45 protein-coding genes and 1 pseudogene are annotated in these 52,071 nt (G+C 59.5%); 26 read left to right on the top strand and 20 right to left on the bottom strand.

Annotated elements, in window-relative coordinates:
• Nucleotides 1–101 precede the first annotated feature (101 nt).
• Genes trpA through HMPREF3148_RS02580 form a run of 6 tightly spaced genes read right to left on the bottom strand, consistent with a single transcriptional unit; the run spans nucleotide 102 to nucleotide 6,748 of the window.
• Nucleotides 102–926, bottom strand: coding sequence for a tryptophan synthase subunit alpha (gene trpA / locus HMPREF3148_RS02605; RefSeq protein WP_049152019.1), 825 nt, complete (start codon nucleotides 924–926; stop codon nucleotides 102–104).
• Nucleotides 926–2,140, bottom strand: coding sequence for a tryptophan synthase subunit beta (gene trpB / locus HMPREF3148_RS02600; protein ID WP_049063676.1), 1,215 nt, complete (start codon nucleotides 2,138–2,140; stop codon nucleotides 926–928). Before trpB ends, trpA begins: the two co-directional genes overlap by 1 nt.
• 30 nt (nucleotides 2,141–2,170) lie before the next feature.
• The gene (gene trpCF, locus HMPREF3148_RS02595) at nucleotides 2,171–3,550 is read right to left on the bottom strand and encodes a bifunctional indole-3-glycerol-phosphate synthase TrpC/phosphoribosylanthranilate isomerase TrpF (protein ID WP_049063674.1); all 1,380 of its coding nucleotides are present in this window, start codon (nucleotides 3,548–3,550) and stop codon (nucleotides 2,171–2,173) included.
• Complete coding sequence (trpD, locus tag HMPREF3148_RS02590) at nucleotides 3,543–4,565, bottom strand: anthranilate phosphoribosyltransferase (protein WP_049063672.1); 1,023 nt, start codon at nucleotides 4,563–4,565, stop codon at nucleotides 3,543–3,545. The genes trpCF and trpD overlap by 8 nt, the downstream gene beginning before the upstream one ends.
• Nucleotides 4,566–5,216: an anthranilate synthase component II gene (locus HMPREF3148_RS02585; protein ID WP_034657296.1), complete on the bottom strand. Its 651-nt coding sequence runs from the start codon at nucleotides 5,214–5,216 to the stop codon at nucleotides 4,566–4,568.
• Nucleotides 5,213–6,748, bottom strand: coding sequence for an anthranilate synthase component 1 (locus tag HMPREF3148_RS02580; protein ID WP_049152021.1), 1,536 nt, complete (start codon nucleotides 6,746–6,748; stop codon nucleotides 5,213–5,215). Before HMPREF3148_RS02580 ends, HMPREF3148_RS02585 begins: the two co-directional genes overlap by 4 nt.
• 295 nt (nucleotides 6,749–7,043) lie before the next feature.
• Between HMPREF3148_RS02580 and HMPREF3148_RS02575 the strand changes: the two genes are divergently transcribed.
• Nucleotides 7,044–7,700, top strand: coding sequence for a hypothetical protein (locus HMPREF3148_RS02575; RefSeq protein ID WP_129721125.1), 657 nt, complete (start codon nucleotides 7,044–7,046; stop codon nucleotides 7,698–7,700).
• A gap of 69 nt (nucleotides 7,701–7,769) precedes the next feature.
• Here the strand turns inward: HMPREF3148_RS02575 and HMPREF3148_RS02570 are convergent, their stop codons facing one another.
• Nucleotides 7,770–9,620, bottom strand: coding sequence for an FAD-dependent monooxygenase (locus HMPREF3148_RS02570; RefSeq protein ID WP_070508632.1), 1,851 nt, complete (start codon nucleotides 9,618–9,620; stop codon nucleotides 7,770–7,772).
• A gap of 296 nt (nucleotides 9,621–9,916) precedes the next feature.
• Nucleotides 9,917–11,278, bottom strand: a complete 1,362-nt coding sequence (locus HMPREF3148_RS02565; RefSeq protein ID WP_049152025.1) for an MFS transporter — start codon at nucleotides 11,276–11,278, stop codon at nucleotides 9,917–9,919.
• 123 nt (nucleotides 11,279–11,401) lie between these two features.
• On the opposite strand from HMPREF3148_RS02565, the gene HMPREF3148_RS02560 reads away from it, so the two are divergent.
• From HMPREF3148_RS02560 to HMPREF3148_RS02530, 7 genes are all read left to right on the top strand, one after another.
• A complete protein-coding gene (locus HMPREF3148_RS02560) occupies nucleotides 11,402–12,871 on the top strand; it encodes a fumarylacetoacetate hydrolase family protein (protein WP_049063666.1) in 1,470 nt (489 codons plus the stop codon).
• On the top strand, nucleotides 12,868–13,608 hold the full coding sequence (locus HMPREF3148_RS02555; RefSeq protein ID WP_070508631.1) for a GntR family transcriptional regulator: 741 nt from the start codon (nucleotides 12,868–12,870) through the stop codon (nucleotides 13,606–13,608). The genes HMPREF3148_RS02560 and HMPREF3148_RS02555 overlap by 4 nt, the downstream gene beginning before the upstream one ends.
• 13 nt (nucleotides 13,609–13,621) lie before the next feature.
• Nucleotides 13,622–15,136 (top strand): 5-carboxymethyl-2-hydroxymuconate semialdehyde dehydrogenase, encoded by a 1,515-nt coding sequence (gene hpaE, locus HMPREF3148_RS02550; RefSeq protein WP_034657298.1) that lies wholly within the window; start codon nucleotides 13,622–13,624, stop codon nucleotides 15,134–15,136.
• A gap of 33 nt (nucleotides 15,137–15,169) precedes the next feature.
• Nucleotides 15,170–16,246: a 3,4-dihydroxyphenylacetate 2,3-dioxygenase gene (gene hpaD / locus HMPREF3148_RS02545; protein WP_049152028.1), complete on the top strand. Its 1,077-nt coding sequence runs from the start codon at nucleotides 15,170–15,172 to the stop codon at nucleotides 16,244–16,246.
• Between the two features lie 107 nt (nucleotides 16,247–16,353).
• Nucleotides 16,354–17,139 (top strand): 2-oxo-hept-4-ene-1,7-dioate hydratase, encoded by a 786-nt coding sequence (gene hpaH / locus HMPREF3148_RS02540; protein WP_005530770.1) that lies wholly within the window; start codon nucleotides 16,354–16,356, stop codon nucleotides 17,137–17,139.
• Complete coding sequence (locus HMPREF3148_RS02535; protein ID WP_049152030.1) at nucleotides 17,124–17,903, top strand: HpcH/HpaI aldolase family protein; 780 nt, start codon at nucleotides 17,124–17,126, stop codon at nucleotides 17,901–17,903. The genes hpaH and HMPREF3148_RS02535 overlap by 16 nt, the downstream gene beginning before the upstream one ends.
• Before the next feature lie 8 nt (nucleotides 17,904–17,911).
• Complete coding sequence (locus HMPREF3148_RS02530) at nucleotides 17,912–19,387, top strand: NAD-dependent succinate-semialdehyde dehydrogenase (RefSeq protein WP_049146186.1); 1,476 nt, start codon at nucleotides 17,912–17,914, stop codon at nucleotides 19,385–19,387.
• Nucleotides 19,388–19,433: 46 nt separating this feature from the next.
• Here HMPREF3148_RS02530 and HMPREF3148_RS13470 read toward each other — a convergent pair whose 3' ends face one another.
• Both HMPREF3148_RS13470 and HMPREF3148_RS02525 read right to left on the bottom strand, forming a co-directional pair.
• Nucleotides 19,434–19,631: an excalibur calcium-binding domain-containing protein gene (locus HMPREF3148_RS13470; RefSeq protein ID WP_049152032.1), complete on the bottom strand. Its 198-nt coding sequence runs from the start codon at nucleotides 19,629–19,631 to the stop codon at nucleotides 19,434–19,436.
• Nucleotides 19,632–19,680: 49 nt separating this feature from the next.
• Nucleotides 19,681–20,625: an AraC-like ligand-binding domain-containing protein gene (locus tag HMPREF3148_RS02525; protein ID WP_049063658.1), complete on the bottom strand. Its 945-nt coding sequence runs from the start codon at nucleotides 20,623–20,625 to the stop codon at nucleotides 19,681–19,683.
• A 124-nt stretch (nucleotides 20,626–20,749) separates the two neighbouring features.
• Here HMPREF3148_RS02525 and HMPREF3148_RS02520 point away from each other — a divergent pair, with 124 nt between their 5' ends.
• The 7 genes from HMPREF3148_RS02520 (at nucleotide 20,750) to HMPREF3148_RS02490 (ending at nucleotide 28,399) form a co-directional block, all read left to right on the top strand.
• A complete protein-coding gene (locus HMPREF3148_RS02520; protein WP_070508630.1) occupies nucleotides 20,750–22,159 on the top strand; it encodes an aldehyde dehydrogenase family protein in 1,410 nt (469 codons plus the stop codon).
• A gap of 30 nt (nucleotides 22,160–22,189) precedes the next feature.
• Nucleotides 22,190–22,453: a hypothetical protein gene (locus tag HMPREF3148_RS02515; RefSeq protein ID WP_049063655.1), complete on the top strand. Its 264-nt coding sequence runs from the start codon at nucleotides 22,190–22,192 to the stop codon at nucleotides 22,451–22,453.
• A 3-nt stretch (nucleotides 22,454–22,456) separates the two neighbouring features.
• Entirely contained in the window at nucleotides 22,457–23,245 is a 789-nt protein-coding gene (locus tag HMPREF3148_RS02510; RefSeq protein ID WP_049063653.1) for a zeta toxin family protein, read from the top strand.
• Between the two features lie 155 nt (nucleotides 23,246–23,400).
• Complete coding sequence (locus HMPREF3148_RS02505; RefSeq protein ID WP_049152033.1) at nucleotides 23,401–24,876, top strand: recombinase family protein; 1,476 nt, start codon at nucleotides 23,401–23,403, stop codon at nucleotides 24,874–24,876.
• A 364-nt stretch (nucleotides 24,877–25,240) separates the two neighbouring features.
• Nucleotides 25,241–25,666 carry a lactococcin 972 family bacteriocin gene (locus HMPREF3148_RS02500; RefSeq protein WP_223197632.1) on the top strand — a complete coding sequence of 142 codons (426 nt, stop codon included), beginning with the start codon at nucleotides 25,241–25,243 and terminating at the stop codon, nucleotides 25,664–25,666.
• Nucleotides 25,667–25,671: 5 nt separating this feature from the next.
• Nucleotides 25,672–27,678, top strand: a complete 2,007-nt coding sequence (locus HMPREF3148_RS02495; protein ID WP_049152034.1) for a hypothetical protein — start codon at nucleotides 25,672–25,674, stop codon at nucleotides 27,676–27,678.
• Nucleotides 27,665–28,399: an ATP-binding cassette domain-containing protein gene (locus HMPREF3148_RS02490; protein WP_049063648.1), complete on the top strand. Its 735-nt coding sequence runs from the start codon at nucleotides 27,665–27,667 to the stop codon at nucleotides 28,397–28,399. Before HMPREF3148_RS02495 ends, HMPREF3148_RS02490 begins: the two co-directional genes overlap by 14 nt.
• A gap of 567 nt (nucleotides 28,400–28,966) precedes the next feature.
• Here the strand turns inward: HMPREF3148_RS02490 and HMPREF3148_RS02485 are convergent.
• Nucleotides 28,967–30,859 (bottom strand): heavy metal translocating P-type ATPase, encoded by a 1,893-nt coding sequence (locus HMPREF3148_RS02485; RefSeq protein ID WP_049152035.1) that lies wholly within the window; start codon nucleotides 30,857–30,859, stop codon nucleotides 28,967–28,969.
• Entirely contained in the window at nucleotides 30,856–31,215 is a 360-nt protein-coding gene (locus HMPREF3148_RS02480) for a Cd(II)/Pb(II)-sensing metalloregulatory transcriptional regulator CmtR (protein WP_005530797.1), read from the bottom strand. The genes HMPREF3148_RS02485 and HMPREF3148_RS02480 overlap by 4 nt, the downstream gene beginning before the upstream one ends.
• Nucleotides 31,216–31,584: 369 nt before the next feature.
• On the opposite strand from HMPREF3148_RS02480, the pseudogene HMPREF3148_RS02475 reads away from it, so the two are divergent.
• Nucleotides 31,585–31,811 (top strand): annotated as a pseudogene (locus tag HMPREF3148_RS02475) (type II toxin-antitoxin system RelE/ParE family toxin).
• Nucleotides 31,798–32,106: a HigA family addiction module antitoxin gene (locus tag HMPREF3148_RS02470; RefSeq protein ID WP_080970036.1), complete on the top strand. Its 309-nt coding sequence runs from the start codon at nucleotides 31,798–31,800 to the stop codon at nucleotides 32,104–32,106. The pseudogene HMPREF3148_RS02475 and the gene HMPREF3148_RS02470 overlap by 14 nt, the downstream one beginning before the upstream one ends.
• A 54-nt stretch (nucleotides 32,107–32,160) precedes the next feature.
• On the opposite strand, the gene arfB is transcribed toward HMPREF3148_RS02470, so the two are convergent.
• The 4 genes from arfB to HMPREF3148_RS13950 are packed head-to-tail and all read right to left on the bottom strand — an operon-like array spanning nucleotide 32,161 to nucleotide 33,941.
• Nucleotides 32,161–32,604, bottom strand: a complete 444-nt coding sequence (arfB, locus tag HMPREF3148_RS02465) for an alternative ribosome rescue aminoacyl-tRNA hydrolase ArfB (protein ID WP_046646455.1) — start codon at nucleotides 32,602–32,604, stop codon at nucleotides 32,161–32,163.
• Nucleotides 32,605–32,635: 31 nt separating this feature from the next.
• Nucleotides 32,636–33,226 (bottom strand): putative glycolipid-binding domain-containing protein, encoded by a 591-nt coding sequence (locus tag HMPREF3148_RS02460; protein WP_168712929.1) that lies wholly within the window; start codon nucleotides 33,224–33,226, stop codon nucleotides 32,636–32,638.
• Nucleotides 33,154–33,609 carry a Fic family protein gene (locus HMPREF3148_RS13955; RefSeq protein ID WP_034657303.1) on the bottom strand — a complete coding sequence of 152 codons (456 nt, stop codon included), beginning with the start codon at nucleotides 33,607–33,609 and terminating at the stop codon, nucleotides 33,154–33,156. Before HMPREF3148_RS13955 ends, HMPREF3148_RS02460 begins: the two co-directional genes overlap by 73 nt.
• On the bottom strand, nucleotides 33,609–33,941 hold the full coding sequence (locus HMPREF3148_RS13950) for a Fic/DOC family N-terminal domain-containing protein (protein WP_049152036.1): 333 nt from the start codon (nucleotides 33,939–33,941) through the stop codon (nucleotides 33,609–33,611). The genes HMPREF3148_RS13955 and HMPREF3148_RS13950 overlap by 1 nt, the downstream gene beginning before the upstream one ends.
• A gap of 354 nt (nucleotides 33,942–34,295) precedes the next feature.
• On the opposite strand from HMPREF3148_RS13950, the gene HMPREF3148_RS02450 reads away from it, so the two are divergent.
• Nucleotides 34,296–35,855 carry an ATP-binding protein gene (locus tag HMPREF3148_RS02450; RefSeq protein WP_049146172.1) on the top strand — a complete coding sequence of 520 codons (1,560 nt, stop codon included), beginning with the start codon at nucleotides 34,296–34,298 and terminating at the stop codon, nucleotides 35,853–35,855.
• On the opposite strand, the gene HMPREF3148_RS02445 is transcribed toward HMPREF3148_RS02450, so the two are convergent.
• Nucleotides 35,830–36,480, bottom strand: a complete 651-nt coding sequence (locus HMPREF3148_RS02445) for an MOSC domain-containing protein (protein ID WP_070508629.1) — start codon at nucleotides 36,478–36,480, stop codon at nucleotides 35,830–35,832. The two genes, HMPREF3148_RS02450 and HMPREF3148_RS02445, sit on opposite strands and share 26 nt — an antisense overlap.
• 29 nt (nucleotides 36,481–36,509) lie before the next feature.
• A complete protein-coding gene (locus HMPREF3148_RS02440) occupies nucleotides 36,510–39,038 on the bottom strand; it encodes a hypothetical protein (RefSeq protein WP_246818797.1) in 2,529 nt (842 codons plus the stop codon).
• Between the two features lie 115 nt (nucleotides 39,039–39,153).
• On the opposite strand from HMPREF3148_RS02440, the gene HMPREF3148_RS02435 reads away from it, so the two are divergent.
• Both HMPREF3148_RS02435 and HMPREF3148_RS02430 read left to right on the top strand, forming a co-directional pair.
• The gene (locus HMPREF3148_RS02435) at nucleotides 39,154–39,870 is read left to right on the top strand and encodes a helix-turn-helix domain-containing protein (RefSeq protein ID WP_157800441.1); all 717 of its coding nucleotides are present in this window, start codon (nucleotides 39,154–39,156) and stop codon (nucleotides 39,868–39,870) included.
• 24 nt (nucleotides 39,871–39,894) lie between these two features.
• Entirely contained in the window at nucleotides 39,895–40,608 is a 714-nt protein-coding gene (locus tag HMPREF3148_RS02430) for a Fic family protein (RefSeq protein WP_246818796.1), read from the top strand.
• Nucleotides 40,609–40,718: 110 nt separating this feature from the next.
• Here the strand turns inward: HMPREF3148_RS02430 and HMPREF3148_RS02425 are convergent, their stop codons facing one another.
• The gene (locus HMPREF3148_RS02425; protein WP_083287685.1) at nucleotides 40,719–42,266 is read right to left on the bottom strand and encodes an alkaline phosphatase; all 1,548 of its coding nucleotides are present in this window, start codon (nucleotides 42,264–42,266) and stop codon (nucleotides 40,719–40,721) included.
• A 258-nt stretch (nucleotides 42,267–42,524) separates the two neighbouring features.
• Nucleotides 42,525–43,133, bottom strand: a complete 609-nt coding sequence (locus HMPREF3148_RS02420; protein WP_070508626.1) for a CueP family metal-binding protein — start codon at nucleotides 43,131–43,133, stop codon at nucleotides 42,525–42,527.
• Nucleotides 43,134–43,260: 127 nt separating this feature from the next.
• Here HMPREF3148_RS02420 and HMPREF3148_RS02415 point away from each other — a divergent pair, with 127 nt between their 5' ends.
• The 6 genes from HMPREF3148_RS02415 (at nucleotide 43,261) to HMPREF3148_RS02390 (ending at nucleotide 51,959) form a co-directional block, all read left to right on the top strand.
• A complete protein-coding gene (locus tag HMPREF3148_RS02415) occupies nucleotides 43,261–44,859 on the top strand; it encodes a type I restriction-modification system subunit M (RefSeq protein ID WP_242619953.1) in 1,599 nt (532 codons plus the stop codon).
• Between the two features lies 1 nt (nucleotide 44,860).
• Nucleotides 44,861–46,003 (top strand): restriction endonuclease subunit S, encoded by a 1,143-nt coding sequence (locus HMPREF3148_RS02410; protein ID WP_070508625.1) that lies wholly within the window; start codon nucleotides 44,861–44,863, stop codon nucleotides 46,001–46,003.
• Nucleotides 46,004–46,039: 36 nt separating this feature from the next.
• On the top strand, nucleotides 46,040–46,945 hold the full coding sequence (locus HMPREF3148_RS02405; RefSeq protein ID WP_070508624.1) for a restriction endonuclease: 906 nt from the start codon (nucleotides 46,040–46,042) through the stop codon (nucleotides 46,943–46,945).
• Between the two features lie 53 nt (nucleotides 46,946–46,998).
• Complete coding sequence (locus HMPREF3148_RS02400) at nucleotides 46,999–47,526, top strand: excisionase family DNA-binding protein (RefSeq protein WP_046646503.1); 528 nt, start codon at nucleotides 46,999–47,001, stop codon at nucleotides 47,524–47,526.
• Nucleotides 47,519–48,091, top strand: coding sequence for a PIN domain-containing protein (locus HMPREF3148_RS02395; protein WP_049063680.1), 573 nt, complete (start codon nucleotides 47,519–47,521; stop codon nucleotides 48,089–48,091). The genes HMPREF3148_RS02400 and HMPREF3148_RS02395 overlap by 8 nt, the downstream gene beginning before the upstream one ends.
• 151 nt (nucleotides 48,092–48,242) lie before the next feature.
• Nucleotides 48,243–51,959 (top strand): type I restriction endonuclease subunit R, encoded by a 3,717-nt coding sequence (locus HMPREF3148_RS02390; RefSeq protein WP_246818794.1) that lies wholly within the window; start codon nucleotides 48,243–48,245, stop codon nucleotides 51,957–51,959.
• The last annotated feature ends 112 nt before the right edge of the window (nucleotides 51,960–52,071 follow it).

Below are 52,071 nucleotides of genomic sequence, written 5' to 3'. Positions count from 1 at the left end.
AACTAATCAATGCACCCTAAAACCGGAAGAGCCGAAAAAGTGGTCATGCCCCAAGCATGCCGCTGGGATATGACCACTTCTTCCTACCTGGGGAGGGTTTTCTACTTCTTGGTAGCCGCCTTCATTGATGCAACGAAGTCGGTGATTTCCTTCTTCAGCGCTTCGACATCGATGTCGGTGCCGGTTTCACGTGAAACATGCTTCTCGATGATCTTCGTAATTGCGGAGCCGGTGATGGCACCGGAAGCGCCAGCGGCGATTGCGTCAGCGACGTGCTGCGGCGTGGAGATGCCGAATCCCAGAAGGATTGGCGCGCCGCCGAAGCGCTTCACGTTAGCCACCGCCTCCTCTAGGCCGCGGGTTTCGGAGGCCTTTTCGGTACCGGTGACGCCGTCACGGGAGATGGCGTAAATGTAGCCCTTGGAATTCTTGGCAACGCCCGCGAGGGTCTTCTCGCTTGCCTGTGCCGGGGCGATGAAGATGGGCTCGATGTTGGCCTTGGCTGCAGCGGCGATGAATGGGGCGCCCTCACGCACGGGAACGTCGGGAAGCAGAATGCTGTCCGCGCCTGCATCGTGGAACTCCTGGTAGAAGTTCTCGATGTCGAGGGTGAAAGGAACGTTGCCGTAGATGAGCATGCCGATGGGCAGCTCAGGGAACTCGGCGCGGATCGTCTTGATCTGTTCAATCGCGGCGTCGACAGTAGCGTCGTTCTCCAGAGCGCGGATGTGGGAGGCCTGGATCGTGGGGCCGTCAGCTACCGGATCGGAGAAGGGAACGCCCAACTCGAGGGCGTCGGCGCCGCCGGCCACAGCCGCGCGGACGATCTCCAGGGCAACCTCCGGGGAGGGATCTCCGAGCATGATGAAGGGAACGAATGCGCCCTCGCCGGACAGGGCTTCAAAAAGGTTGTCGTAGCGGCTCATTAGTTCTCCTCCTGGAGGCGTAGTTCAGGGTGTTCTTCGAGAGTGTGGCGGACGTGGTCGATGTCCTTGTCACCGCGGCCGGAAAGGGAGACGAGGATGGTGATGTCCTCGTCCTTGCGCTTGAGCGCATAGGCCAGGGCGTGAGAAGACTCGAGGGCGGGGATGATTCCCTCTTTCTTGCTCAGCAGCTGGAAGGCCTCGAGAGCCTCGGCGTCGGTGATGCCGACGTACTTGGCACGGCCGGTCTTCGACAGGTGGGCGTGCTGCGGGCCGACGCCCGGGTAATCCAGGCCTGCGGAGATGGAGTAGGACTCCTCGATTTGGCCATCAGAATTGCGCATGAGGTAGGAACGCGCGCCGTGGAGAATGCCGACCGTGCCGTTGTTGATGGTGGCGCCATGCTTACCGGAATCGAGGCCTTCGCCACCGGGCTCCGCGCCGACAAGCTCGACTCCCTCGTCTTCAATGAAATCAGCGAACATGCCGATGGCGTTAGAGCCGCCGCCCACGCAGGCGACGACGAGGTCTGGCAGCTTGCCAGTCCGCTCGATCATCTGCGCCTTGGCCTCTTCGGAGATGACCTTGTGGAACTCGCGCACGATGGTCGGGAACGGGTGGGGGCCCGCTGCGGTACCGAGGAGGTAGTGAGACTCATGGAAGGTAGCGGTCCAGTCACGCAGTGCTTCGTTCACAGCGTCCTTGAGGGTGCCGGAGCCGGAGTCAACGGGTACAACCTTGGCGCCCATCAGCTCCATTCGATAGACATTGGGCTGCTGGCGCTCTACGTCCTTCGCGCCCATGTAAATGACACAATCAAGGTCAAGTAGCGCACACGCGAGGGCGGTGGCGGTGCCGTGCTGGCCCGCGCCGGTTTCCGCAATAATGCGGGTTTTGCCCATGCGCTTGGCCAGCAAAGCCTGACCGATAACTTGGTTGGTCTTGTGTGCGCCGCCGTGGACGAGGTCTTCGCGCTTGAGGAAGATGCGTGCCTTACCTCCCAGCTTGGTTGCCTCGGTCAGTGGGGTGGGACGTCCGAGGTAATCCTTCAGGTAGCCCGCGAGCTCCTTGCGGAATTCAGGATCGTTTTGCGCGTCCACGAATGCCTTTTCGAGCTGATCAAGCGCTGGAATTAGGGATTCCGGAACGAACTGTCCGCCGAATTCACCGAAGTAGGCCGGGAGCAGGGTTTCCCTGGTTTCTTGTGTATCAGTCATGGTGTTTCCTCTTAGGTTGGGAGGTGGATATTAGTACTGGTTGTGGTAGTTCCGGATGGTGCTGAACGCCCTGGCGATGAGGCCAGAATCCTTACCGCGTGGTGTCTCGAGACCAGAATTCAGATCTAATCCGATCGTACCTACGGCGAGGGCCTGCTCGAGGTTGGTGAGATTCAAACCTCCCGCCAACAGGGCGGGAATCCCAGCGGGGACTGTTGACCAGTCGAAGGTCTCCCCCGTACCGCCGGAACCGGTGTCGAGGACCAAGAGATCCGCGACGTCGGCAAGCGCTGCAACCAACTCTGGGGCGTGAGGTGCCGTCATATCGATGGCACGCCAGACGTGGTTGGAATGCTTGCTGGCCTCTTCGATGAGAGCACGCTCGGTCTCAACGCTCCCCTGGTATGGCGCGTGGAGCTGGATGGCGTGGATGCCGTCGAGAGCGAGTTCTTCAAAGTTGGAGGTGCGGCGGGAGACGGCAACGTAGAGCAGGTCCGGCTCATGGGCGATGATATTTTGCGCAGTTTCACGTGAAACATTACGCGGAGAGGCTTCCTCGAAAATGAGCCCGCCGTACACGGCGCCGGCGGCACGTGCTGCTTGAGCAGCGGTCCACGACGTTAGTCCGCAGACTTTATTGTCGCCGTAGACCAAGCGGCGGGCGGCGAGATCGATGTCGGGCTGACTTGTTAGTTGGGAGCCCACAAGGAAGGCGTTGGCGTGGCCGCCGATGCGACGCACCGTCTGGTTGTCGCGGATGCCAGATTCGGAGACCACGATCTTGCCCTCCGGAATGTACTCGGCGAGCTGCTCTGAGCGCGTCAGGTCGATGCTGAGATCGTGCAGATTGCGGTTGTTAATACCGATGATATCTACGCCAAAGGCAACCGCGCGGTCGACCTCTTCCTTGGTGATCGCCTCGGTGAGGACATCCAAGCCAAGCGAATCGGCCAGGGCCTTGAGTTCGGCGTAGGTCTCATCATCGACGATCGACATCATCAACAGGATGGCGTCGGCACCGTAGTAGCGCGCCGCATAGACCTGAATCGGATCGATGATGAAGTCCTTGCACAGAACCGGTAGGTGCGTCGACATTGCGACGGTCTGCAAGTGGTCATAGTCGCCGCCGAACCTGTCCGGCTCGCAGAGCACCGAGATGGCAGAGGCATAACGCGAATAGATGCGCGCAATGTTGCCCGGTTCGTAGTGCTCGCGGATAAGACCGAGCGAAGGCGAGGAGGACTTACACTCCATGATGAAGCGGTTGGTGCCCTTGAGAGCGTCGTAAAGCGAACGCTCCGATTTGGGCAGCGCCTGAAGGTCGACGTGTGCGATGCGCTCACGAATGTCAGGGATGTGCGTGCGGCGCTTGGCGACGATCCCTTCCAGCACCGTTGGCAGACTAGCCATAGTTGGCCTCCTCGTGGGTACGCAGCCATTGCGCCACCTGGCCGGAGTCGATGACTTCCTTGGCGTGCGCCACGCCTGCGGCGATGGACTCGGCCTTGCCGCAGAGGTAGAACATGGCGCCCGCGGTGGCCACGATGGCGTCGTAATGCGCAGGCTTGCCCTCCCCTGCGAAGACCTTGCGGATGAGCGCGGCGTTCTCGGCGCCATCGCCGCCCTCGAGCTCCGCGAGCTCGTGACGCGCGATACCGAGCTCCTCCGGGGTGATGTCATATTCCTTAATCTCGCCGTCGTTGAGTTCCCACACGTGAGTGGTTCCGTGGACAGCAATCTCGTCGGTGCCCGCGCCATGGACCACGAGCGCGCGGGTGCGGCCGAGCTCCTTGAATACCTCAGCGATGAGTTGGCCCTGCGTCGGATTCGCGATGCCCATGATCTGGAATTCCGGGCGGCCCGGAGAAAGCAGTGGGCCGAGGGTGTTAAAGATGGTGGGGATGCCTAGCGCCTTGCGCACTGGTTGCACGTGGGCCACCGCAGGGTTGTAGGCGGGTGCGAATAAGAAGGTGAAGTTCGAGGCCTCGAATTGCTTCACGGCGCGCTGTGGATTGAGGTCGAGCGGAATGTTCATGGCTTCGAGTACGTCCGCGGAACCCGATTTGGAGGAGACTGAACGGTTGCCGTGCTTGATCATCTTCACGCCGTCGGACGCAGCGACTAGCGACGCCGCCGTGGTGATGTTGATGGTATTCGCGCCGTCGCCGCCCGTTCCGGCGGTGTCCATGAGGCCCTCCCCCGTCACCGGGAAGGGGCGGCCAGCGGTGAGAAAGGCATGGGCTGCGCCGGCGACGTCGGCGAAGGTCTCGCCACGGGTGCGGATATGGGTGAGAAGCGCTGCGACGTGGATGTCGTCATATTCGCCGATGGTTAACGGGGTGAAGACCTCGATGGCCTGCTCCACCGTGGGTTCGGTGATATCCAGGTAACCCTGGAGGGCCTTGAGTGCATTCTTATTTTCCATTTACTTGGTCTCTCCTTTAATTGATTTCAGCGATAAATTCTCGATGCAACGTTCCAACATGATTGGACCCTTCGGGCTCAACACGGACTCCGGGTGGAACTGCACGCCGAATGCCATTCCATCGTTAGTCTCGGCCGCCATCACTACGTCACCGATCTGCGTCTCCGTGGTCGCCAAGGCCCGCATTCCGGCGGGAATCTGCGTGCAACCCAAGGAGTGGTAGCGGGCCACTGGAACCTGCGTGCCCACATAGTTCGGGTTGTCTGGCTCGGAGTCCACGGTAAGGCCGGTGAAGATCGGGTGCTGGGCGCCTTCTTCGGTTAGCGTCATCGCCACCGACTTGCCGTGTACCGGGCCGCAAGGCTCGACGGTTCCGCCGTGGTGATCCAGCAGCGCCTGAAAGCCGAGGCAGATGCCGAAAAGCGGGATCTCGCCGAGCGCGTAGTCGATGAGCTCCATCATGCAGCCGGCATCGCGCGGGTGGCCGGGGCCTGGAGACAGGCAGATGATGTCCGGCTGTGCGGCTAGAATCTCCTCGACGGAGACGGTGTTGCGGAAGATGGTGGTCTTGTAGCCAGCGAGTGCGTCCACGAGGTTGTAGACAAAGGAGTCGTGGTTATCAATGAGCACTACGTGCGGGGAATGGGTCATCGGACAACCTCCAATTGGGCGTTGTGCGCCAGAGCGATGGCGTGCAAGACTGCGTAGGCCTTGTGCAGGGTTTCATCTGCTTCAGCTTGGGGGACGGAATCACGGACTACGCCGGCCCCTGCCTGGACCACGGCTTGGCCGTTCTTCACGTAGGCGGAGCGGATGACGATGCAGTTATCCATAGAGCCGTCGCCCTTGAGGTAACCCACTGCCCCGCCGTAGGAGCCGCGCCGGGTTCCCTCGGTTACGCGTACGAGTTCCATCGCGCGAAGCTTCGGTGCGCCGGTGAGTGTTCCCATGTTCATGCAGGCGCGGTATGCGTCGAGGGCATCGTAATCTTCGTGAAGAGTGGCGGTTACACGTGAAACCAAGTGCATGACGCGCGAATAACGGTCCACCTGGAGTAGCTCCGCGACCTTGCGGGTCTGCGGTACGGCCACGCGGGCAAGGTCGTTGCGGGCGAGGTCCACAAGCATGGTGTGCTCGGCGACTTCCTTGTTGTTGGTACGCATCTCGAGTTCGTTGCGGATGTCGAGCTCATGGTTGATGCTGCCGTCTGGGTTGAGCCCGCGCGGGCGCGTACCGGCGATGGGATAAAGCTGTACCTCGCGGGTGGAGGCATTAAACTTCAGGTTCGACTCCGGGGAGGCACCGAAGAGTTCGTAGTCCGCGCCGCGCACGTAGAACATGTACGGCGAGGGGTTGGTCTCGCGGAGCTGACGGTAGGCGGCGAATGCATCGGGGCAATCGAGCGAAAATGCGCGCGCGGGCACCACCTGGTAGATGTCCCCCGCAGTCACGTTATTTTGTAACTGTGACACAATGGCGCGGAACTCGGAGTCGGGCATCGAAGCTTTCGCGATGAGTCGATAGCGGCTTGGAGTGGGCTCCAGTTCTTGTGCCTCGATGGATGCGAGCTCTGCCAAGCTTGACGACGCCGCTTCCTCGCTCAGATCGACCGCATGCAACGCGGCGGTCTCCGTGGCGTGGTCGATGGTCAGTAGCGTCTGCGCGACGACGAACTCATAATCCGGATAATCGTTCGGCCCCTCCCCTACGGCGGGCAGTTTCTCGAAGCTCTCGAGATAGTCATAAGCAAAGCCGCCGCCGACGAATGGAAGTGCTCCATCCGGAGTGGAGTAACCAGCGTCTAATTGAAGGGCTCGGAGAACAGCGGCCGTCGATACATCGCGGAGGCGCTCGCGCTCGTCGCTCTTGGAGGAAAGACTAAATACAAAATCTTCGCCATCAAAGTACTCGCCGAGCTGATCCTTGAGTCGCGCCATCATTGTCTCGCCGACTTCAGTTAGTGGCGTGGCTGTGACGCGCTGGCCCCGGCAGGTGACTTTCAGCGCGGCCTGGAGAACGGCGATGCAGTTGAGGTTCTTCTTGGACTCGATGTCGGCGGCCTCAAGGAGGAGGCTATCCTTCGACTGCGCGAGCCGGTGGAAAAGCAGCGACGCATCCTGCTCATAAGGTATCGCTTGGGAGGCGGTGTGGAAGACCGTTCCGGCGGTAGGGGTTGGTGGCATTAGTGGTGCCCTTTCGCGGCTAAATGTTGTCTATGGCTTCTTGAGTTTTGAAGCTTTAGATTCGCGCCGCGTGCGCCGTGGTGGCTATAAAACCACGAAAGGCCCGCATAGCGCGAGCCTAAATCTTCTGGTTTCGAGTGAACTGGCCCGCAGTTACGCGCGCCACCACCAGTTCTGGGATGTGTTGGTCAGAAGTTGCATGAAACACACCATAGCATGAGTGTGTGCTATGTGTGTGGTTTCGCGCACATTTTATGCACAGGCAAAATGAGTGCTCCTATGTATGATTGTGACCATGGACACGCTTGAAGCCAAACTCGCACCACTTCAGGAACAGTACTCGGAACAACTAACCAAGCGCCGTGAGGAAGCGGCGGAGACCTTCAGGCGTTTCATGGAAGTTCACGGCGACGATGAGAAGCTGAAGCAGCACAAGACATGGCAAGCGCCATATGTCGACGCTTTCGCCCGTGAGGTCGCTCCGAAGCTCAGCGTCGATGAGGTTGAACTCGTGCTCGGCCAATCGCTGGTGGAATACCACGGCAGCGATTGGCTCGTGGTTGGCGAGAACGATGGCGAGCCAGTCTTCGGCATCTTCGATCTGGCCCGCCGTAGCGCTGCCCTTCCCCGCACCTACGCCCGCGAAGTCGTGGAAGGTAATTCTCTCAAGTTCTTCGGCCTCCACTGGGTCCAGGTCTGGGACTTTGAGCCGGATGCTCCGGAGTATTCTCCGGGCAAGTCCATAGCGGTGATGGAACAAATCATATTGAGTGCCGCTTTCTATCGCGCGCTGGAGCATCAAGAAGAATCTTCCCAAGAGGTTCTAACTCACGTTCTTGGGGAACTCGATGCTTCCGATCTTCGCGATAGGGTTGCGGAGCTAAACCGCCAGCCGCTCGAGGAACGCTTGGAAGAGCTCTTGGCTACGCACTCATATTGTCTTCAAACTTAAGCCCCGCGCTGTGTTTCACGTGAAACACTACGCGGGGCCTTGTTTGTGGCTGTTATTTAGAGCCGTTGCTTACTTGGTTGGCAACAGTGCGTTGTCGAAGTACGCCTCGACACCGGCGGCGTCGTCAAGCGGCAGAACTGCGCCCACGTACTGGTCCGGGCGGACGATGACGACCGCACCCTTGCGGGAGATGCCGCGGGCCTCGAAGATGTCCTCCTCTGGGGAAAGCGCGTTGAAGACGTTCTCCCAGTTTGGGACGCTGAACTTGCCGTTCAAGGGGCGGAACAGACGAGGAGCGTCGAGAATCTCGTAGTCGTGGTGGTTGGTCTGCTGGTAGATGGCCTTGATATCAAAGTAGGTGTTCTCATCAGCGCCTTCCGGGTTGAACTTAGCGATGATCTCTTGCATCTGCTCGGCCCAGGCGGTGAGCTTGGATTCCGCGCCGGCCTTCGGGGCGTCGGCAAAAGCGTAGATGCGGTAGCGTCCGTCGGCGAAGTGCTGGTGGCCGAGGTGAAGCTTGAAGGCGTCGCAACGGCGGAGCACTTCGAAGGACTTGAAGCGCTTGCCCACTGGGAAGCCAGTAGCCAGATCCTGGTGCTGGGTGTCACCGACGATGATGTTCTCTTCGTACTGCGTCATCATGCCGGCAGCGAACTCTTCGGCAGCAACGTAGTACTTCTCTACTGCCTCCGGATCATCGAGCTCCTCGGTTGGGGTGGCCATAAGGGTGGACCACTCGCGGTCGAAGTTGATGAGGTTCTGGGCGGCCGGCTGGCGCTCACCGTGGTAGGTGCACAGCAGCTCCTCTGGCGCGCGGCCATCGAGGACGTGGCCGAGCTTCCAGCCAATGTTGAAGCCGTCCTGCATGGAGACGTTCATGCCCTGGCCAGCCTTGGCGGAGTGGGTGTGGCAAGCGTCGCCGGTGAGGAAGACGCGTGGGGTGTCGTTATTGTCGTCGAAAGCGTCGACCAAGCGGTGTCCTACCTCGTAAACGGAGTGCCACGCCACCATCTTCACGTCGATGAAGTACGGCGAGTAGATTTCGTTGGCCTTCTCAATGATCTTCTCGATTGGGGTCTCGCGAACCTTGCCGTTGTCGCCCTCTGGAACAACGCCGAGGTCGACGTAGACGCGGCAGAGGTAGCCGCCCTCACGCGGGATGTGAAGAATGGAGCCAGCCTTGGAGTGGATTGCACACTTGGTGCGCCAGTCAGGGAAGTCGGTGTCGACGACCACGTCCATAACGCCCCATGCGTGATTGGCCTGGTCACCCTTCAGGGAGCGGCTGATGGACTTGCGGACGCGGGACTTTGCGCCGTCACAGCCGATGACGTATTTGGCGTGGACAGTACGTGGGTTGCCGTTCTCATCCTCCAAGTGGGCGGCGACGGGGTACTCCCCCTCCCTGACCTCAAGCTCGATGAACTTCCAGCCGTAGTCCGGCTTGATGCGCGCCGGGGCACGGTGTGCGAAGCGGGCGAAGTAGTCGAGGACGCGTGCCTGGTTCACGATGAGGTGCGGAAACTCGGAGATGCCAAACTCATCATCGATTGGGCGAGCACCGCGCTTGATGTGCTCGTGGTTTTCGGGATCCGGATTCCAGAAGGACATCTCGGTGATTTCGTAAGCCTCTTCGGTGATTTCCTTAGCAAAGCCGAATGCCTGGAAGGTCTCCACGGAGCGGGACTGGATGCCGTCTGCCTGGCCCAAGATGAGGCGGTGTGGACGACGTTCGATAATGCGGGTGTTGACGTTGGGGAACATCGCCAACTGTGCAGCTGCGATCATGCCTGCCGGGCCGGAGCCGACGATGAGGACGTCCATGGTGTCTGGGAGCTCAGATGGACGATCTACGCCGTATCCTGCTGGTTCAAGGACGCGTGGGTCTTGGGAAACATAACCGTTGTGGTGGAACTGCACTGTGGTCTCCTTACTAACCGAGATGAGGAGGGGGTGGGAGGAACCCCCGCGGTGTGTGAGGTTTTGGTGGGACTGATGGTGACCCACTTCAATGAGTCATATATGTGTGATCCAAGTCCTATGTGCCGAATCATATATGATGGCACGAAATTGCACAATCACTCTTAAGAGTTTTCTGGGTTTGTGCGTGTGCGCTTTGAGGGGTGCAAAAATCCCGCCAGTTTCTCCCACTTTGCCGGGTAGGAGAAACTGGCGACTAAGTCTGTGAGTGGCTGCTAGGTGGCTACCGGTTGCGGCTACTTGGTGAAGATGAAGTGGCCACGGGCTTGCTCTGCTTCGTGCTCTGGGCCGAGTGGAATACCCTTGCGTTCACGCAGGATAAACATGCATACCAGGCCAACGATGGAGGCGGTGACGAGGTATCCGGACACGGCAAAGGTCGTGCCGGTGGCTTCCACCAGGGAGGCGGCAATCATCGGGGCGAAGGCGCCACCCAGAACCGAGCCGATAGCGTAGGTGATGGAAACGCCGGTTGCGCGGATGGAAGCTGGGAAGAGCTCGGCGTACATAGCGGACTGTGCACCGTAGGTAAGGCCAAGGCCCAAGGATAGGGAAATGAGGGCGACGTACAGCATCTTCAGATCGCCGGTGTTGACCAGCGGGAAGAGGGCAGCGGCACCAATGGCCTGCAGGACGAAGCCGATGAGGTAGGTGTTGCGCCGGCCAATCAAGTCGGAGATGTAGCCGGCAAACAGGGTGAAGATTGCCCAAGTGAAGGCGGAAAGCGTAACGGCGTTGAGGACATCACCGCGTGCCAGTGCCACTGGGCCTTCAGGGTCAGAGGCGTACTTCTGGATGTAGCCGCCGGTGGTCATGTAACCCACGGTGCCGTTGCCGGCGAAGATAAGCGCTGCGGTAAGAACCAGCGGGAAGAATTTCTTGAACAGCACCGTGAATGGGTGTGCAGACTCTTCTTCCTGGCGCTCCGCGATCTCCTCGAAGACTGGGGACTCCTCGACGCCCATGCGAATGAGGTAGCCAACGATGACCAGAACGAAGGAGAGCAGGAACGGTACGCGCCAACCCCACTGCATGAAGGCGTCGCCAGGCGCAATGCTATTCATGATGGACAGCACGCCGGAGGAAAGCAGCAGACCTGCGGGGACGCCGACCTGTGGGCCGGCGCCGTAGAGGCCGCGCTTGTTAACTGGGGCGTGCTCTACAGCCATCAGCACGGCGGAACCCCACTCGCCACCAGCGGAAATACCCTGGATGATGCGCAGGAAGATAAGCAGGATTGGGGCCCAAACACCCGCTGAGTCGTAGGTGGGCAGCACGCCGATGAGTGTGGTGGCGCCACCCATTGCAAAGAGGGTAGCCATGAGGACAACGCGGCGGCCGAGGCGGTCAGCGAAGTGTCCAGCCAGAAATGCGCCGACCGGGCGGAACAGGAATGACAAGCCAACGGTCAGGAAGGAGATGATGGTGGCGAGACCACCCTCCAGCGGGCCGAACATGAGCTTGTTAAATACGAGGCCGGCAACTGCGGCGTAGAGGAAGTAGTCGTACCACTCGATGGCGGTACCGATGGTGGTCGCAGCGACAACACGGCGACGTTCGCTCGTCGTGATTGTCGGGGCGGCGGTTGCGTGCGACATGTTTTTCCTTTCAATATGTGGCTTGCCATATACGTTCCAAGCTTTGTGAATTAAACCACTTGCGGCGATTGTAGGGATAATATACGATTTGGGCAAGCATTTGAGAGAAAAGAAGGATTTTTCATGGCTGTACCCCAATTTCTGCCTGAGAAACCGGGCAAGATGATTGCTGTGCATGTGGCTTTCGAGTCTCGTGCCGCACAACGAGGCCGCTGGCCTAAGACCCCGAGCTACTTCCTCAAGGCGACGAGCACGCTTGCCGAGTCCGGCGGCGTCGTCGAGCGCCCCGCGGGCACTGAGCTGCTTGCTTTCGAGGGCGAGATTGCGCTCATCATCGGAAAAGCGGCCCGCAACGTCTCTCTCGCGGAGGCTTGGGATTACGTTGCGTATGTGACTGCCTCCAATGACCTGGGCATCTACGACTATCGCGCGCAGGACAAGGGCTCCAACACTCGCTCCAAGTCCCGCGATGGTTACACCCCGATTGGGCCGAAGCTTATCGACGCCCAGACGATCGACCCCAAGGGCCTGCGTCTGCGCACTTGGGTCAATGGCGAAGTTGTGCAGGAAGGCACCTCCTCTGATGCGGACCTCATTTTCCCTCTCGCCCAGTTTGTGGCAGATCTTTCCCAGCACATGACTCTGGAGCCTGGAGATATCATTTTGACTGGTACGCCGGCCGGCTCCACCGTCATCGAGCCAGGCGACGTCGTCGAGGTCGAGGTTGACGTGCCGGGCGGTGTCACCTCTGGACGTTTGAAGAGCACCGTCGTGGAAATCCCGGCTAACTTCGACCCAGCCCTGGGCAACCTGCCGAAAGTCGATGACAAGCAGCGCGAGGACGCATACGGTGACCGCGAGTCTGCAGGCCTGCCACCACTTCCCTCCTCTGAGCTCTCCGCAGAGCTGAAGGAGAAACTCGAGGAAGCGCCGACCGCCGGTCTTTCCGCACAGCTGCGAGGCCGTGGCATCAATCAGTGCGTCATCGAAGGCGTTTACCCACAGACCAAGGGAACCAAGATGGTTGGCGTGGCTCGCACCCTGCGCTTCGTAGCTGGGCGCGAGGACCTCTTTAAGTCCCACGGCGGTGGCCTAAACGAGCAGAAGAAGGTCTTCGACACCGTCAAGGAGGGTGAAGTCATCGTCATCGAAGCTCGCCAGGAGCCGGGTTCCGGCACCTTGGGGGACATCCTCGCGCTTCGTGCTAAGACCCGCGGCGCAGCCGGTGTGGTAACCGACGGCGGCGTTCGAGACTATGAAGCGGTTCGCGAAATCGGGCTCCCTGTCTTCACTCAGGGTGCGCATCCTTGCGTACTCGGCCGTAAGCACGTTCCGTGGGATAGCGACATCGCTGTCTCTTGCGGAAACGCCACCGTGGTTCCGGGCGACATCATCGTTGGTGATGACGACGGTGTCATCGTCATTCCGCGTGACCTGGCCGAAGAGGTAGCAGACGCTGCTTTGGCCAAGGAGCATGAGGACGAGTGGGTTGCTGAGCAAGTAAAGGCAGGCGCCAGCCTCGACGGAATGTTCCCGCCAACGGGGGCCAATAAAGAGGCTTATCTTGAGTTCAAGAATGGTGGTGGTCAGTGACTTCAGCAAAGGATCAGACCCAGAAATCTGAACAATCCGCGCCTGAGAGTAAGTCTCAGCAAGCCTATAACTGGATAAGCCGCCAGATTCGCACTCGTGAGTATGAGCCGGGGCATCGGTTGGTGCTCTCAACAATTGCAGGAGAACTCAACGTCAGCGTCGTTCCAGTGCGCGAAGCCATCCGGCAACTCGAAGCCGAGGGCCTAGTCACCTACGAACGCAATGTTGGCGCCAGGGTTACCACGCACAACCGCGAGGCCTATTACGAGTCGATGGATATCGTGGCCACTCTGGAGGCACGGGCCACCGCCCAATCGGCAGCGTTTCTCACCGCTGAGGATTTTGCTAAGGCGCGAGCAATCAATCAGAAGATGCGTGAACTCGATGTGCATCACGACCCAGACGAGTTCACGAAGCTCAACAAAGAATTTCATAGTGTGCTTTTCGCCAAGTGCCCAAACGAAAGGCTCGTGAACTTGGTTTATGAGCAATGGGACCAACTTGAATACCACCGAGTCTCCACCTTCCGCTACGTACCGGAGCGGGCCCTGGAATCGGTGGCAGAACACGAAAAGCTGCTCGCTCTCATCGAGATCGGCGCGGAAGAAGCTTATGTGGAAAAGGTTGCGCGCGAACATCGCTTGCAGACTTCCCGCCGATACCGCGAGAAAAATAGCCAGGCAGAAAGCCCGGCAGACAGCAATGCAAAAGCAGAAATTACAGACACCGCAGTTTAAGGAGAATGCCGCAATGAGCATCAATAATGACGCCGCCAAGCCAGCCGACCTTCCAGAGAAGATCCTCCACTACATCGATGGTGAGTTCGTTGCCTCTATTGATGGCGACGAGTTCGACGTACTCGATCCGGTAACCAACCAGAACTACATTAAGGCTGCTTCCGGTAAGCCAGCTGACATCGACAAAGCGGTTGCTGCCGCCAAGGCTGCCTTTGAGCGCGGCGAGTGGTCCAAGGCCCTGCCACGTGAGCGCGCACGCGTGCTCAACAAGATTGCTGACATTGTTGAGACCCGCGCTGACAAGCTCGCTGCATGGGAGTCCTTCGACTCCGGTCTGCCGATTACCCAGGCTAACGGCCAGGCAAAGCGCGCGGCGGAGAACTTCCGCTTCTTCGCTGACCTCATCGTTGCGCAGGCTGACGACGCCTACAAGGTTCCAGGCCGCCAGATCAACTACGTCAACCGCAAGCCAATCGGCGTCGCAGGTCTTATCACCCCGTGGAACACTCCGTTCATGCTCGAGTCTTGGAAGCTCGCTCCGGCAATTGCAACTGGCAACTCCGTTGTTCTGAAGCCGGCTGAGTTCACCCCGCTGTCTGCGCAGCTGTGGGCTGGAATCTTCGAGGAAGCTGGCCTCCCGAAGGGCGTCTTCAACTTGGTCAACGGCTTCGGTGAAGAGGGCTACGCGGGCGACCCACTGGTCAAGCACCCAGACGTCCCGCTCATCTCCTTTACCGGTGAGTCCCGCACCGGCCAGATCATCTTCGGCAACGCTGCACCGCACCTCAAGGGCCTGTCCATGGAGCTCGGCGGCAAGTCCCCAGCCATCGTCTTCTCCGACGCTGACCTGGACACCGCTATCGACGCCTGCATCTTCGGCGTGTTTTCCCTGAACGGCGAGCGTTGCACCGCCGGCTCCCGCATCCTGGTTCAGCGCGACATTTACGATGAGTTCGTTGAGCGCTACACCGCCGTCGCCAAGCGTGTGAAGGTGGGCCTGCCTTCTGACCCGAAGACCGAGGTTGGCGCCCTGGTTCACCCAGAGCACTACGAGAAGGTCACCTCCTACATCGAGATCGGCAAGCAGGAAGCCAAGCTGGCAGCCGGCGGCGAACGCCCAGAGGGCTTCCCAGAGGGCAACTTCGTGCAGCCGACCGTCTTCGTGGACGTCGATCCTTCCGCCCGCATCTTCCAGGAAGAAATCTTCGGCCCGGTCGTTGCCATCACCCCGTTCGACACCGACGAGGAAGCGCTCGAGCTGGCCAACAACACCAAGTACGGCCTGGCTGCTTACGTGTGGACCTCCGACCTCAAGCGTGCGCATAACTTCGCACAGAACGTCGAGGCTGGCATGGTTTGGCTGAACTCCAACAACGTGCGCGACCTACGTACCCCATTTGGAGGAGTTAAGGCCTCCGGCCTGGGCCATGAGGGTGGCTACCGTTCCATCGACTTCTACACCGACCAGCAGGCAGTCCACATCAACCTCGACAAAGTCCACAACCCGGTCTTCGGCAAGCAGGACTAATCCATCTCTCTCATTTCTTTAAAGGAGCACATCATGACCACCGTTCAAGCACCGGATATCCTGCGTTGCGCCTATATGGAGATCGTTGTTACCGATCTTGAGGCTTCCCGTAAGTTTTACGTGGATACCTTAGGCCTCGTCGTGACCGAGGAAGATGACAACGCAATCTACCTGCGCACCTACGAGGAGTTCATCCACCACAACCTGGTGCTGCGCAAGGGCCCTGTTCCGGCAGTGGCGGCCTTCTCCTACCGCGTGCGTAGCCCCGAAGATCTGGACCGTGCTGAGGAGTTTTACAAGGCCCGCGGCTGCGAGGTTCGTCGCAACAAGGACGGCTTTGTCAAGGGCATCGGCGACTCTGTGCGTGTGCAGGATCCGCTGGGCTTCCCATACGAGTTCTTCTACGAGGTAGAGCACCGTGAGCGTCTGGCGTGGAGCTATGACGCTCATATCCCGGGCGCGTTGGTTCGCTTGGATCATTTCAATCAGATCACCCCGGATGTTCCGAAGGCCGTGGATTACATGGAGGATCTTGGCTTCCGCGTCACTGAGGATATCCGTGATGAAGAGGGCACCGTTTATGCCGCATGGATGCGCCGTAAGCCGACCGTCCACGACACCGCAATGACCGGTGGCGACGGCCCGCGCATGCACCACATCGCGTTCGCGACCCACGAGAAGCACAACATCATCGCCATCTGCGACAAGCTTGGCGCTCTCCGTGAGTCTGACGCTATCGAGCGCGGCCCAGGCCGTCACGGTGTTTCCAATGCCTACTACCTCTACTTGCGCGACCCGGATGGTCACCGCGTGGAGATCTACACCCAGGACTACTACACCGGCGACCCAGACAACCCGGTTGTCACCTGGGACGTCCACGACAACCAGCGTCGCGACTGGTGGGGTACCCCGGTTGTGCCTTCTTGGTACCGCGACGGCTCCACCGTCCTCGATCTCGATGGCAATCCGGTTCCACTGGTCGAGCGCACCGATGAGTCCGAGATGGCGCAGACCATCGGCGCGGATGGCTTCTCCTACACCCGCAAGGAAGATTCCGAGGAGATGCCGGAGTGGAAGCAGGGCGAGTTCAAGCTCGGCAACCAGCTCTAAAGCTCTCATGGATGCTGGACTGTGATTTCAAGGTTGATTAAAACCCAGAAATGCAGTCCAGCTTTTCTGCATGTTTCACGTGAAACAACGAACTAAGGAATTCGACAATGTTAGATAGCAAGCAACATATAGCCATCGCGGATGAGCTGGCGCAGGCCGAGCGCGACCGCACGATGATTCCTCTGCTGAGCACTCGTTTCCCGGACATGGGTGTGGAGGATTCTTATGCCATCCAGGGTGAATGGGTAAAGCGCGGCATCGCCGGTGGGCGGCGCCTCGTTGGCCGCAAGATTGGCCTGACTTCCAAGGTAATGCAGGAGGCGACCGGCATTACTGAACCGGACTACGGGGCAATTTTCGCGGACCAAGTTTATGAGAACGGTTCCGTTATCGAGCATGCGCAGTTCTCGAACGTGCGCATCGAGGTGGAGCTCGCCTTCGTTCTCAAGGAGGACCTGGCGGGGCCTAACTGCAGCATCTTTGACGTGCTTCGCGCGACCGATTACGTGGTGCCAGCCTTGGAGATCCTCTCCTCCCGCATCGAGATGAAGGGTCGCACCATCGTGGACACCATCTCTGACAACGCGGCGCTCGGTGCGATGGTTTATGGCGGCAACCCAGTCCGTCCCGAAGACGTTGACCTCCGTTGGGTCTCCGCACTCCTCTATCGCAATGAATCCATCGAAGACACCGGCGTCGCCGCGGCGGTGCTCAACCATCCGGCGATGGGCGTCGCCTGGCTGGCGAACAAGCTGCATGCCCACGGCGACACTTTGAAGAAGGGTGACATCATCCTCGCCGGCTCCTTCACCAAGCCGATGTGGGTGGAGCCGGGCGATACCGTCCACGCCGATTATGGAAAGTTGGGAGCGATCACATGCCGATTCCAGTAGAACTTCCGCCAACCTTCACGCGCGCGCTTGACCACGCCCCCTTGATCGGCGCCTGGATCTGCTCCGGCTCCCAGGTGGCGGCGGAAATTGTTGCTTCCGCCGGTTTCGATTGGCTGCTCATTGATGGCGAGCACTCCCCTTATAGCTTGGAGACCATCGCAGAATTGCTTCGGGCCACGGATGCGTATGGGCCAACCCGCATGGTGCGTGTTCCGGTTAATGACACCGCACTTATCAAGCAATACCTAGATGTTGGTGCCCAGAATCTGATGGTGCCGATGGTCGATACTGTCGCCGAGGCCGAGAAGGCTGTAGCGGCAATGTATTACCCACCGCACGGTGTGCGCGGCGTCGGCAGTGCTTTGGCTCGTTCTTCCCGCTGGAATGGTGTGGAGGGGTATTTGCAGAAGGCCGCTGAGACCGTCAGCCTGACCGTGCAGATTGAGTCCTTCACCGCTGTGGAGAACGCGGCGGAGATCGCGGCCGTCGATGGTGTTGACCAAGTATTTGTTGGCCCTTCGGATCTGGCGGCCTCAATGGGGCTGCTGGGTCAGCAGACCCACCCAGACGTGCTGGACGCAGTGCAGCGTACTTTCGATGCGGTCCGTGCCGCAGACAAGCCGGTGGGCGTCAACGCTTTCAATCTGGAGCAGGCGCAGCGTTATCTCGACGCAGGTGCGTCGTTTGCGCTGGTAGGAGCTGATGTCCAGCTGCTGTCCGGTGCGGCGCGTACGCTGGCGGATAAATTCTCGAAGAAAGGTTAGCAACTTTTATGACTATCAATGTTGAGCAACTGTTGGCCAAGGTTCCGACCGGCCTGCTGATTAACGGGCAGTGGCGCGATGCTGCGTCAGGTGAGACCTTCGACGTGGAGAATCCCGCCACGGGTGAGGTACTAGCCACATTGGCTTCGGCTAACTCGGAGGATGCCGTGGCCGCGCTGGATGCCGCCTGTGCCGTCCAGGACGAGTGGGCGCGTACAACCCCGCGCGAGCGTTCTAACATTCTGCGTCGTGCCTTCGAGCTTGTTACCGAGCGTAAAGATGAATTCGCTGCGTTGATGACCTTGGAAATGGGCAAGCCTCTGGCTGAGGCCTACGGTGAGGTCACTTACGGTGCGGAGTATCTGCGCTGGTTCTCTGAGGAAGCCGTGCGTGACTATGGCCGCAGCTTGCCTGCACCGGAGGGCACCCTTCAGATGGTGACCCGCCGTAAGCCGGTGGGCCCGTGCCTGCTTATCACCCCGTGGAACTTCCCACTCGCCATGGCTACCCGCAAGGTTGCGCCGGCGGTTGCTGCGGGCTGCACCATGGTGCTCAAGCCAGCGAAGCTGACTCCACTGACTGCTCAGTACTTCGCGCAGACCATGATTGACGCGGGTCTTCCGGAGGGCGTTCTGAACGTCGTGGCGGGCAAGTCCGCTTCCGCCATTTCTGAGCCGGTCATGGCTGACTCGCGCCTCCGCAAGGTGTCTTTCACTGGCTCTACTCCGGTGGGTAAGACTTTGTTGAAGGCTGCTGCGGACAACGTTCTGCGCACCTCCATGGAGCTCGGCGGCAACGCGCCGTTCATCGTCTTCGAGGACGCAGACTTGGATCAAGCTGTAGAGGGTGCGATGGGCGCGAAGATGCGCAACATTGGTGAGGCCTGCACCGCAGCTAATCGCTTTATCGTGCACGAGTCCGTGGCCGAAGAGTTCGCACAGAAGTTTGCAGCCAAGATCTCTGAGCTCAAGGTGGGCAACGGTATGGATGAGGGCGTTACCTGTGGGCCGCTCATTGAGAAGAAGGCTCAGGACAACGTCGCCGCGCTCGTCGAAGACGCTGTGGCCAAGGGTGCCAAAGTCCTCGTCGGCGGCAGCCGTGGTGAGGGTGCTGGCTACTTCTACGAGCCGACCGTCCTGACCAATGTTTCACGTGAATCACGCGTGGCGCAGGAGGAGATCTTCGGACCGGTTGCGCCGATCCTTACCTTCAGCGATGAAGCAGAGGCCATCGATCTGGCCAACGACACCGAGTATGGCCTTGCCTCCTATGTGTTCACGGAAAACTCCGACCGTATGTGGCGCGTGGGCGATGGCCTAGAGTTTGGTCTCATGGGCTTCAACGCCGGTGTCATCTCTAACGCCGCTGCCCCATTCGGTGGCGTCAAGCAGTCCGGCATGGGCCGCGAGGGTGGCGCCGAGGGCATCGAGGAGTACACCTCGCTGCAGTACATCGGTGTGCGCAATCCCTACGCCAACCGATAAGGAATAAAGAAATGCAGCCACTCCGATGGGGTGGCTGCTCTAGGTCTTAACGAGGGTCGCGCTCGCAACCAACGCCATCGCCATCACGATCAAACGAGGACTGGGAGTTGGTGGCGGTATCTTGTTCGGCTGTAACGCTCTTTTGGGACGCTACCGGAGCGTTAACTTCTTGTGCTTGCGCTGGAGAGATAGCGCCAAATGAGAGGGCCGCAGCAAGCAGTAGGACAAGAGATTTCTTCTTCACAAAATGATTATGTGACTACGCAGATCCGTATAGAGGCTAAATGGGAAATTTACCCCGATCTAGAGCTCTTAAAGGGATGGAGTGTGAAACGGGCGCGATAAGCGCTGGGAGAAATCCCGAACTCAGCCTTGAAGATGCGCGAGAAATGCGATGGATCGTGCAGTCCGTAGCGCGCGGCGATGGTGCCAATGGATTCCTTGGCATTTAAGGGGTTTGTTAGCTCCTCTCGTACTTTCTCTAGTCGGCGGCTGCGGATGTAGGAACCTACTGAAAGGCCTTGGGCGGCAAAGCGCGAATGAAGATGGCGTACGGATACGAAAAGTGCCGTGGCGATGGCGCTTGGGGAAAGATCTGCATCACCCAAATGCTGCTCGATATATGAGGTGGCCTGGTTGAATAACAAATTCTTCGAGTCAGAGGCGGTGTCGATTTCAGAAGAGAACACTGTGACCAACATGTTTAACGCGGAACGAACGAGCGCGGAGGCATGCGGCCCCTCCAGCACGTCGAGATTGTTGGCCAGCTGCTCGAAAAGCGGCACTGCCACCTTGCCCAAGCCATGATCACGGGAAACTGGGCTCGCAGTTAGCTGCTGAATCTGAGCCGGTGTGAGGCTAAGTAGGCTCTGTGGAAAGTGAACGATAAGAGTGTGCTGCTCGACGGGATATTCAAGAACATAAGGCCGTTGAGTGACATACAGTGCTAAGTCACCGGGATGAAGCTCGCAGGTTCGGCCATCTTGCGCCATGGTGGAGCGGCCCGAAAGTTGCAAGCTGAGCTTGCAAAAGGGGGCGTCGCCAAGCGCTGCGCTTTCCCTTTTTACGGAATGGGGCGCGGTGTGCATGTCAAAGAGAGAGACCTCCCCCACTCTGGTGCTGGTGAGCTGGGCCCAAAAGGTGCTCACCTCGGGTGCGTGAACCTCAAGCTTGCCGAAGGTTTCCGAAGACGCCGCGCGCCAGGCCGCGAGGTCATAGTGCGAGGAAGAGTTGGGCATATAAATACTATACAGTGACCTCAAGCACACTTTTGAACAAGCTTTGTGCGCTGAGAGTCAAATGTAATTATGTGTTGTGGGTAACAATGGGCGAAACATTGCACACCTCGACTAAGGAGAATAAATGTCGCAGTTCGCCACCTATGAAGATCTTCTCGCAGCCATCACCGTTGATGAGGGCCGCGAAATTATCAACCCGGCCACCGAAGAGGTTGTGGGTGTCGCACCTGAAGGCAGTGTTGAGGAGCTCAATGCGGCGGTTGAGCGTGCGGTTCAGGCGCAGAAGTCCTTTGCAAAGCTCAGCGATGCTGAGCGTTGTGACCTCCTGCTGAAGGCTGCGGACGCCATTGAAGCTTCCGCGGAGCCGCTGGTGGAGCTGCTCTCCCGCGAGCAGGGCAAGCCGCTGAAAGGCCCGAATGCTCGCTTCGAGGTTGGTGCGTGCTCCGCGTGGCTGCGCGCGACGGCGTCCTTCGAGTCCCCTGATTACACCGCTGTCGATGATGACATCACCGCGACCGTGCACTACCGTCCGCTCGGCGTCGTCGGTGCGATTGGCCCGTGGAACTGGCCGATGATGATCACCATTTGGCAGATTGCCCCGGCCCTACGCATGGGTAATGCCGTGGTGGTTAAGCCTTCCGAGTACTCCCCGCTGTCCGTCCTGGCGCTCATCAAGGTCTTTAATTCCGTGCTTCCGGAAGGCGTCCTGCAGGTTGTCACCGGCGACGGCGCGGTAGGCGCAGCGCTGACCACTCACGCGGACATCGACAAGATCATGTTCACCGGCTCCACTGCGACCGGCAAGAAGATCGTCGAGTCCTCTGCCGCGAACCTGCAGCGCCTCACCCTCGAGCTCGGCGGCAACGACGCGGGCATCGTGCTTGACGACGCCGACCCAGCCGCCATCGCCGGCGACCTTTTCTGGGGCGCGTTCATCAACACTGGACAAACCTGCGCGGCAATGAAGCGCCTGTACGTGCCGGAATCGCTTTACGACGCCGTCTGCGAAGCCCTCGTCGAGGTAGCCAAGGCCTCGCCGATGGGTGTGGGCTTGGAAGAAGAAAACGTGCTCGGCCCGCTGCAGAACAAGCAGCAGTTCGACATCGTGGACAAGCTCGTCAACGCCGCCAAGGACTCCGGCGCCCGCGTGCTGCTGGGCGGTGACCCGGACTATGACGCGCCGGGCTACTTCTACCCCACCACCCTGGTGGCGGACATCGACCCGGATAACGCGCTGGTCGTCGAGGAGCAGTTCGGCCCGGCACTGCCGATTGTGAAGTACACAGACCTGGATTGGGCCATCGAGCAGGCCAACAAGCTTGACGTGGGCTTGGGCTCTTCCGTGTGGTCCTCCAACCGTGAGCGTGCACTGGACGTTGCTGCGCAGCTGGAGGCTGGCACCACGTGGATCAACAGCCACGGTGCGGTGGATCCGCGCGTGCCTTTCAGCGGTATTAAGTCCTCCGGCTATGGCGTGGAGTTCGGTACCGAGGGCCTCAAGGGCTTGGCTTACCCGCAGATCATCAACGGCTAAAACCGGCCTGGCGCTGCTATTCTTAGCGCCATGAGCACCACCAAAGTCCCGGAGATCGAGTACGCAGCCTTCGACGCAATGAAGGAGATTGCGTCCTCGCTGAAAGCTGCCTACCTCACTCGGGCCGCTGAAGCAGGCAACGATGTTGAATCACAATGGTGGATTCGTCAGAATTGGCTGGTAGAGGACATAGTCAGTGGTGTTGATTCAACCGACATTGAAGCCATCCGCGCCGCTGCGGCTCTCTTTGCGCAGCGGCTTGAAGCCCTCTCCTCCGAGCACAAAGCGGCATAGCTTATGCTTTCCGCCGCTGACTTCCCCGTTGATCCGCAGGTCATGGAGCAGCGGCTAAAGACTCTGCAAACTAGCTATTTTGGTCGGTCGAATGCTCATGGTCCGGCTGTTCCAGAGGTCATTTATTTGGCGGGGCAGCCAGCGTCAGGCAAATCAACGGCTATTGAATCTGTAAAGAATGGTCACGCGGTCCTTGATTCCGATGAGGTTCGGAAGCTGCACCCCGCCCTCGACGAGATCATGGAGCGCGACCCCCTGCGCATGGATGTGCTCACCAATGGACCGGTGCCCTATTGGATGTCCTCGCTGATTGAATATGGTCGGCAGCACGGCCACTCCCTCATCATTGAGAACACGCTGTCCAACCCGGAATTCATCGCGGGTGAGATAGCCAAGTTTCGCTCCGCGGGTTTCCGCGTGAGGGTCGTGGGCTTGGCGGTGGCGCAGGAGGTCTCCAGGCTCGGTGTCGTCCAGCGCTACCTGGAGGCGCAGCGCGTGAGCCGCTACCCGCGCTGGACCAATGAGGTTTCCCATACGTCGGGCTTTAAGGCCATCGTCCCAGGGCTTCAAGCGATTGCCCCGCTTGTCGACGACCTCGAGATCCGCACCCGCGACGGCCGCACCTTGAGCGGTATCGAGGATATTGAAGCCGAGCGCGCAACCTGGTTCGACTCCCCCGCCATTCGTGCTGATTGGCTGGCCCGCTTCGACAGCTGCGACTTGAGTGGCCTTGAAGCGGAGAAGCTCACGCAAAACCTCGTGGCTGATGCAGAGCGTATCCGCAAACTTTAAGGCTGTGCCCGTGGAACTGCGCGCCCGGTAGGCGGTGGGAGCTTCGTGTCAAAGCGGCTGCTGGCGAGCTAGCGGTCTGCGAGGTCGAGCAGGCTGAGGATGTCGTCTGCGTGGAGTTTCGTTTCAATGTAACCTAAATGCGCTATGAATAGCGTATGACTACACGTGCTGCTATTTACCTCCGTATCTCGTTAGATGCTGCCATGGACGGCCTCGCCATCGACCGGCAGCGTCAGGACTGCGAAGCCCTCGCCGAGCAACGCGGCTGGGACGTCGTGCATACCTACGTCGATCAATCGATCTCTGCATCAAAGAAGGACGTGGACCGTCCCGACTACGACGCGATCATTTGCTGGGACCTCGACCGCCTCACACGACAGCCCGCGCAGCTCGAAGAGTGGATCGACAGGGCGGAAGAGCAGGGGCTGAAACTCGTCACCGCGAACGGTGATGTTGACCTTGCCACCGACGGCGGCAGAATGTACGCGCGTATCAAAGCAGCCGTGGCGCGCGGCGAGATCGAACGCAAAAGCATGCGCCAATCCCGTGCGCAACAGCAGCGCGCCGAGCAGGGCCGCTGGTACTCCGGCGGTGTGCGCCCGATCGGCTACACCTCCACCGGCGAGATCATCCCATCCGAAGCCGCCGCCGTGCTCGGTATGTTCCGCGCTGTCGAGAGGGGCAACTCCATGCGCGATATCGCACGCGCCTTATCTGGGGTCGATCAACCGGGCTTGCCGGACATTCCGACCACGCCGCGCCATATGCACACCGTGGTCACAGAGCGCAACGCACGCCGTCGCGCTGCTGGCCAGGAAGAAAAGTCGGTTCCCGACGCGCAGCCCTGGGCCTACACGTCGTTGCACTCGATCCTGCGCAACCCCGTGTATGCCGGCTACTCCACGTATAAGAAGGCCAAGCGCAAAGGCGTGAAGAACAAATACCGCCGTGTCACGCATATCGTCCGCGACCCCGATACCGGCGAGCCGGTGAAAGGGCAGTGGGAGCCGATCGTCACACCAGATCTGTGGTGGCGTGTGCAAAACGTGCTCGATGATCCCGACCGGCTGACAAACAAGGAGCGCCGGAATACTCGCCGCCATCTTGGCTCGGGCCTGTATGTCTGCGACGAATGCGGCAACCCCGTGCACACGCATACCGACCGCTACCGCTGCGCGGCCTGTGGCTTAGTGCGCACTCACAGCGTCGATGATTTTGTGCTCGCCGTGATCCGCGCCCGCCTTGGCCGTGACGACCTAGCAGACCTGTTGCCAACTGCGGATGACGACGAGGTCGACGCCATCGACGACGAACTCGCTGAGCTTCGCGCAAAGCTCGCCCGCGTCCAGGCTGACTACGACGAGGAGCTTATCGAGGCCCGTGACCTCAAGCGCGCGCGAAACCGTTATGAGCCGCAGATCGAGAAACTCGAAACGCGCCCTGCCCGCCTTGCTGGCGCATCGGCGCTGCTCGACACAACCGGCTACGCCTCGCCCGTGGACGCCTTCGACAACGCAGAGCTTGCCGTGCAGCGTCGAGTCATCAACACCCTGTGCCAGGTGCGCCTGCGCCGTGGCGTGCGCGGCACCAAGACCTTCAACCCTGAATCGGTGCAGATCGTGTGGAACTAGGTTGCAGTGTGTGGCACATCAACAATCGCGCGCATGTGCTGCGCCTTAGGGGCGGCCTAAGCAAGCGCACGACACCGTGCGCTTGCGGCGTGCGAAACTAGGCAGGAGTTTCGCGCAGCTGACGTTGGCGAGGGTGACGTCAGAAGAGAGCAAGGACGAAAGGGCGTGTTGCGGGCAACCCCACTCCGTACGGGGTGAATCCAAGACATAGCGGACCAAGGACAACCACCGCCCTCCCGAGCCTAAGGCCCGTGAAAAGTACCAATAAAATTAGAAAACTGGTTCTATTCCCATTTATATTCACTTAGGGTAGCCTTCCTTTTGAGGCAATCCCGCCTCATTTCCTCTCTCAAAGGAGACTGTTATGACCCCCAAAAAGCGCACTCGGCAGTTTGCAGCGCTGCTGATTGCCTCTGCTCTGAGCGTTTCCGTATCTAACTCAGCCGTTGCTTCCGCAGAAGAATTCCAAGACCACGGCGCCAAGGGAGGCTTTGCTTCCGGTGTGATGGCCGAGCTACTCGGCGAGGCAGCACCAGCCTTCACAACCTACTGGGCATCTGTCGGCCGGAAAGTTCGCTACCCTGCAGGTGGCGGTACCTGGGAGTACGGATTCTGGGACGCTAAGGCGCGTTCTTATTTCACCGTGAATCGGTGCCATACTTCGACTGTGATCGTCAACGACAGAAGGCAACAAAGCATCGACACCCGCGGCGGCCAGAAGTCGATCGCTGAGCTTTGGGCAACGAATTTGCCGGGCACTAAGGACAGCTACTACTACAACTTCTGCTAGAACTCATGCGTATTCGACCCCTAGTACTTGGGCTTTTGAGCCTACTTCTTGCTGCAGTCATCGCGACTACTGGGTGGCTGCTGACAGCCCTGGTTGACTCCACCAAGCCCTTGTCCTTAGGGGTCGAATCAACCTTTAGTCTTGACTACGTCGAGCCTAAGACTTCACTCGCGGAGGAGCTTGAGTCAGACTACGCACCGACGGTAATCCGTAACTCACTGGTTTCATTGGCCGAGCAGAACGGCTACTCCATCTACCGGCTGACTGGCACCAATGACGCAAGCGGGACTTCCCACGAGGTTTTCATCCCGCTGGAGGAAAATTATCCAGCACCGGAACGCATTCCCCGGCTCAACCGGCCGGATGCCTTGAGCCAAGCGGCCAGTGAGCTTGGGTCGCTGGATTACCACGGTGACTACGTCTTGGTTCCCAAAGCAACGGGTGGCAATGCGAACCACTTCTACGAATCGGCCAGGAATGACGGGCTCAGGCTAAGCGAAAAGACGCAGTTCCTTCACCTCATCCAATCGGTCGTATTCCGCCTGCCCGCGTTGGTGGCGATCCTGTTTCTATTTGTCGTTTCCCTTTTTGCCCTGGTATTTGTTCTTCGGGTTTCCGGTCTTAGATTGGCAGCGCTGCGCACAATAAATGGAGGGCACCGCAGTCAAAAAGGCAATTGGCGGCAATGGACCTTTGTCATCCTCCCGCACCTAGTTCTCATTGGCCTTGCGAGTACATTCCTCGCCCGCCAAGGGAGCTATTCTTTTGCCCTCCTGTTCCTCAGGTTCTACGCCGCCGGGATAGGCTTGGCCCTGGCTACCACCGGTTTGGCCGTAGCCGTCACCGTCCCATTGTTGCGCCGCGCAGTAGCGCTGCTGGGGCAGCGTGCCCCCGCAGAGAAGGCGGCGGGAAAAGCGCTGAAAGTAATTTCGGTCTTTACCTGCGTGACCTTTGTAGCAGCGGGTCTTAGCTCAGCGGCTGCGCTCCGCTCCTACCAGCAGGAATCCGAGGCCCAGCAGACCTGGAAATCTCTCGCGGAGTTTGGAGCCTTGCATTTTTCAGCCAACTTCGACGGTCCTGCTGGCCGCGTGGAAGGAGGCGAGCTCTTGCCGCCCAGTGTGCAGCAGAACTTCCGCGACTTCGCGCTCAGCTGGGAACGGGAGCACGGGGCTGTCCTCAGCCATACTTTGCCGAAAGAAGGTACCGGTGTGCCGGACTCCTGCCCCGTGGCACTTGCTAACCGCCAATGGCACGATCTGCAGGATTATCAGTTCCGTCCCGGAGACGACAACCACTCGGTCGACTATTCCGCAGCCCAAGAGCATTTCGCAGCTTCCGTGGATCTGTGGGCTCAGGAATCCGGCGACCTGCTCCTTAAATCTGCGCAAATTGGTCCGGTCAGTGCCGATCATGCGGTCGGATTCATTAGTGGAACAATGTCGGGGGAACTGGTTCCCGGCGATTGTTTTTACGTGCTTGAAACGGACGATCTATCCGGCTTCGACGCAGACTTCCTAAGCTCCACAGCTTCGAGTGAAAATTTGCTCTTCGCGGATTTCTCGGAACTGGGTCCAGAACTTACCGCTGCCGGCCTCGAAGGCTACGTGTACCCGGTACGCGCGGCCGATCGCGGTCTGGCCGAACTAGTAGCCAGCACGGCGCTGTTCTGGCTGAGTATCCTGAGCGCCCTCGGAGCTTTGCTCGCTACGCTTGCGGCCTTGATAGTCCAGGCGCGCATCCAGCTCCGAGTTCACCGTCGCCTCCTGGTACTCCTCCACAGCGCTGGGCAATCACCGGACAAAACGATGTGGCGACTATTCAAAAGCCAACTGGTCAGCCTGACAGTTGTCGTCATATTGTCCGTCCTGGCTCCGCTACTGCTTCCCAACCCGTTCCTCTACACCTTCGCCGCGCTAAGCTGCCTTGTCTTAATCGTCTACCTCGGTTTTGTCCGTCTCAGTATTTCTCAGCACATGTCCGCCTCCCCTAGGAGTCACAATGTCATTGGCTAGCCCCGATCAGTCCCCCACTCTGCCGCCGGAGATTTCCACCTCTCATCTCTGTCTCGCCGCGGAGTCGACTTTTTCTGTGGGGCGCAGCACGCGGATGGTGAAGAAGTCCCTCGTGGAAAATGCAACGTTTTCCCTACCCGGGCCAGGCTTTGTCGCCATCTGTGGAGCCAGCGGTTCCGGAAAGACTTTGCTGCTCAACACCTTGGCCGGGCTCCTGCCGCCGGCGGACGGCCTCCTCCGGATAGACGGTGAGAATGCCTCCGCGTGGAGGATGAAGCGGAGGCGGAGGTTCTGGCGAGAACGCGCAGCGATAATCCACCAAGACCACGGAATCATTCCCGAACTAAGCTGCGAAGATAACCTCACCCTCGGACTATCCAGGAAGCAATACTCCAAAGAAGAATTGCTGCACTCCCTCGGCGAAGTCGGTCTTGATGTCCCCTTCGACGGGCCGGCAGCTATTCTCAGCGGAGGCGAGCAGCAGCGGCTGGCGATCGCCCGAGCCCTGCTCCGCGGCGCGGCTTATGTGTTCGCTGACGAGCCGACCGCCTCCCTCGACCCCACTAACCGCGACCAAGTTATCGCGCTCCTGCGGCGAGCTGCGGACGGGGGCGCACTCGTTCTGGCCGCCACGCACGATGCCGCAGTTATTGCTGCCGCTGACAGCACCTTGCGCATCAATGATCGCCAGGTCACAGTCTCCGGCTCTGCGCGGGATTAAATCGCGATGCCCGCGGCCTTGGCCACCTTCCGGTACCCGGCCGCATGGTCCGCGACGCTGGCGTGGGCGTTGAGTCCGCTGGGGTTGTCGAGCCCGGGCCTGACCCCCGGAAAGTAGACACGTCGGGGGTTAGCTATGCTGCTTGGGTCAGCGTAGCTGATGTGAGTGCTTCGAAGTCATTGGGGGCTAGAAAGTTGCACCAGGAGTGCTGTCTGCGGGTGTTGTAGCGCATGCACCACCGGAAGACTTCTTGGCGACTGATATCGAAGTGGTCGAGTTCAAGTTCAACGTGTAACGCGAGGCGTTAATGACGTTTCGCGTTATTGGGGGTAGGTTGAAGAGCGCTGTCTCTAACTCCGGTTTTCGTTCGGCCTCGGTCCATTCCGCTACCTCGTGTGAAGAATCTGCAAGCGGTATCAGGCCGTTGAACTATTAGGTTCACCCACAGTTCCCGTGCCTGCACGCATCGAGAAGGACCAGGCGGTGAACTCGAATGACTCGCCTGGTCCAACGTGTGTGTGCGCTCGGCGCGTGGTTCAACCCTTATAAGACTTGCCGGTCTCAGCCTCAGCGTTTCGCTCGTGCAGCCCGCAGGCCGTTCAAGATCACGATGACTTCGGCGACTTCGTGTACCAACACGACGGCGGCCAGGCCCAGTACACCGCTGATCGCCAGTGGCATCAACACGATGATGATGGCCAGAGACAGCACGATGTTTTGGTTGATGATCCTGCTGCCTCGGCGGGCGTGCTGCAGCGCCTGCGGGATCAGCCGGAGGTCGTGGCCGGTGAAGGCGACGTCAGCGGACTCGATCGCGGCGTCAGAGCCGGTTGCTCCCATCGCAATGCCCACCGTTGCGCCCGCCAGTGCCGGCGCGTCGTTGATGCCGTCGCCGATCATCGCCGTCGGCGTCTTGGAGGAGAGTTCGGCGACGATGCTTGCCTTGTCCTCCGGTCGCAGCTCGGCGCGCACGTCGTCGATTCCAGCGATTTCAGCCAGCGCCCGGGCGGTGCGAGTGTTATCGCCGGTGAGCATGCGCACTTCCACGTCGTTGTCGTGCAGGGATTGCACGGCATCGGGCACCTCGGGCCGCAACTCGTCGCGCACCCCGATCGCCCCGGCGAGAGCGTCATCGACGGTGACTAGGACGCAGGTCTGGCCTTCGGACTCCATACGCTCAACGTCCGCCTTCAGTGGCCCGGCGTCGATCCATCGGGGGCTGCCGACCAGCACCCGTCGGCCTTCGACGGTGCCGCCGATGCCATGACCGGCTTCCTCGCTGATATCCAAGGCGGTGGGCGCTTCGGGATCCGCTGCCACGATCGCCGCGGCGAGGGGGTGCGTCGATTGCTGCTCAACCGCCGCCGCGAAGGAAAGCACCTGCGCCCGATCGAATCCGTCTGCCGGGACCACTCCGGTAACCTCGGGCTGGTTGCGGGTAAGGGTTCCGGTTTTGTCTACCGCTAGGTGACGGATGCCGCCGAGTCGCTCGAACGCCGCGCCGGACTTGATGACTACTCCGAACTGGCTGGCCGCGCCGATCGCGGCCACGACCGTCAGCGGCACGGAGATTGCCAGCGCGCACGGCGACGCTGCGACCAGGACCACCAGGGCACGGGTGATCCACGTCTCGGGGTCGCTCAGCAGCGAGCCAATCACACCGACCAGCACCGCAAGGATCATCACCCCGGGCACGAGGGGTCGGGCAATCCGGTCGGCGATCCGGGCGCGGTCACCCTTCTCCGCCTGCGCCTTCTCGACGAGGTCGACGAGTGTGGTCAGCGAGTTGTCCGTTCCAGCTGCGGTCGTCTCGACCTCCAGCACACCGGCGGAGTTGATCGCTCCCGCGGGTACCTCGTCGCCGGGCGCAACCTCCTCCGGAATGGATTCTCCGGTGATCGCTGAGGTGTCAAGGCTGGAGCGTCCGGACCGAATGATGCCGTCCGTGGCGATCCGCTCCCCGGGGCGTACGACCATCAGCTCGCCAACCTCAAGGTCCTTCGCAGCGACCTCGGCCGTCGTACCGTCGCGCAGCACGGTCGCGGTTTGCGGTACCAGCTTCAACAGTGCCCGCAGTCCGCCTTGGGCCCGGTCCATCGCCTTGTCTTCAAGCGCCTCGGCGATCGAGTACAGGAACGCCAGCGCCGCGGCCTCTTCGACGAAACCAAGGATCACCGCGCCGACCGCGCTGATCGTCATAAGCAAGCCAATGCCGAGCTTGCGCTTCGTGGCAAGGTTCCGGATAGCGCCGGGCGCGAACGTATACGCCCCTAGCAGCAGGCCAAGCCAATACAGTACCGTTGCGGGCGTCTCCAAGTCGGACCAGTCCAGCGCCAGGCCTATGACGAGGGCTATGCCGGAGAAGATCGGCAGTAGCAACTCGGGGTCCTTCCACCATGGCCGATCGAGCTCTTCGATCTCCGTGGCGGGTTCGTGTTCGCATCCACATGCTGAACTCATGCGTCCGTTCCTTTCTCGCCGCAGCCGGGCACCGAGCACTCAGTGTCGATGCAGGGGGCATTCTCGTCGACGGCCAGCGTCGCGTTGACCAGCGCTTCGAGCGCCGCCGCGAGGTGCGGATCGGCAATTTCGTAGCGGGTCTTGCGGCCCTCCGGCTCAGCGACGACGATGCCGCAATCGCGTAGGCAGGACAGGTGGTTCGAGACGTTCGAGCGCGTCAGATCCAAGCTTTGCGAAATCTCGGCCGGGTAGCCCGGACCGTCGAGTAGGGTCATCAGGATTCGGGAACGCGTCGGATCAGCCATGGCCCGGCCGAGCCGGTTCATGACGTCGAGGCGTGAAGCAATAGTCAGCATGTACTGAACAATACAACGTGCGCTGAACTATTCAAAATGCACTGAACTGACGGTTGCGCGAAGGTCCGGCGACCTGCAGGAATTAGTCGATGGGATAGAAGATGACTGATCCTTTGTGGTTCGGCTGCCACCCAACGCGGGAGCGACGTGGGCGGCGAGGTTCTCAGAATCTTCACGTTGACGTCTACGCCATCCCGCAAAACCTTTACGTGTTTCCATGCGCCCATATGTTCTCTGTGTGCTGACGTAATTGCAGTTTTCTGATTGTTGCAGGCTAACGAGAAAGTAACTTTGCAACAACATACCGTGGAGTTCAAATTTAACGTGTAGCGTTATTCACGCTTCGCGTTATGGGGGATAGGGTGAAGCATGATCCAGTCGTTCGCTGACAAGGACACTGAGCGTCTGTGGAAGCTGCGCCAGCTTGGGTACGCGCAGACTCTTGATGAGTTACGGATTCCCCGGGAAACCGGCTCGAGGCGTTGAAAGGTGATCAGCGGGGTAAGTTCAGCATTTGAATCAACGACCAGTGGCGGATCTGTTTTCGGTGGTCCGCCCCGGGGCCAGAGGAGGTTGAGATCGTTGACTACCACTGACAAGCTCCCTCCGGTTCACCCCGGTGAGATCCTCATGGAGGACTTCCTCAAAGGAATGGGGATCACCCAGCACAAGCTCGCCGTCTCCATCGGCGTTCTGCCCCGCCGGATCAACGAAATTGTTCACGGTAAGCGCGCTGTAACCGCTGACACGGCCCTTCGTCTAGCGAAGTTTTTCGAGATGAGCCCCCAGTTCTGGCTCGGGTTACAGGCTCAATATGACTTGGACGTGGCGGAAGACAAGATCCTCTCGGAAATCAAGCGGATTCAACCGGTCCAAGCTGTCTCAGCGTAGCGGTTACCCGAACCAGGTCCGTCAGCGTGAGGATATGCACGCGGATGGTTCGAACTAGGGAATTTGGGGCCGCCGTCGCGTGGACTTGAGTTCCGAGCGCCGCTTTTTCGCTTCGAGACGGCGTCGCACCGAGCTCTGCGTCGGCTTGGTCCTGCGCCGCGGGGGAGGAGGCGGAGCGAGCGCCTCGCGCAAGAGGGCGGCCATGCGTTCGCGTGCCTCGGCGCGGTTGCGGGCCTGCGAGCGCTGCGTCGACGCGCTCACGGTGAGCACTGTGCCGTCTAGGCGGTGTTCGAGGTTGTGAAGGACGCGGCGACGCTGGGCGTCGGAAAGCGATGAGCACGTAGCGATATCGACGGAAAGCTGCACTTTGCTGTCCGTAGTATTGACGCCTTGGCCGCCTGGTCCCGACGACTTCGCGAACCGCTCCGTCAGGTCGGCGGCGACGATGACCAGACCCCCGGGGATCCCTGGGCCAGGCGCGATGGTCAGGTCGTTCATACCGCCCAGCTTAGTTAGAGTTGTTTCCGGATCAGACCCGCCGTGCGAGATCAGGGTAGTGTACGACCACTCCGTCACCGTCGACCTCCAACTCGACGTCGACTCCCCGTGTTCCGCTTTTGTATCGGACAGTTTCAGCATCGACGGAGCTGTAGTACTGGTCTGATGCGATCACCTGGAGGGACGGCATATCAATCCAAGCCATGATCAGCTGCGTTTTCGGAACCTGAGTCTCAAGCAGCGTCAAGCGACGAATAGGCATTGTGTTGGTGAGAGGGCACAGGCCGAGATCGCAATCGAGTGCGGCTTTCAGGTCGGCTGACTGGACGATACCGGGGGAGGGCAGATCTTCAGGCTGGGCGCCCTCTTCATTGGTTTCCGCCGACCACACGCCTTGTTCGGACCTAAACAGCTCGAGGCTTCGCCCCCATCCGTCGCCTTCAACGTTCACCGACACACGTTCGGTCATCCAGTTCTCCGCGGCGCGCAGCTCCCACGTGGCCTCGTATCCATCGCCGTATTGCACTCCGGAAGCGGTCAAACCGGCTCCTAAAAAATGAACTGCGGCCTCGTTCCGGATGAGGGGAGTCTCGACATGCTCCCACTTATACGTGCGCTCCATGGTGAGGATTTTACAACGCTCGATGGTGCGAAAAGGCAGGTAGCTTTCGATTTGGACCGCGTACCGAGGAGGAGGCTTACCGGCAGAATGGTGTACTTCGTAAGCCCGCGGCGCAGAAGAATTCCATGAATGAGAGCAGGGCCAACGTGCCCGTTGCCGTCTGCAAAGGGATGAATCGTTTCAAACTGAGCGTGAGCAATTGCGGCCTGGATGAGAGCACCGTGCGAAGCGCCATCGAGGTAAAGACATAAGTCGTCCACGAGGTCATGGACTAGGCCTGGGGGCGCTGGGATGAACTCGGCCCCAATGGGTGTGTGGTTACTTCCACCAATCCAGTTCTGAATAGTGCGAAGACCAGTGGGGATAGAGCCCTTCTCCCCCATCAACTCTCTTTGGAGCTTTTCAAGAAGGCCGATGGAGATGTTGGTTCGGTGGCAAAGCTCTTCTCAATGGAACACAGAACGGTGAGGTTACGCGCAACCTCTTCCGCGCTTTCCTTAAAGCTGCGGACTTCCTCCTTTTGGGCGAGTTCCGCGAGGACAACCTTGTCGACGTTGGGCGCAATACCTTCAATGCGTGAGGAAGAAATCGCCTCAGAACGCATGAGTAAGCGGGCCACAGACTCCAACTGGCCAGAAGCAGCATGACGGTTGAGTTCCAAGATCTCTCGCTCGATACGTGCTGCCCGGCTGGTGAGCTCTGGGGAAAACTCCATGCCTTACTTACAAGATGGTCAGGGACATAGACCTAAAAAGGGCCTCCGGCCTTATCGCGCCGGGGAGTGCCGGAGCCTGATTCGGGGATCCAGCTCTCGGTAACGTAGTGAGGCTTGTAGAGGCTATCCATTCGTCAGACAGCAAATGAGTGGTTGGATAACTCTTATCCAACCACTCATTGCGGTTTATGCGCTAGATAAAGCTTAAACATACGGGGTTTCAGGGCCATAATTTGGCCTCAATGAGAATGTCAATGACACCTCAATGGGAAGATCAATGAGAACTCTTGTCATTGAAGAGGAATGAAGTTAGCATTGAGCCGTCATTGTTAACATTGAGGGCGGGTATTCATCGTGAACAATTGGTCCGAGAATCAGCTGAGAGAGCTATTGGCTGAGCTTGAGTTGCGCGGCGGTGATTCAACAACAGTCGAGGTCAAAACCGCTCAAGGGGGCATTCCGGACTCTCTACCGCAGACATTGTGCGCGTTCGCAAACATGCCGAGTGGCGGCCTTATCATTCTTGGTGTCAATGAGAAGGAAGGATTCATTGTCACTGGCATTGAGAATCCTTCGGAGATGGAGGCTGCTCTGGCCTCGCAGGCGCGTCATGCCATCACCCCTCCAGTCACAGTGCATACCGACAGTGTGGCAATAGATGGCACGCATGTCGTGATTGCGGAGGTTACGGGTCTTCCGATTATTGATAAGCCTGCTATCTACAGGGGAGAAGCGTATCTTCGAATGGCTGATGGGGACTACCGTATGAGTGCCTCGGAGCTGCGCATGATGGACGTGGCAAAGCTGCATGCCGAAGAGGCAGTGTCCTATGACACGACGATTGTGGAAGGCACGAGCCTTGCAGACCTAGATAGCGACGTGGTGCAAGATTTCTTGGTTCAGGCGCGGAAAAAGAATCGGCGACTATCGGGACTTACTCAAGATGAGGACGTCTTACGGGCGCTAGCGGTGACGACCGCGACTGGAGAGCTGACCCTTGCTGGCCTGTATGCGCTGGGTTTCTATCCCCAAGGACATTTTCCCTCCTTAGCAGTAACGGTGGCGCAAAGGCTACCAAATGGTTCGAAGCACGGGCGAGTGTTGGGGTTGGAGACCTTTGAGGGGCCCGTTCCGGTGCTGTTGAACTCGGTAATGGGATGGGTAAGGCAACGTTTAGCCGCCGTACGGCGATATCGAGAGGACGGATCAATGGTGGAAGTTCCTGAACTTCCCCTTCCGGCCATTCGAGAGGCCGTGGCTAATGCATTGGTGCACCGTGATCTTGGGCCAAATACGTTGGGTGCGGGTAAATCGATTGATGTCCGCCTACTACCGGACAAGATGGTTATCTCCAGTCCAGGAGGCCTACGGGATCTGACGGTTGAACAGCTCAAGTCGAGAGATCTGGCGCGCCAGGAGATTAACCAGCGGCTCTATAGACTGTGCCGATATCTCAAAGCAGACGATGGCTCTTTTGTTATTGAGGGCGAAGGCGGCGGCGTGCAGCTCATGCTGGATGCCGCGCGAGAGCAAGGACTACCGGAGCCTGACCTGATAGATTCTGGCGTGCAATTTACGGTGAAGATGTGGCGGCCGGACTCTCGTGGAGAGGCCCGTATCTGGGAGCCACTACGCAAGGAGGAATCAGGCACCGGCCCGGAACGACGAGTGGATGCACCAGTGACCTTGGAACGCCTGGGTGTTAACGCCCCGCGCGTAGCGGAGGCGCTGCGTACGGCGGCACAACCGCTGTCTATCGGCGAAATAGAAACAGCCACAAACCTTACTCGAGCGCAGGTCCGATATGCGCTGAAGTCACTGGTGAAGGCACGATTCGTGCGTATGGATGGCACGCGCGGTTCACAAGCGACAACCTATGAATGGCTAGCTAACCGCGGGGCTGCAGGCGCTTAACCAGCTGGTCGTGGTGGACTGGGGCAAGGCAGCCGGCGTCCACGACGCGCCGGGCTAGCTCCTTGTCCCCCATCTTGGCCGCGAAGGCCATGCCCATGGTGATGTCGTGGTCGGGGCGGCCGATGAGCGTAATCTCATCGCCAGAAGTGATGCGGCCAGGCTCGATGATGCGCAGGTAGGAACCGCAATCGCCACGCTCAGTGAAGGACTTGAGCCAGCCGGGCTCGTCCATCCAGCCGGAGAAGGTGGCGCAGGGCGTGCGCGGAATGGAGACCTCGAGCACGCACTCCCCCACCTGAATGCGCTGGTTGATCAGCATATTCGGCCAGGAAATCCCTTCTGTGGTGAGGTTCTCCCCGAAGTAGCCGTCACGCAGCACGCGGTTGAGCGTGCCCTCCCAGTAGTCGAGCTCCTCGCGGGCATAAGCGTAGACGGCCTTCTCGGCACCGCCGTGGTGGGCGTGGTCACCGATGGAATCCCCCACCACGCCGGAGCCGTCACCGTAGTTGGGCCCAGGTATCTCCAGGTCCAGGAAGGGGCATGGCTGCTTATCGATGCCCGTGTACTCGTGTCGCCCATGCGGCTCGGGGCGGCGGACAGCGACGTTCGTGGAGATAACCTTCATGCTCACCCATTGTGGCACACCTCACGCGCTTACACGTCGCGATCGCGGAAGAGAGCTTCGGCCGTCACGAGGTCGTAGAAGAAGAGGCGGGGGGCAAGCGGGAGGACGTCGGCAAGCATGGGCATGTCTTCCTTGAGCAGCGGGCTTTCCATGATGATGTCGTTCGCCGCGGCGCGAGACGCCAGTGCGAAGGCATAGGAGATATAGGGCATCCAGGCCGCGGCGTTGAGCTCATCAGCCGTGTTTCCGCTGGCAAAGGTGCCCAACGCGATGAGGGTGTGGCTAACGGACATGTCAACGCCCGCGTTTTGCACCAGCGAGGCCAGTGCCGTGGCGTCCTTGCGCAGGTGCTCGATGGTGCCCAGCGCATCGAGGGCGCCGTTGTTGGCAAAGCACTCACGCAGCGCGGCGACGCGGCCGGCCTCCCCCATCAGATCGTCGACGGGCGGTGTGGGGCTGTGAATGGTCGCGGCATTGAGCAGCATCGGGCGGGTCAGACCATCTGCGCCGGACTCGCGCACGGCGGTGAGCTCGGGGTTCTCGCTGGCTGAAGGATCGAGGAGGAGATCCAGGTAGCTATCGACGCCGGACTCGGCAGCGGCCTCCAGCGGGGAGTGGAACAAGCGCGTGCGCGCAAGCGAGCGGGCTTGTTGGTTCACGCTGACGCCGGTGCGCGCTAGAGCGTGGAGCGCGGCCTCCGGTTGGGCGCGCAGGCGGTCGATGGTGCTGTCGAACATCGCTTGCAGTTTGGGGTTGGGGCTGCGCTGGGAGAGCACGTGGAGCGCGCGGAAGGTGTCCCAGAGCTGCTCCGGGGTCCAGTCCTTCGATGCGAGTGCCGCCGGTGAGCCTTCTGGCGTGATCACAATGGAGGCGCTGGAGGGGCGTGCAGGGGCGGCGAGGTTGGAGGAGGCGCGGAGCTCGCGGACGTCGACAAGCAGCGAGCCCTGCTCAGCAAGGTCGGCGGGCAGCTCAAACCCCTCTTCGGTGGGCGTGAGTTGGGTGGGCGCTACGGTGGGCTCGGCCAATGGCCAGGCCCAGCCCACTAAATCTGCCTGCGGTTCTGCGTTCTGTTCAATGATGATTTCATCGCCATTAAGCAGGCCGCGGCTGACGAATGGGGACTTTCGGACGGTGGCCAGCGCTGCATAGATCAGGCTGGTGGATGCGGAAGCTTCGTACTCGACGATGCGCCGCTCCAAGCTGCGGGCCTGGTGAGCCTCGCGCTCCCCCGCCGGGAGGGAGTCCAGGTAATCTTCGTAGGACAGTGTGGACCACATGAGGAAGAGCTCTGCCGTTGGCTGTTTGCGCACGGCGTTGGCCAGCGCGGCGTTGGGGACGGCGAGGCTGGTGACCGCCTGCGTGGTCCTCGAGGTGCGCGCCAGCTCCTTGATCTTCTGCCGACCGTCGATGGTGACGAACTTCGCCAGCGGCAACGGGCGCGGCGAGTGGACGGTAAACATATCGTCCTGATCGAGCTGACCAGCGAAAATTACTGGCTTATCGGAGTGCTCGGTGGGCTCTAGGCCGATGCGCTTGACGCGACTGAACAAAGCCTCGGGCCAGACATCGAATTCCAGCTCATAGCCGGCCTCACTGGCCACGACCTCGCGGCGCGAGACCTCGGTGTCCTCGAAGGTGCGCAGGCCTTTTTCCAGTGCGATGGGCTTCTTTGGCGGGGAGGCCAACGTGTAGCTGAAGGCTGAGTGCGCACCGAGGGCATCGATGATGCGGAAATCCATGCCGCGCGGGCCGTCGTTGGTCTCACGCATGTGGAGGCCCTCGGCGAGGGAGATGAAGCGGACGTCGACAAGCTCATCGTCGTGCCACAGCGACACCTTGTAGCGGCCCACCCACGGGTCTTCGTAGAGGTCACCCGGGAAAGGCTCGGCGATGCCTGCGTCGAAGGTCTGCTCCGAAATCTCCTCCTGCTCGCCGCCGAGAGGCGCGTAAGTGAGATCGATGCGCCACTCCCCTTCCGCAATGAGGTGCACGCGCGGCGACTTGGTGAACACCGGCTCGTTGTCGAGGCCCCGGGCGTTGGGCAGGATGGCGACGTCAAAGTCCCACTCAAAATCGCCGTGCTTGGCGACGTCCACCGGTTCCCTCTGCGGCACCCTGACCTGATCCGGCAGCGGGCCCACTTCCCAGCCGGCCCAGATGCCGAGGGGCTCAGCGGCCTCCAGCGTGCCCTGCGGCGCGATGAGCGTGGTGCGGTCATAGACGATGAACGGCGCCTCATCGGTGATGCCGGTGAAGGTGACGGTCTCGATGAGGTCCTCATCGCCATCGCGCAGGGTTACCTCGATGCGGGTAAAAGGCCCAGGGATGCCGACTTCCAGCGGTTCTTCGGTGGCTAATTCGCGCACCGAGTGCGGGCGGTCGATGAAGTGAGACTTGACCACCCACCGAGGATCAGACAGATCTGCCTCAGGATAGGTAGCCGGCAGCTCCAGCATGAGAATGTTGCTCCCCCGGCGCAGTGAAATCCGGGGACCCTGTTCGGTGAGGTCAGTGGTGACCAACGGCGTTGTGGGAAGTGAATAAATCTCCGCGCTCATTTGCTTCATCATAGGACACGGCGGGGTGGTGTTGCCATGTCGCTGGTAGGCGGCCTGACTGTCCTATCCATAGGACAGGTGTCCTATGGATAGGACAGCTGGCTATAGTAGGGCTATGGACCCAGTACAACTCCTCAAGAAAAGCCCGCTGAGCCTGAGCGAAGTGGCTCGGCGTTCGGGGGTCTCACGAAATACGCTCAACCTGTGGTTGCGTGAGACAGCTCAACCGAGTTTGGCTGGCTTGGAGAAGGTAATGCGCGTGCTTGGGTATGAGGTTTCCGTATCGGTGCATCGCATGAGCGATGCCGCCGCCGCGACAGCCGCCCGAGTGCTTCTTGGGGAACTCGCAAGTGAGGAGCCAGACGTTAAAGCCTGGATTGACCGCTTTGTGCAGTGGGGTGACGCTCCAGCCGGCGGCGGTAGCTACCGGGCTCTCATGGAACGGGCCGCGTGGGCCTCCAACCCCTACGGCCGCCAGGGTGCTCTCCATTTTTTACCAGCGAATCCCATAACGCTTGCCTCAGCGGTTGATGCGAGCGGGCAACCATGGGCGATGTCGGGTGCCTTTGCAGCTCAACAAGTCTCGGGGCAGATCGCTGGTGAAGTAGAACCTCGATCAACATTGATTTGGTGCACAAATCCGGCAGAGATCGTGCCTTCATTACCCACGCGGATTCGTGCCAGTGCTGAGCCCGTATCCGGAGGAATCACCCTCGTGCCTGTCGCTGGTGAAGAGCTCACCGGCGCAACGAATGAAGCAGGAATACACTACGTATCACCGCATCAGCTTGCCATTGATGTGTGCGCAGAAAACTACATCGGAGGGGCATAGGTGATGAGAAGAGCGACGAGCCGAGTGAGCTGGGAGCACCACGAGCGGCCGCACGTTTCGGAGTTGGGAACCGAGCGCGCGTTATTCCGACTCACCAAGCAACTTCCTGACTTGGTGTGGAACGCTGCCGCGCTGGAAGGAAACACTTTCACTCTCCCGGAAGTCCGAACCCTGCTAGATGGCATCACGGTGGGCGGAAAGGCACTTGCTGAGCAGCAGCAAATCTTGGACTTGTCGGAGGCTTTCAACCTGCTCCATGAGCTGGTCCTCAAAGAAGAATGTGCGGTGGATAATGCCACCAGTAACGCACTCCATGCCGTGCTAGCAAGGAACGAGGCCCTGGACGCTGGTCTTTTCCGTGGTGAAGGACACGTGGAGGGAGACGGCGGTGGTGTACGGCTGATGGATGGCGGTTTCATCCCCTTCGATCCGGCTGAAGAGCTAGGTGAAGCCCATGCTGATTTGTTGGTTTCCCTCCAAGGGCTTGAAAACCCAGTCGAGCAAGCGTTGGCCTATTTCTGCTCTGCCACGCGTAGCCAGTTTTACTTCGATGGAAATAAGCGAACCGCACGGCTTGTAGCGTCCGGTCTCTTGTTAAGCCATGGATACAGCGCATTGAATATCCCCCACGCTAGGCGGCTGGAGTTCAACCTTGCCCTCGATGAGCTCTTCTGTGCTGACGACGCCACAACGCTGATGGATTTTCTGTACGACTGCCTAGTGGAGTCCTCCCAGTAAGCGGAGAAGACTCGAAGTGCGTGAACGGCAAAAGGCCCTCCGCTTTAAAAGCGAAGGGCCTGCTTGGGGCTGAATGCTCAGCGCATCCTCCAGTGTGAAGCGCTGAGTGCTTAGCGGAACATCCTCTGCAGGGCGGCGAAGTCAACCTTCACGATGCCGATGGACTGCAGGTAGGTAGCGATAGCGCCGAGGATGGCGGCAGCGATGCCAGCGCCCAGGAAGCCGGCGCCAATGGAGGAACCGACCTTGCTGCTGGTGTCATCCTGGTCCTCATCCTCAGGAGCGGAGTCGTCAGCGAACCACCAGTCCTGGATGATCAGGTTGGCAACGTCGGTGTTGTCGATGTACTTGCCACGCACCGGGTCGGTGCCGGTGGCCTTGGCCATGATGTCTTCGGAGCCAGCGCCCTTGAAGAAGAACGGGACAACCTGGTTGGTGTGCTCGCCGGAGTACCACTGGTGCTCCGGGGCCTTGCCCTTCTCACCGGTCTGCGGGTTCCAGGACTCAGTCTCCTCCTTGCCGGAGAGGTAGCCGGTCTCGTGGTCAGCGGTGACAATGAGCAGGGTTTCATCCCAGCTGGAGTTCTCCTCCACCCAGGCGATGGCCGCGTCGACAGCCTTGTTGAAGTCCTGGGTTTCCTCGATGTCGCGGCCGGTCTGGTTGGAGTGGCCGGACCAGTCGATAGCGCCGCCCTCAATCATGACGGAGAAGCCCTTCTCGTTTTGGCCCAGGGCGTTGAGGGCGCCCTTGGTCATGGTCGGAAGATTAACGACATCGTTGAGAGGGTCGGTCCCCGGCTCAGCGGCATCCGGGTTGCCGTCGCGGCCCTGCTGCAGGGTGGAGGCCACCGGCGCGAGGCCGAAGTACTTCTTGTCGGCCTCAACGTTGCCCTCGGCCCACTTCTCAAAGTCAGCGGTGTTCTCGGCGAACTCCCAGCCCGCGGAACCATCGCGCAGGGAGTTGAAGGACTCCTCAGAGATGTACTTGTACTTCGGCTCCCCTACTTTCTGGGCGTTGTCATCGAACTCTGGGTGGCCAGCGCCCATGATGACGGAGAGGCCGGAGCCGACCATCTCTTCAGCGATCTCGGTGTAGTTGTTGCGGTTCTTGTTGTGTGCCGCGAACGCAGCCGGGGTGGCGTGGCTGAACGGAACGGAGCTGACAACACCAGCGGACTTGCCGTGAGAGATTGCCTGCTCGGAGATGTTCTTCAGGGAGTGGCCGTACGGGGACTTACCCAGCACACCGTTGTCCACCTTCTGGCCGGTGGCCATGGCGGTGCCAGCTGCAGCGGAGTCGGTGACCTTGTCCTTCTTGACGTAATCGTGGTCGGTCCATGCCTTCTCCGGGTCGTAGGAGCCACCGTCCGGGAAGGTGGTCATGGAGAGGCGCTCGAAGTCCTCGAAGGACTGAACGGACTCACCGTCGAGCTCTTTGACCTCGCCGTCGAAAGCGCCCTCAACCAGGTACTTGGACTGTCCGGACTCGTAGAGGTTGGTGGAGGCGATGTGGTTGTAGCCCATGCCATCACCAATCATGTAGATGACATTCTTCGGGCCCGAGGTCGCGGCCTGCGCGGGAGCGACGACACCAGCGGTGGCAAGGGAAGCGACGGTCACAGCCGCGCAGGTGCGCAGCGCGCGAGAAGAAATACGCATTAGTGAGCTTTCTAAAGTGAAAAGAGCGTGCAAGAAAAGAGACGGACTGGGGCCATTGTTCGCATGGCCGGAATCCACTGTGGAACCGTAGTCAGTGTGGATGTCGGGAAGGCTACGGACAGGTAAACGTCAGGGGAACTTAAGCGTGGGTGTGAAAGCGCTATTTCTGGGACGTCAGCAAGCACTGCGTGGACACCATAAAACGACAAACGGTGAACCCCAGGACGTGGGATTCACCGTGGTGAATGAATGAGCGGATTAGGCCATCTGCAGGGTGGTGATGCAGGTTGCGCCCTCCTCGGTGGTGTCCAGAGGGACCTCACCTGTCTTGCCGTCCTGCTTGATGGTGATGGTGCCCTTTTTGTCGGCGGGCAGCCAGTATCCAATGAAGCCGTTGTCAAAGGTCGTAGTGTCCTCGTTGACCAGCTCATTTCCTTCGTCATCCGTGATGGTGACATGGATGTCTTCCTTGCTGAGCTCACCAGTGCAGGTGGTCAGGGAGTGGTTGAAGCAGTCATGGGTCTGGGTCATGTACGGCGCGATGGAGACGTAGAACTTGTCCTCCGGCAAGGGCAGGGATGCTTGGCCCTGCTCGGCGGTGAGGACTAGCTCGTGCGGCAGCACGGAGGCGTGCAGATCGCTAGGGCGCTCCTCCTTGGGCATGCGGTCCAGCTTGTCGACGATCCCCGGGCCGTCCAATCCTTCGAGGTCGAACTCGGCGAGGATGTCCTCGGCGGGTACCTGCTGGATGTCAGTGGCGGCAGTGTCGCCCTTCGAGGCTTCACTCGGTTCGGGGCTGTCAGTAGAGCAAGAGGACAGGGTGATGGCTGCGGCGCAGGCGGCAGCAAGAGAAATGAGGCGTTTCATAAGTCTTCCGAATGGGTCCGATTGTGTTGACCCAAGCCTATACCCCACCGGGGTATCAATCAAAGGGATGAGGGAAGGATCATCTTTTTGCGGCACGCGGGCTGAGCCTTCCCATATAGCTGCCTCAATGGCTGCAACAGCTACCCTGAAGTACATGATTACCGGCGCCCTCAAAAACAACGTCGACCGCATCTGGGACACCTTCTGGTCCGGCGGCATTTCCAACCCTGTTTCCGTCATCGAGCAGTTCACCTACCTGCTCTTTATCAAGGACCTCGACGAGCGCCAGGTCCAGATTGATAAGCGCCGAGTGCTAGGAGATCCCACCGCGACGGAAGATATCTTTGACGCCAGTCAACAGGATCTGCGGTGGCGCAACCTCATTGAGGACCGTGACATCGCCCGCCGCAAGGCCACCATCATCACCAAGGTCTTCCCCTTCATCAAAGAGATGGGTGGGACGGGCTTCCAGGAACACATGGCCAACGCCTCCTTTGAGATTGAATCTGAGGCCACGCTCTCGCGCGTGATGGAGCTCATTGACCAGCTGCGCTTTTCCAACAAGGACATGAAGGGCGACTTGTACGAGTACATGCTGGACAAGCTGTCCACCTCGGGTACGAACGGCCAGTTCCGCACGCCCAGCCACATTATTGAGCTCCTCGTCGCGCTCATGGAGCCCACGCCACAGCAGCGCATCATCGACCCGGCCTGCGGCACCGCAGGCTTCCTGGTGGCCGCCAATGATTGGATTGCCCATCATCACCGTGAGGACCTCTACAACAAGGACACGCGCACAACGTTCATCACAGAGGGCCTGACGGGCTTCGACTTTGATAAGACCATGGTGCGCATTGCCGCGATGAACATGTTCATGCACGGCTTTGAAGAGCCCAACATTTTTTATCACGACTCCCTGCAGCAGCTGCCGACAACGTTTGGGGACTTCGACCTCGTCCTGGCCAACCCGCCTTTCGCGGGCAGTTTGGACAAGGACTCCATCGATCCCAAGCTCAAGTCGGTGACGACGGCCAAGAAGACGGAGATCCTCTTTGTCCACCGCTTCCTGCAACTACTCAAGCCGGGCGGCCGCGCCGCGGTGATTGTTCCTGAAGGCGTCCTCTTCGGCTCCACCAAGGCGCACAAGGCACTTCGCAAAACCTTGGTTGAGGATCAGCGCCTGGACGCCGTCATCAAACTTCCCTCCGGCGTGTTCAAGCCTTACTCGGGCGTCTCCACCGCTGTCCTGTGCTTTACCCGCACGGATTCCGGCGGTACCGATGAGGTGTGGTTCTATGACGTCACCGCGGATGGTTACTCCCTGGATGACAAGCGCACTCCGCTTCTCGAGCGCCCCTTGCTCGGCCCCTCCCCTACCTCCCACATCCAGGACCTTAGCGATCCCGCGCTTGCCGACGACCCTACACCCGTCACTCTCACCGACGAGCAGCTGAAGCTCAACAACCTTCCGGACGTGGTTGCCCGCTGGCACTCCCGCACCACCGATGAGCGTGAGCGTGCCCGTACCGACTACTCCTTCACGGTGCCGAAAGACGAAATCGCCCAAGCCGACTACGACCTTTCCATGAACCACTACAAGGAGATAGTCCTCGAAGTAGAAGAAACCCGCGACCCTATGGACATCATCGCCGAAATCGAAGCCCTCGACCGCGACATCACCCAAGGCCTTGCCAACCTCAAGGCCATGCTCAGCGAGGGTAAATAACATGGCCAGCACAGCAAAGCACGATTGGCCGATGGTGCGGTTGGGGGATGTGTGTGAAATTTTGAACGGATTCGCCTTTTCCTCCAAAAAATTTGGTGCAGAAGGCGACATGCCAATCATTCGAATTCGAGACGTGGTTTCAGGTACGACAAGCACCTATTATTCGGGAGATTGGGATGAGAAGTACCTCATACAAGCAGGAGAAATCCTGGTTGGCATGGATGGCGACTTCAATTATGCGAGATGGAATTCTGCGCCAGCGCTTCTAAACCAACGGGTTTGTAAAGTTTCGGCAGATGAACAGCACATCACAGATGCTTACTTGTTTCACGTGCTGCAGTTTCCTTTACGCGATATCTGGGAAAAGACGGCCTTCGTAACGGTGAAACACCTTTCTGCCAAGCGACTCGCAGAGGCGCTAATCCCCCTCCCTCCCCTCGAAGAGCAGCGCCGTATCGCGGCGATTTTGGATGAGGCGAGGGGGCAGAGGGACAAGTACGCGGGTGCAGGAACGCTCTTGGGCACGATGACTTCGAATTGGTTGTCGTTGCGCTCGCAGAGCATTCCAAGAATGAAGCTTTCGGAATTGGGTACCTTTCGAGGCGGAATGACTCCTTCTAAGAAGAATTCTGAATACTGGGGAGGTGACGTCCCCTGGTTTACAACCAAGGACCTGAAGTTTGCGGAAGTTTACGAATCTGAAGATCGGATAACCCATCGCGCGCTCGACGAGACTTCGGCATCGCTAATTGGAGAGCCATCCATTGCTTTTTCTCTAAGAGGAATGTCTCTTGCACACCGCCTCCCAATGAGTTGCATTCCTGGTGAGGTGACAGTCAATCAAGATTTGAAGGCATTTGTGCCTAACCAAAGTAAGGATCGTGACGTCCTCTTTTATCTGGTTAAGCTCAGGGAAAAGGAACTACTTTCCAAGGTTTCATCTTCTGCTCATGGGACCAAGAAACTGGATTTTCGGCACTTGAATGAACTTGAGGTTCCTGATCCTAGTGGTGAATTTGGTTCCGAAGTACGACGGGTGTTGGAACAAATTAGAGACATGCAGGAGCAGATTCGCAGAAGGCAAGAGACTTCGATGACTCTCTTCCAAGCTCTATCCACTCGCGCATTCCAAGGGGAGCTCTAATGGCTATCGAAAGATGGGAAGCCTACTTGGGTATCGGTGTTGGAAGCTCTTAACGCAAATGGAGCTGAGCTCCGACGTCGAGAGCTCATCGAGATGACTGCGTCTTATGCGGGCATTACTGACGAAGAAAGGCTTGAGACCATTGCGTCGGGGCAGTCGCGTTTTGAAAACCGTATTGGGTGGGCCTTGACAATCCTTAAGAAGGCGAACGCCATCATTTCGCCGGCGCGGGCGCGTTTTCAAATTACAGACTTTGACCGTGACTTGTTGGCACGCTATCCGGAAGGGATGACGGAGAAGCAGCTGCGTGTAGAAATCGCAGGCACGGAAGCGGAGTTAACGTGGCGGGGCCCGAATCAGGAAAGTAAGGCTGTGCACAAGGTAGGCGCTGATAAGCAAAGCTTCTTTCCAGAAGCCGAGAGCGAGCTAGACCCGGTAGAGCAGGTGGAAACCGGTGTGTCTCGCAACAATGAGTTTGTGGCTGGTGAGCTGCTCACTAGGCTGCATGAGAACGAGCCGGCGTTTTTTGAACAGGCGGTGCTCGATCTGCTCATGGCCATGGGGTATGGCGGTACGCAGGGTAAGGCCACGCGCACGCAGCTATCCAACGATGGTGGTATCGACGGGATTATTGACCAGGATGCGCTGGGGCTGTCCCGTATTTACGTGCAGGCGAAGCGGTATGGGCTGGACAAGAGCATTGGTCGTCCGGATATTCAGGGATTCGTGGGTGCGTTGCAGGGGGCACAGGCGGACCGTGGGGTGTTTCTGACTACGGCGAAGTTCTCTGCGGCTGCGCAGGAGTATGCGGATGCGGTGGCATCACGTGTTGTCCTGATTGATGGAGACAGGCTGGCGGAACTGATGATCCGCTATGGCGTGGGCGTTCAGGTCAAGCGGACTGTAGCGCTGGTTGAGGTGGATGAGGATTACTTCGAGTAGGTAGGAGCCGCGTTTGCTCTTTCGAATATTTCGAATTGCTCTATGATGGCCTTATGAATGAAGTACGGAATCGCCCTCACACGACCCTCCCGCCGCAAGACCTAGAGGCCATGCTCGATGTGAGTAGGTTCTTGGAACAGCTGGAGGGACCTGCTGCGTTGGTAGGGCCCGACGGACAAGCAGTAGCTCTGCCTGAAGAAGCCTTTAGCGTGTTGGCAGGAGTTGTCCACGCGATGCGGCAAGGAAAGGGCATTACGGTTGCGCCTGTAGACCAACTGCTCACAACGCAGGAAGCAGCAGATTTCCTGGGCATCAGTAGGCCGACTCTGGTGAAAAAGCTCGAGGACGGGTCGATAGCGTTCGAGCGTCCCTCAGGAGGCAGGCATAGGCGAGTTCGGCTCGTTGACTTACTGCAGTACCGGGATGAGCAGCGGACGGAACGTCGTAAAGCGTTGCGAGAGCTAGCGTCTGAGGCCCAAACTGCAGGGGCCTATGACGTAAATGCCGCAGACGCAGCTGACATTGCGCAGATCCTTAAGGACGCTCGCAAGGAAGTGGCAGAGAAGGAGCGGCGTGGCTAAATTCTCAGCGCTTCTGGATGCGTGCACGCTGGTGCCGGTATCGCTAGCAGACACCTTCCTATCGTTGGCGGAAGCTGGGCTTTATCGCCCACTATGGAGCGACCGCATTCTGGAGGAAGTGAGCCTTGCGGTGAGAAGAATTCATCCGGAACTTCCTCCGGAGGCCGTTGAGAGGCGAATAGCCGTGATGCAAGATTTCTTTGATGACGCCAATGTCACCAACTGGGAAGTGCTTGAGAGCGTTGTCGCCTTGCCAGATCCTGATGATGCGCATGTCCTGGCGGCGGCCATCCAGGGGCGGGCGGATATCATTGTGACGTTTAACGTCAAAGACTTTCCACACGATGAGCTCCAGCGATTTGGCATTGATGTTCAGACCCCGGATGAATTCTTGCTCAACCAATTGGACCTCGATCCAGATGAGGTCCTAGATTGCCTTGCACGACAAGCGCATGTCTTGCGTAATCCACCCGTACAACTAGAGGAGCTTTTAGGCAGTCTCGAGCGATTGACCCTCCCGGGGTTCACATCTGAGGCTCGAAGGCATTTGTGGCGAGTGCGATAAGCGAAGATCAATGGCTGCTTTCCCGGTATGGTGAGAATGTTATTTTGGCATTGATGAGGCGGGACTAACCTCTAAGCTAGACGTGATGTCGGCCCGTGTTGTCAGCACCCTGTGATGTTGAAGCCCTACCTAATAAAATCGGAACACCAGAATGAATGCTCCTACGCCACCCCATGATTTCCGCGGAGCCGCTTCAGGCGGACCAGTCCGCAGCAGCAACTTCGGTTTCGTGCGTTACGTCTGGCCCACGGCGTATGAGGAGTGCCTGAAGGTAGAGCGGTTCGTGGATGCGGACCCGGTTATTTCCTGCTTCTATGCGCGCAAGGTGTTGGAGCGGGTAGTGAACCACATTTGGGCGTTCCGGGGTCTGGGAGATACCGGCTACCTCAGTCTGGCGGACATGACCAGGGACCGTGAGTTCGTCAAGTGTGTAGGCAACGACACCATGCTGCGCAAGATGACCATCTTGCGTAAAAGCGGCAACGACGCCGCGCACGCGGATGACATGGAAGGCAAGCAAGCGCCGGCCACCCCGCAGAAGGCGCGGGCAGTGGTAGCGCATTTGTATGACCTCATGGCCTGGGCGGTGCGGTACCACTCGGCCAACCCGCAGGCCGCGCCGGGCCCGCAGGCGGCTTTTGATACCAGCCTGCTGGGCCAGAGCGCAGCTGATGCCTCTGGCATCCACGTTGCCGGCCGCTCCCAAGCGCAGACCGCTGCCTACCTCAAGAAGCTGGCGCAGCAGGATGAGGAGCTCAAGAAAAACCGGCTGCTGCTTGATGAGGCCAAGGAAGCCGCACGTGAAGCTGAGGAGAAGCGTCTTCGTGAGGCCGCCCAGTTCGAGCTCAAGCGGCGGAGTGCGGAGGTTCGGGCGAAGGCGGATCTGGCTGATGCGCAGGAAGAAGCCGAAGCAGAGCGCGCGGCTGCACGGCAGGTGGAAGAGGAGCTTGCCGCCAAGATTGAGGCCCTCGAGGAACAGTTGGCTGAGCAGGAAGCGGCCGCGGCTGAGCGCGCCGGGGTGGCAGCACCGTCGGCTGCGCCTTTGGCAATCAGCGAGGCCGAGACGCGCCGACAGCTCATTGACCCGATGCTCGAAGTAGCAGGGTTTAGTGATGATTCAGTCACTCGAGAGCTCGAGCTGCGCGGCATGCCCAATCCCTCCGGCGTTGGCTACGCAGATTATGTCTTGTGGGATGATGACCGCACACCGCTGGCCGTCATCGAAGCGAAGAAGTCCATGGAGTCCATGAGCGTGGGCTCCCAACAGGTGAAGCTGTACGCGGACTGCATCGAGCGCGAATACGGAACGCGGCCGGTCATGTTGTGCACCAACGGCTATCACATTGATCTGATCGATGATGCCGCTAACCTTCCTGGATCCGGTGTGGGCTATCCCGCCCGCGAGGTGGAGGGCTTCCCCACCGCGCAGCAATTGCGTCGCATGATTGGGCGGCGCACCACGCGCGCTCTGTTGAGCGAGACGCCGGTTGATACGGACATTGCTGGCGGCGGCGCCCGTGCGTACCAACTCGAGGCCATCCGTGCGGTGACGGAGACGTTGGAGGCGCGGAGGCGTCGCCAAGCATTGCTGGTCATGGCAACAGGAACTGGTAAGACGCGTGTGGCCGTGGCCACTGCCAAGCTGTTGCGTCAGGCCGGCTGGGTAGGCAAGGTGCTGTTCTTGGCAGACCGCACTGCCTTGGTCAACCAGGCGCACAAGGCCTTTGTGAGCATGTACGCCGAGTCCACGCCCGTGAACCTCATCAAGAATCCTGAGCAGGTGGGTGATGTGTATGTCACCACCTACAACACGATGATGAATCTCATCGGGGATGACGGTGACAAGCCGGCAAGGTTCGGTCCTTTCGACTTTGACCTCATCATCGTGGACGAGGCTCACCGCTCCGTGTACAACCGCTTCAAACGGATCTTGGAATACTTCGATGCCTACGTAGTGGGGCTGACGGCGACGCCGAAGAGCGAGATTGACCATGACACCTATGCACTCTTTGAGATGGAGGATAAGACCCCGTCCTTCGAGTACAGCCTCGATGAAGCCGTGGCAGACGGAAACCTTGTCCCCTTCAAGACGGCTCGGCAGGACTCGCTCTTCCTGCGGCGGGGCATGGCTTATGACGAGCTTTCCCCCGAGGAGCAGCTGGCGTGGGACACGTCTGATTGGGGTACCGACGAGGACGGCGGGCGCTTGGATCCGCCTGGTCAGGTTTCTTCGGCGGAAATTAACCGTTACCTGTTCAACAAGGACACCATACGCAAGGTGCTGAAAACCGTGGTGGAGAACGGGATTCGCGTGGGCGGAGATCAATTGGGAAAGACTATCATCTTCGCCCGAACCCAACGTCACGCGGAACTCATCAAGCAGGTCTTTGACGCGACGTTCCCGGAGTATTCGCGCACGGGTGCCTCTGTGATCACCACTCACACCAAGTATGCGCAGTCAGCGCTGGACGAATTCGCAGACCCAGAGGGGGACGTCAACATCGCGATTTCGGTGGACATGCTTGACACCGGCGTCGACGTGCCCGAGGTGGTCAACCTTGTCTTCTTCAAACCCGTCTACTCCCCCACCAAGTTCTGGCAGATGGTGGGCCGAGGGACGCGATTGCGCCCGGACCTCTTCGGCCCGGGGATGGACAAGACGCACTTCCTCATCTTCGACTTCTGCGGCAACGTGGACGAGTTCTACAGGGGTGAAGCCCGTGATTCGGCCACGGGCCGCCCACGGTCGCTGTCAGAGAAACTCTTTGATGCCCGCGTGGGATTGCTCGCGCAGCTGGACAAGCACGCTAAGGCCCCAGAGATGCGCGCCGGGCTTGCGGACTCCCTCCACGCCTCGGCGGCGTCTGTGCCGCTAGGCCACATCATGGTCCGGCCCGGTGACAAGGAAATCCTCGTGCGCTACCGCGAGCGCTCCGCTTGGAACGATGTGGATGAGGAGAAAGCTGAGCAGCTGAGCCGCCATCTCGGGCACCTGCCGCTGAACACGATGAAGGAGCCCGAGACAGCAAAGCGCTTTGACCTTGTGATCCTGAAGCTCCAAGTGGGCTTGCTCGATCACAGCCCCGAGTTTGCGGCACTGCGCCAACGAGTGGAGAGGATGGCCAATGACCTCATGGCCGTAAGCTCCACCATCCCCATGGTGGCCGAGCGGCGGTCCTTCCTCGAGCGCGCGCTGGATCCGGAGTGGTGGACCAACGTTACGGTGGAGGATCTCGAGACCATCCGCATCGGCATGCGTTCGCTCATTCAGTTCGTCCCCAAGGGAAAGCGCAATGCCGTGACCCTCGACATCCAGGATGAGATGGGTGAGCTCACGATCGATGATGAGATGCCGTCTCAGTTGCCCGGCACCGGTTCCTACCCCTCCCAGCTGGAACAACAGCTGCGTGAAGTGCTGCAGGAACACGCCAACGACTTGGCGATGATCAAGTTGCGCAGTGCACGCACGCTAAACGCAGAGGATGTTGCTGCGTTGGAGGCGGTGGTGGCACAGGCCGGCAGGGGAAGCGCGGGCTCCACGGAAAGCATTGATATGCTGCGCGAACGCATGGGCGGGGACAGCATTCCTGCCTTCATCCGCCGCTTGGTGGGCCTTGATGAGGCGGCAGTCCGGGAACAGTTTGCAGACCTTCTCAGTAATACGTCTTTCAATGCTGCCCAAATACGCTTTATCAAGATGCTGGTAGATGTGCTAGTTCACAACGGTGGCGTGGCCTATGAGGAGATCTTCCAGCCGCCTTTTGATGAAGAGGGCTCTGTCGTCGACATCTTTCACAACAAGACAGACGTTATCGTGGATTTACGCAAGCGCCTTGAACGGATTGAAGCGACGGCACAGGCTACCTAGGTACTACTGTGCTTCGGAACCGAATGCGGTCTAGCTGGGTCTAACTGGGGAGATGTCCGTGCGGTGACTACACTGTCTAACCTGACTTGGCTCATTTTGGTGTGTTGTAGTT

Source organism: Corynebacterium sp. HMSC05D08, assembly GCF_001807215.1.
Lineage (GTDB): Bacteria > Actinomycetota > Actinomycetes > Mycobacteriales > Mycobacteriaceae > Corynebacterium > Corynebacterium striatum.
Note: the sequence above shows the minus strand (reverse complement) of the source record. Positions and strands in the feature narration are given on the sequence as shown.

Bases quoted from the DNA above. Each gene is read 5' to 3' on its own strand.
- trpA (WP_049152019.1), bottom strand. From the start codon at position 926: ATGAGCCGCTACGACAACCTTTTTGAAGCCCTGTCCGGCGAGGGCGCA.
- trpB (WP_049063676.1), bottom strand. From the start codon at position 2,140: ATGACTGATACACAAGAAACCAGGGAAACCCTGCTCCCGGCCTACTTC.
- trpCF (WP_049063674.1), bottom strand. From the start codon at position 3,550: ATGGCTAGTCTGCCAACGGTGCTGGAAGGGATCGTCGCCAAGCGCCGC.
- trpD (WP_049063672.1), bottom strand. From the start codon at position 4,565: ATGGAAAATAAGAATGCACTCAAGGCCCTCCAGGGTTACCTGGATATC.
- HMPREF3148_RS02585 (WP_034657296.1), bottom strand. From the start codon at position 5,216: ATGACCCATTCCCCGCACGTAGTGCTCATTGATAACCACGACTCCTTT.
- HMPREF3148_RS02580 (WP_049152021.1), bottom strand. From the start codon at position 6,748: ATGCCACCAACCCCTACCGCCGGAACGGTCTTCCACACCGCCTCCCAA.
- HMPREF3148_RS02575 (WP_129721125.1), top strand. From the start codon at position 7,044: ATGGACACGCTTGAAGCCAAACTCGCACCACTTCAGGAACAGTACTCG.
- HMPREF3148_RS02565 (WP_049152025.1), bottom strand. From the start codon at position 11,278: ATGTCGCACGCAACCGCCGCCCCGACAATCACGACGAGCGAACGTCGC.
- HMPREF3148_RS02560 (WP_049063666.1), top strand. From the start codon at position 11,402: ATGGCTGTACCCCAATTTCTGCCTGAGAAACCGGGCAAGATGATTGCT.
- hpaE (WP_034657298.1), top strand. From the start codon at position 13,622: ATGAGCATCAATAATGACGCCGCCAAGCCAGCCGACCTTCCAGAGAAG.
- hpaD (WP_049152028.1), top strand. From the start codon at position 15,170: ATGACCACCGTTCAAGCACCGGATATCCTGCGTTGCGCCTATATGGAG.
- hpaH (WP_005530770.1), top strand. From the start codon at position 16,354: ATGTTAGATAGCAAGCAACATATAGCCATCGCGGATGAGCTGGCGCAG.
- HMPREF3148_RS02535 (WP_049152030.1), top strand. From the start codon at position 17,124: ATGCCGATTCCAGTAGAACTTCCGCCAACCTTCACGCGCGCGCTTGAC.
- HMPREF3148_RS02530 (WP_049146186.1), top strand. From the start codon at position 17,912: ATGACTATCAATGTTGAGCAACTGTTGGCCAAGGTTCCGACCGGCCTG.
- HMPREF3148_RS02525 (WP_049063658.1), bottom strand. From the start codon at position 20,625: ATGCCCAACTCTTCCTCGCACTATGACCTCGCGGCCTGGCGCGCGGCG.
- HMPREF3148_RS02520 (WP_070508630.1), top strand. From the start codon at position 20,750: ATGTCGCAGTTCGCCACCTATGAAGATCTTCTCGCAGCCATCACCGTT.
- HMPREF3148_RS02515 (WP_049063655.1), top strand. From the start codon at position 22,190: ATGAGCACCACCAAAGTCCCGGAGATCGAGTACGCAGCCTTCGACGCA.
- HMPREF3148_RS02510 (WP_049063653.1), top strand. From the start codon at position 22,457: ATGCTTTCCGCCGCTGACTTCCCCGTTGATCCGCAGGTCATGGAGCAG.
- HMPREF3148_RS02505 (WP_049152033.1), top strand. From the start codon at position 23,401: ATGACTACACGTGCTGCTATTTACCTCCGTATCTCGTTAGATGCTGCC.
- HMPREF3148_RS02500 (WP_223197632.1), top strand. From the start codon at position 25,241: ATGACCCCCAAAAAGCGCACTCGGCAGTTTGCAGCGCTGCTGATTGCC.
- HMPREF3148_RS02495 (WP_049152034.1), top strand. From the start codon at position 25,672: ATGCGTATTCGACCCCTAGTACTTGGGCTTTTGAGCCTACTTCTTGCT.
- HMPREF3148_RS02490 (WP_049063648.1), top strand. From the start codon at position 27,665: ATGTCATTGGCTAGCCCCGATCAGTCCCCCACTCTGCCGCCGGAGATT.
- HMPREF3148_RS02485 (WP_049152035.1), bottom strand. From the start codon at position 30,859: ATGAGTTCAGCATGTGGATGCGAACACGAACCCGCCACGGAGATCGAA.
- HMPREF3148_RS02480 (WP_005530797.1), bottom strand. From the start codon at position 31,215: ATGCTGACTATTGCTTCACGCCTCGACGTCATGAACCGGCTCGGCCGG.
- arfB (WP_046646455.1), bottom strand. From the start codon at position 32,604: ATGAACGACCTGACCATCGCGCCTGGCCCAGGGATCCCCGGGGGTCTG.
- HMPREF3148_RS02460 (WP_168712929.1), bottom strand. From the start codon at position 33,226: ATGGAGCGCACGTATAAGTGGGAGCATGTCGAGACTCCCCTCATCCGG.
- HMPREF3148_RS13955 (WP_034657303.1), bottom strand. From the start codon at position 33,609: ATGGGGGAGAAGGGCTCTATCCCCACTGGTCTTCGCACTATTCAGAAC.
- HMPREF3148_RS13950 (WP_049152036.1), bottom strand. From the start codon at position 33,941: ATGGAGTTTTCCCCAGAGCTCACCAGCCGGGCAGCACGTATCGAGCGA.
- HMPREF3148_RS02445 (WP_070508629.1), bottom strand. From the start codon at position 36,480: ATGAAGGTTATCTCCACGAACGTCGCTGTCCGCCGCCCCGAGCCGCAT.
- HMPREF3148_RS02440 (WP_246818797.1), bottom strand. From the start codon at position 39,038: ATGAGCGCGGAGATTTATTCACTTCCCACAACGCCGTTGGTCACCACT.
- HMPREF3148_RS02435 (WP_157800441.1), top strand. From the start codon at position 39,154: ATGGACCCAGTACAACTCCTCAAGAAAAGCCCGCTGAGCCTGAGCGAA.
- HMPREF3148_RS02425 (WP_083287685.1), bottom strand. From the start codon at position 42,266: ATGCGTATTTCTTCTCGCGCGCTGCGCACCTGCGCGGCTGTGACCGTC.
- HMPREF3148_RS02420 (WP_070508626.1), bottom strand. From the start codon at position 43,133: ATGAAACGCCTCATTTCTCTTGCTGCCGCCTGCGCCGCAGCCATCACC.
- HMPREF3148_RS02415 (WP_242619953.1), top strand. From the start codon at position 43,261: ATGGCTGCAACAGCTACCCTGAAGTACATGATTACCGGCGCCCTCAAA.
- HMPREF3148_RS02410 (WP_070508625.1), top strand. From the start codon at position 44,861: ATGGCCAGCACAGCAAAGCACGATTGGCCGATGGTGCGGTTGGGGGAT.
- HMPREF3148_RS02400 (WP_046646503.1), top strand. From the start codon at position 46,999: ATGAATGAAGTACGGAATCGCCCTCACACGACCCTCCCGCCGCAAGAC.
- HMPREF3148_RS02390 (WP_246818794.1), top strand. From the start codon at position 48,243: ATGAATGCTCCTACGCCACCCCATGATTTCCGCGGAGCCGCTTCAGGC.